This window comes from Pigmentiphaga sp. NML030171, from assembly GCF_002188635.1.
GTDB classification, from domain to species: Bacteria; Pseudomonadota; Gammaproteobacteria; order Burkholderiales; family Burkholderiaceae_B; genus Pigmentiphaga; species Pigmentiphaga daeguensis.
The window spans coordinates 1-56,020 of the sequence record NZ_NINX01000037.1 but is presented as its reverse complement, the minus strand read 5'-3'; the positions used below and the strand labels follow the sequence as shown (position 1 = coordinate 56,020).

Annotated in this window: 51 protein-coding genes and 1 pseudogene (1 of these 52 cut by a window edge); 26 read left to right on the top strand and 26 right to left on the bottom strand. The window is 68.4% G+C overall.

The window, feature by feature from the left end; all coding sequences use genetic code 11:
• A protein-coding gene (locus CDO46_RS17660; RefSeq protein ID WP_087839828.1) for a chloride channel protein crosses the window boundary here: on the bottom strand, window positions 1-361 show its 5' end (the start). The gene continues 1,436 nt to the left of window position 1, outside the view; the window shows 361 of its 1,797 coding nt (coding positions 1-361); it begins with the start codon at window positions 359-361; its stop codon lies beyond the left edge, outside the window.
• A gap of 71 nt (window positions 362-432) precedes the next feature.
• On the opposite strand from CDO46_RS17660, the gene CDO46_RS17655 reads away from it, so the two are divergent.
• Entirely contained in the window at window positions 433-894 is a 462-nt protein-coding gene (locus tag CDO46_RS17655) for a MarR family winged helix-turn-helix transcriptional regulator (protein ID WP_087839795.1), read from the top strand.
• Window positions 895-906: 12 nt separating this feature from the next.
• On the opposite strand, the gene CDO46_RS17650 is transcribed toward CDO46_RS17655, so the two are convergent.
• Window positions 907-1,827 (bottom strand): LysR family transcriptional regulator, encoded by a 921-nt coding sequence (locus tag CDO46_RS17650; protein ID WP_087839794.1) that lies wholly within the window; start codon window positions 1,825-1,827, stop codon window positions 907-909.
• A gap of 381 nt (window positions 1,828-2,208) precedes the next feature.
• Between CDO46_RS17650 and CDO46_RS28400 the strand changes: the two genes are divergently transcribed.
• Both CDO46_RS28400 and CDO46_RS17640 read left to right on the top strand, forming a co-directional pair.
• Window positions 2,209-2,610, top strand: coding sequence for a tripartite tricarboxylate transporter substrate binding protein (locus CDO46_RS28400; protein WP_176400778.1), 402 nt, complete (start codon window positions 2,209-2,211; stop codon window positions 2,608-2,610).
• A gap of 41 nt (window positions 2,611-2,651) precedes the next feature.
• Complete coding sequence (locus CDO46_RS17640) at window positions 2,652-3,176, top strand: heme-binding protein (RefSeq protein WP_087839793.1); 525 nt, start codon at window positions 2,652-2,654, stop codon at window positions 3,174-3,176.
• A gap of 22 nt (window positions 3,177-3,198) precedes the next feature.
• Here the strand turns inward: CDO46_RS17640 and CDO46_RS17635 are convergent, their stop codons facing one another.
• On the bottom strand, window positions 3,199-3,945 hold the full coding sequence (locus CDO46_RS17635; protein WP_087839792.1) for a GntR family transcriptional regulator: 747 nt from the start codon (window positions 3,943-3,945) through the stop codon (window positions 3,199-3,201).
• A gap of 207 nt (window positions 3,946-4,152) precedes the next feature.
• Between CDO46_RS17635 and CDO46_RS17630 the strand changes: the two genes are divergently transcribed.
• From CDO46_RS17630 to CDO46_RS17595, 8 genes are all read left to right on the top strand, one after another.
• Window positions 4,153-5,214 (top strand): aromatic ring-hydroxylating dioxygenase subunit alpha, encoded by a 1,062-nt coding sequence (locus tag CDO46_RS17630; protein ID WP_087839791.1) that lies wholly within the window; start codon window positions 4,153-4,155, stop codon window positions 5,212-5,214.
• The gene (locus CDO46_RS17625) at window positions 5,211-6,377 is read left to right on the top strand and encodes an ABC transporter substrate-binding protein (RefSeq protein WP_087839790.1); all 1,167 of its coding nucleotides are present in this window, start codon (window positions 5,211-5,213) and stop codon (window positions 6,375-6,377) included. The genes CDO46_RS17630 and CDO46_RS17625 overlap by 4 nt, the downstream gene beginning before the upstream one ends.
• A gap of 166 nt (window positions 6,378-6,543) precedes the next feature.
• Complete coding sequence (locus CDO46_RS17620; RefSeq protein ID WP_087839789.1) at window positions 6,544-10,293, top strand: nitrate reductase subunit alpha; 3,750 nt, start codon at window positions 6,544-6,546, stop codon at window positions 10,291-10,293.
• A 16-nt stretch (window positions 10,294-10,309) separates the two neighbouring features.
• Window positions 10,310-11,854 carry a nitrate reductase subunit beta gene (gene narH / locus CDO46_RS17615; protein WP_087839827.1) on the top strand — a complete coding sequence of 515 codons (1,545 nt, stop codon included), beginning with the start codon at window positions 10,310-10,312 and terminating at the stop codon, window positions 11,852-11,854.
• Entirely contained in the window at window positions 11,851-12,519 is a 669-nt protein-coding gene (gene narJ / locus CDO46_RS17610; protein WP_087839788.1) for a nitrate reductase molybdenum cofactor assembly chaperone, read from the top strand. Before narH ends, narJ begins: the two co-directional genes overlap by 4 nt.
• Window positions 12,512-13,201: a respiratory nitrate reductase subunit gamma gene (gene narI / locus CDO46_RS17605; RefSeq protein ID WP_087839787.1), complete on the top strand. Its 690-nt coding sequence runs from the start codon at window positions 12,512-12,514 to the stop codon at window positions 13,199-13,201. Before narJ ends, narI begins: the two co-directional genes overlap by 8 nt.
• Before the next feature lie 10 nt (window positions 13,202-13,211).
• A complete protein-coding gene (locus CDO46_RS17600; RefSeq protein ID WP_087839786.1) occupies window positions 13,212-13,955 on the top strand; it encodes a peptidylprolyl isomerase in 744 nt (247 codons plus the stop codon).
• A 56-nt stretch (window positions 13,956-14,011) separates the two neighbouring features.
• Window positions 14,012-15,262 carry a nitrate/nitrite transporter gene (locus tag CDO46_RS17595; protein WP_087839826.1) on the top strand — a complete coding sequence of 417 codons (1,251 nt, stop codon included), beginning with the start codon at window positions 14,012-14,014 and terminating at the stop codon, window positions 15,260-15,262.
• Between the two features lie 13 nt (window positions 15,263-15,275).
• Here CDO46_RS17595 and CDO46_RS17590 read toward each other — a convergent pair whose 3' ends face one another.
• The 4 genes from CDO46_RS17590 to CDO46_RS17575 all read right to left on the bottom strand — a co-directional run bounded on the left by CDO46_RS17590 (window position 15,276) and on the right by CDO46_RS17575 (window position 19,336).
• Window positions 15,276-16,337 carry an aromatic ring-hydroxylating dioxygenase subunit alpha gene (locus CDO46_RS17590; RefSeq protein WP_087839785.1) on the bottom strand — a complete coding sequence of 354 codons (1,062 nt, stop codon included), beginning with the start codon at window positions 16,335-16,337 and terminating at the stop codon, window positions 15,276-15,278.
• A gap of 106 nt (window positions 16,338-16,443) precedes the next feature.
• Window positions 16,444-17,376, bottom strand: a complete 933-nt coding sequence (locus CDO46_RS17585) for a LysR family transcriptional regulator (protein WP_087839784.1) — start codon at window positions 17,374-17,376, stop codon at window positions 16,444-16,446.
• Window positions 17,377-17,409: 33 nt separating this feature from the next.
• Window positions 17,410-18,579 (bottom strand): ABC transporter substrate-binding protein, encoded by a 1,170-nt coding sequence (locus CDO46_RS17580; RefSeq protein ID WP_087839783.1) that lies wholly within the window; start codon window positions 18,577-18,579, stop codon window positions 17,410-17,412.
• Window positions 18,580-18,736: 157 nt separating this feature from the next.
• A complete protein-coding gene (locus CDO46_RS17575; protein WP_165963354.1) occupies window positions 18,737-19,336 on the bottom strand; it encodes a MarR family winged helix-turn-helix transcriptional regulator in 600 nt (199 codons plus the stop codon).
• 168 nt (window positions 19,337-19,504) lie between these two features.
• Between CDO46_RS17575 and CDO46_RS17570 the strand changes: the two genes are divergently transcribed.
• Entirely contained in the window at window positions 19,505-20,527 is a 1,023-nt protein-coding gene (locus CDO46_RS17570) for a tripartite tricarboxylate transporter substrate binding protein (protein WP_087839782.1), read from the top strand.
• 25 nt (window positions 20,528-20,552) lie between these two features.
• Window positions 20,553-21,734 (top strand): aromatic ring-hydroxylating dioxygenase subunit alpha, encoded by a 1,182-nt coding sequence (locus CDO46_RS17565; RefSeq protein ID WP_087839781.1) that lies wholly within the window; start codon window positions 20,553-20,555, stop codon window positions 21,732-21,734.
• Here the strand turns inward: CDO46_RS17565 and CDO46_RS17560 are convergent.
• On the bottom strand, window positions 21,700-22,689 hold the full coding sequence (locus tag CDO46_RS17560) for a LysR family transcriptional regulator (RefSeq protein WP_087839780.1): 990 nt from the start codon (window positions 22,687-22,689) through the stop codon (window positions 21,700-21,702). The genes CDO46_RS17565 and CDO46_RS17560 overlap by 35 nt on opposite strands.
• Before the next feature lie 123 nt (window positions 22,690-22,812).
• On the opposite strand from CDO46_RS17560, the gene CDO46_RS17555 reads away from it, so the two are divergent.
• Complete coding sequence (locus CDO46_RS17555) at window positions 22,813-23,805, top strand: tripartite tricarboxylate transporter substrate binding protein (RefSeq protein ID WP_087839779.1); 993 nt, start codon at window positions 22,813-22,815, stop codon at window positions 23,803-23,805.
• A gap of 2 nt (window positions 23,806-23,807) precedes the next feature.
• Entirely contained in the window at window positions 23,808-24,779 is a 972-nt protein-coding gene (locus CDO46_RS17550) for a hypothetical protein (protein ID WP_087839824.1), read from the top strand.
• A gap of 10 nt (window positions 24,780-24,789) precedes the next feature.
• Here CDO46_RS17550 and CDO46_RS17545 read toward each other — a convergent pair whose 3' ends face one another.
• The 9 genes from CDO46_RS17545 to CDO46_RS17505 all read right to left on the bottom strand — a co-directional run bounded on the left by CDO46_RS17545 (window position 24,790) and on the right by CDO46_RS17505 (window position 34,898).
• A complete protein-coding gene (locus tag CDO46_RS17545; RefSeq protein ID WP_087839778.1) occupies window positions 24,790-26,133 on the bottom strand; it encodes a type II toxin-antitoxin system HipA family toxin in 1,344 nt (447 codons plus the stop codon).
• On the bottom strand, window positions 26,130-26,393 hold the full coding sequence (locus tag CDO46_RS17540) for a helix-turn-helix transcriptional regulator (RefSeq protein WP_087839777.1): 264 nt from the start codon (window positions 26,391-26,393) through the stop codon (window positions 26,130-26,132). The genes CDO46_RS17545 and CDO46_RS17540 overlap by 4 nt, the downstream gene beginning before the upstream one ends.
• A gap of 223 nt (window positions 26,394-26,616) precedes the next feature.
• The gene (gene pcaG / locus CDO46_RS17535; RefSeq protein ID WP_087839823.1) at window positions 26,617-27,258 is read right to left on the bottom strand and encodes a protocatechuate 3,4-dioxygenase subunit alpha; all 642 of its coding nucleotides are present in this window, start codon (window positions 27,256-27,258) and stop codon (window positions 26,617-26,619) included.
• 14 nt (window positions 27,259-27,272) lie between these two features.
• Window positions 27,273-28,004 (bottom strand): protocatechuate 3,4-dioxygenase subunit beta, encoded by a 732-nt coding sequence (gene pcaH, locus CDO46_RS17530; protein ID WP_087839776.1) that lies wholly within the window; start codon window positions 28,002-28,004, stop codon window positions 27,273-27,275.
• Between the two features lie 123 nt (window positions 28,005-28,127).
• Window positions 28,128-29,075: a LysR substrate-binding domain-containing protein gene (locus CDO46_RS17525; protein ID WP_165963352.1), complete on the bottom strand. Its 948-nt coding sequence runs from the start codon at window positions 29,073-29,075 to the stop codon at window positions 28,128-28,130.
• A gap of 61 nt (window positions 29,076-29,136) precedes the next feature.
• Window positions 29,137-30,096: a tripartite tricarboxylate transporter substrate binding protein gene (locus tag CDO46_RS17520; RefSeq protein WP_087839774.1), complete on the bottom strand. Its 960-nt coding sequence runs from the start codon at window positions 30,094-30,096 to the stop codon at window positions 29,137-29,139.
• 25 nt (window positions 30,097-30,121) lie between these two features.
• On the bottom strand, window positions 30,122-31,390 hold the full coding sequence (locus tag CDO46_RS17515) for a carboxylesterase/lipase family protein (protein ID WP_087839773.1): 1,269 nt from the start codon (window positions 31,388-31,390) through the stop codon (window positions 30,122-30,124).
• A gap of 108 nt (window positions 31,391-31,498) precedes the next feature.
• A complete protein-coding gene (locus CDO46_RS17510; RefSeq protein WP_087839772.1) occupies window positions 31,499-32,431 on the bottom strand; it encodes a LysR family transcriptional regulator in 933 nt (310 codons plus the stop codon).
• 94 nt (window positions 32,432-32,525) lie between these two features.
• Complete coding sequence (locus CDO46_RS17505) at window positions 32,526-34,898, bottom strand: membrane-bound PQQ-dependent dehydrogenase, glucose/quinate/shikimate family (protein WP_087839771.1); 2,373 nt, start codon at window positions 34,896-34,898, stop codon at window positions 32,526-32,528.
• 246 nt (window positions 34,899-35,144) lie between these two features.
• On the opposite strand from CDO46_RS17505, the gene CDO46_RS17500 reads away from it, so the two are divergent.
• Window positions 35,145-36,347 (top strand): multidrug effflux MFS transporter, encoded by a 1,203-nt coding sequence (locus CDO46_RS17500; protein WP_087839770.1) that lies wholly within the window; start codon window positions 35,145-35,147, stop codon window positions 36,345-36,347.
• Window positions 36,348-36,354: 7 nt separating this feature from the next.
• Here CDO46_RS17500 and CDO46_RS17495 read toward each other — a convergent pair whose 3' ends face one another.
• Window positions 36,355-37,245, bottom strand: coding sequence for a LysR family transcriptional regulator (locus CDO46_RS17495; protein WP_087839769.1), 891 nt, complete (start codon window positions 37,243-37,245; stop codon window positions 36,355-36,357).
• A 102-nt stretch (window positions 37,246-37,347) separates the two neighbouring features.
• On the opposite strand from CDO46_RS17495, the gene CDO46_RS17490 reads away from it, so the two are divergent.
• From CDO46_RS17490 to CDO46_RS17480, 3 genes are read left to right on the top strand one after another with little or no spacing between them, the layout of a single operon-like run.
• Window positions 37,348-38,310 carry a tripartite tricarboxylate transporter substrate binding protein gene (locus CDO46_RS17490; protein ID WP_087839768.1) on the top strand — a complete coding sequence of 321 codons (963 nt, stop codon included), beginning with the start codon at window positions 37,348-37,350 and terminating at the stop codon, window positions 38,308-38,310.
• 4 nt (window positions 38,311-38,314) lie between these two features.
• Window positions 38,315-39,661 carry an acyclic terpene utilization AtuA family protein gene (locus CDO46_RS17485; protein ID WP_087839767.1) on the top strand — a complete coding sequence of 449 codons (1,347 nt, stop codon included), beginning with the start codon at window positions 38,315-38,317 and terminating at the stop codon, window positions 39,659-39,661.
• Between the two features lie 25 nt (window positions 39,662-39,686).
• The gene (locus CDO46_RS17480; RefSeq protein WP_087839766.1) at window positions 39,687-39,998 is read left to right on the top strand and encodes a hypothetical protein; all 312 of its coding nucleotides are present in this window, start codon (window positions 39,687-39,689) and stop codon (window positions 39,996-39,998) included.
• 31 nt (window positions 39,999-40,029) lie between these two features.
• On the opposite strand, the gene CDO46_RS17475 is transcribed toward CDO46_RS17480, so the two are convergent.
• Window positions 40,030-40,452, bottom strand: coding sequence for a hypothetical protein (locus CDO46_RS17475; RefSeq protein WP_132980631.1), 423 nt, complete (start codon window positions 40,450-40,452; stop codon window positions 40,030-40,032).
• Window positions 40,453-40,475: 23 nt separating this feature from the next.
• Window positions 40,476-40,724, bottom strand: a complete 249-nt coding sequence (locus CDO46_RS17470; protein ID WP_087839764.1) for a hypothetical protein — start codon at window positions 40,722-40,724, stop codon at window positions 40,476-40,478.
• Between the two features lie 184 nt (window positions 40,725-40,908).
• On the opposite strand from CDO46_RS17470, the gene CDO46_RS17465 reads away from it, so the two are divergent.
• The gene (locus tag CDO46_RS17465) at window positions 40,909-41,808 is read left to right on the top strand and encodes an AraC family transcriptional regulator (protein WP_087839763.1); all 900 of its coding nucleotides are present in this window, start codon (window positions 40,909-40,911) and stop codon (window positions 41,806-41,808) included.
• Between the two features lie 27 nt (window positions 41,809-41,835).
• On the opposite strand, the gene CDO46_RS17460 is transcribed toward CDO46_RS17465, so the two are convergent.
• From CDO46_RS17460 to ggt, 4 genes are all read right to left on the bottom strand, one after another.
• On the bottom strand, window positions 41,836-42,294 hold the full coding sequence (locus CDO46_RS17460) for a hypothetical protein (RefSeq protein WP_087839762.1): 459 nt from the start codon (window positions 42,292-42,294) through the stop codon (window positions 41,836-41,838).
• A 22-nt stretch (window positions 42,295-42,316) separates the two neighbouring features.
• Entirely contained in the window at window positions 42,317-44,620 is a 2,304-nt protein-coding gene (gene mdoH, locus CDO46_RS17455) for a glucans biosynthesis glucosyltransferase MdoH (RefSeq protein ID WP_254914626.1), read from the bottom strand.
• 4 nt (window positions 44,621-44,624) lie between these two features.
• A complete protein-coding gene (locus CDO46_RS17450) occupies window positions 44,625-46,169 on the bottom strand; it encodes a glucan biosynthesis protein G (protein ID WP_087839760.1) in 1,545 nt (514 codons plus the stop codon).
• Between the two features lie 235 nt (window positions 46,170-46,404).
• Window positions 46,405-48,177, bottom strand: coding sequence for a gamma-glutamyltransferase (gene ggt / locus CDO46_RS17445; protein WP_087839759.1), 1,773 nt, complete (start codon window positions 48,175-48,177; stop codon window positions 46,405-46,407).
• A 96-nt stretch (window positions 48,178-48,273) separates the two neighbouring features.
• Between ggt and CDO46_RS17440 the strand changes: the two genes are divergently transcribed.
• Together CDO46_RS17440 and CDO46_RS17435 are read left to right on the top strand one after the other, a co-directional pair.
• On the top strand, window positions 48,274-48,972 hold the full coding sequence (locus CDO46_RS17440) for a response regulator transcription factor (RefSeq protein ID WP_087839758.1): 699 nt from the start codon (window positions 48,274-48,276) through the stop codon (window positions 48,970-48,972).
• Window positions 48,972-50,285 carry a HAMP domain-containing sensor histidine kinase gene (locus CDO46_RS17435; RefSeq protein WP_087839757.1) on the top strand — a complete coding sequence of 438 codons (1,314 nt, stop codon included), beginning with the start codon at window positions 48,972-48,974 and terminating at the stop codon, window positions 50,283-50,285. The genes CDO46_RS17440 and CDO46_RS17435 overlap by 1 nt, the downstream gene beginning before the upstream one ends.
• A 36-nt stretch (window positions 50,286-50,321) precedes the next feature.
• On the opposite strand, the gene fghA is transcribed toward CDO46_RS17435, so the two are convergent.
• Entirely contained in the window at window positions 50,322-51,167 is an 846-nt protein-coding gene (gene fghA, locus CDO46_RS17430; RefSeq protein WP_087839756.1) for an S-formylglutathione hydrolase, read from the bottom strand.
• A 149-nt stretch (window positions 51,168-51,316) separates the two neighbouring features.
• On the opposite strand from fghA, the gene CDO46_RS17425 reads away from it, so the two are divergent.
• The 4 genes from CDO46_RS17425 to CDO46_RS17410 all read left to right on the top strand — a co-directional run bounded on the left by CDO46_RS17425 (window position 51,317) and on the right by CDO46_RS17410 (window position 55,793).
• Complete coding sequence (locus CDO46_RS17425) at window positions 51,317-52,324, top strand: LysR family transcriptional regulator (protein WP_087839755.1); 1,008 nt, start codon at window positions 51,317-51,319, stop codon at window positions 52,322-52,324.
• Window positions 52,325-52,463: 139 nt separating this feature from the next.
• Window positions 52,464-53,618, top strand: a complete 1,155-nt coding sequence (locus tag CDO46_RS17420; RefSeq protein WP_087839822.1) for a mandelate racemase/muconate lactonizing enzyme family protein — start codon at window positions 52,464-52,466, stop codon at window positions 53,616-53,618.
• A 43-nt stretch (window positions 53,619-53,661) separates the two neighbouring features.
• Entirely contained in the window at window positions 53,662-54,636 is a 975-nt protein-coding gene (locus CDO46_RS17415; protein WP_087839754.1) for a tripartite tricarboxylate transporter substrate binding protein, read from the top strand.
• Window positions 54,633-55,793, top strand: coding sequence for an alpha-hydroxy acid oxidase (locus CDO46_RS17410; RefSeq protein ID WP_087839753.1), 1,161 nt, complete (start codon window positions 54,633-54,635; stop codon window positions 55,791-55,793). The genes CDO46_RS17415 and CDO46_RS17410 overlap by 4 nt, the downstream gene beginning before the upstream one ends.
• Here the strand turns inward: CDO46_RS17410 and CDO46_RS17405 are convergent.
• Window positions 55,790-56,020 (bottom strand): annotated as a pseudogene (locus CDO46_RS17405) (S-(hydroxymethyl)glutathione dehydrogenase); the annotation flags it as partial. The gene CDO46_RS17410 and the pseudogene CDO46_RS17405 overlap by 4 nt on opposite strands.

Here is a 56,020-nt window from a genome sequence, read left to right as displayed (position 1 = left end):
TGAGCACCGCCACCTTGGGCTGGATGCGGCTGCGGCCGATCAGGATGGCTTCCATGGCTTCGGGAATGCCGTGGCCGCGGATCTTCTCGGAACCGTAGCGCGCCATGAAGCCGATGATGAGGCAGCCGAGCACCGGCACGAACACCGTGGTCCAGCCCAGCGGCGTGCCGGCGATGGGCAGGTCTTCGAGCGACAGGCGGCCGTAGTAGGCGAGGTTGGTGCACAGCGTGATCAGCCGCAGCAGCAGCCATGCGGCGCCGACGCTGCACAGGCCGATGGCGGCGGCCAGGGCCATGAGCAGCAGGACTCGGCGGTCGGTCGTGAAATCGCCGAGCCGGGTAGAGGGTACGGAATGAGACATGATGAAGAGGCAGGGAAGGGGCGCCCCGGGCTTGGGATCGCCATATATATCGTACCACGACATATATTAGAATGCCCCGGGTGAAGAAGACCGCTTCCTCGTCGCGCGCCGCGCGGCCCAGCCTGTCGACGGCCGACTATGCGCTGCTGGCCGAGTTCCGCTATGCCTTGCGCCGGTTCATCGCATTCAGCGAGGACGCGGCGCATGCCATCGGCCTCGCGCCGCAGCAGCATCAGGCGCTGCTGGCGATAAAGGGCGCGCCGGGGCGCGACGGACTGTACGTGGGGGAGATCGCCGAGCGCCTGCTGATCAAGCCGCATTCGGCCGCGGAGCTGGCCGGACGGCTGGTGCGCATGGACCTGGTCGCGCGCATGGCGGACCCCGAGGACGGACGCAAGGTCCGGCTCGTGCTGACCGCGCATGCCGAGCAACTGCTGGAGGAGCTGTCGGCGGCGCACCTGGAGGAATTGCGCGCGATCAAGCCCTTGCTGACCCGGCTGCTCGCACGCTTCGACGACGGCGAGACGGACTGAACGGCGTCCTTGTCAATCCCTGGCGGACGCGCGCCGCAGCCGCCGGATGCCGGCGTGTCCCAGGACGAACTCCATGAAGGCCTGCGCCGCGGGCGAGACCGCCACGGTGGCGCGGTGCACGATCGACACCTCGCGCCGCACGACCGGGTCCTGCAAGGGCTTCCAGGCGATGACCCGCCGGTCGGCCAGCGCGGTCGCGTAGCCGGGCACGATGCCCACCCCTTGTCCCGCGGAGACCAATCCGATCAGCGTGCCGACGTAGGTCGCTTCCCCCGCCGGATCGAGCGCCAAGCCCGCCGCATTGCAGCCCCGCTCGGCCAGCTCGCGGAATACGCTGCCGCGCGGCAGCGTCAGCAGGCGCTCCTGTTCCAGCCGGCGCCATGGCAGGCGCCGCGCACGGGCGAACGGATGGTCCACCGGAAATATCGCGACCAGTGATTCCTCGAATAATTGCGTGTGCCGCAACTCGGCCTCGGTGCGCCGGAACGTTCCTATGCCCAGGTCGGCCGCGCCGCTGCGGACCTGCGGCAGCACCTCGTCCGGCAGCGAGTCCTTCAGGACGAGCTCGATGCCGGGATGGGCGGCCCGGAAGTCCGCGACCAGCGGCGGCAGCAGGGTGCCGGACAGCACGAGCGGCGCAGCCACGACCACGCGCCCGCGCTGATGAGCCACCCACTGGTCGACGTTGGCGATGGCATGGCCGATGTCGTCCAGGATGCGCTCGGCGCTGGCCAGGAATTCGCGGCCCACGGCCGTGACGTTGACGCTGCGCGTGGTGCGGTCGACCAGCCGCGTTCCCAGTCCCGTTTCGAGTTCGCGTACCAGCAGGCTGAGTGCCGACTGCGTGACGTGCATGGCGTGGGCCGCCTTGGTGAAGCTGCCGAGACGCGAGACCAGCACGAAGGCCTGCAACTGCCGCACCGTCAAATTCATGAGATCAGCTCATTTCTGAATAAGAAATATTCGTTTGAATTATAAGTGAGCCGATCGTGTAATACGGCCATCCATCATGAGAGTGGCCGGGCGGACCGGCCCCGGTCCAGGGAGACACGATGAATCACCGCACATGGCTGGCCGCGTTCTGCGTGGCCGCATCCGCGTGCGTGCCGGCGGCGGCCGGCGCGCAGGACAAATACCCTTCCCAGCCCATCCGGGTCCTGGTCGGCTTTCCGCCGGGCAGTTCCACCGACGTGGGTACGCGCCTGGTCGCCGGCAAGCTGGCCGCGGAGCTGGGCCAGAGCGTCGTGGTCGAGAACCGGCCAGGCGCGAGCAGCGACATCGCCGCGCGCGCCCTATCGGGGCAGTTCGCCGGCCATGGCCGATCTCCTGGGCGGGCAGGTCGCCATCATGTTCGCGCCCGCGTCCACCGCGCTGCCGCACATCCAGTCCGGCAAGCTGGTGGCGCTGGCGGCGGCCAGCAAGGACCGCATCGCCGCGCTGCCCGACCTGAAGACCTTGTCGGAGCTGGGGTTGAAAGACTTCGACACCTCGGTCTGGTTCGGCCTGGCGGCACCGGCAGGCACTCCCGAGGTGGTCGGGCGGCGCTTGTCCGCGGCCATCCAGTCCGCGCTGGATACGCCGGACCTGCGGGCGCAGTTCCGCGCGCAAGGCATCGAACCGGTCAAGGCCGGTCCCGAGGAAACCGCCCGCTACATCCGGGCCGAGGTCGACAAGTGGGCCGAGGTCATGCAGGCGGCGGGCGTCAAGCTGGAATAGCCCCACGCGGGCCTCATCATCACCACAGGAGCAAGACAAGCATGGCAAGAATCCAACTGGCCGAATGCCGGGAGTTCATGCGCGCGGCGCAGGAAAAGGCGCTGGAGATGGGCGTGCCGGTGTCGATCGCGGTCGTCAGCGCCGAAGGGCACCTGATCGCGCTGGAGCGCATGGACGACGCGGGCTTCATCACCCCCGACACGGCGCGCGCCAAGGCCTATACCGTGGCGGCCTTCCGTTCCATGAGCCCGCGCTTCCAGGATGGACTGCTCATCCAGCAATGGTTCAAGGAGCGCAATCCGCAGATGCTGATCAATGCCTCGGTATTCACCGGCGGCCAGATCGTCGTCTCCGGCGGCTGCGCGCCCGTGTTCAAGGGCGACGAGATGGTGGGCGCCTACGGCATCAGCGGCGCGACCTCCGACCAGGACGAAGTCATCGGTCGCTACGCGCGCGAGAAGGCCGGCTGGGCGCACAAGCCCGCCACCGACGACACGCCGGAGGACGTGAAGCGGCACGTCAACGAAATCTACGCCAAGGTAGGCCTGGGCGACCGCGCCCTGTAGACAGCCGCGGCCGCGCCCGCCTTCAGGTCCGGCGGGCGCGCAGCGCCGCTTCCAGCCCGCCGGGGAGCGTGCCCGGCTCCGGCAGGTGCAGCATCAGGTCGAGGTATTTCCACGTCGAGCGCGAATGCTCGATCATCAGCGCCTGTGCGCGCGTGCCTTCCCGATTCTCGATAGCGTCGACGATGTTGCGGTGCTGCTCCTGCGCGCCGCGCAGGATGTCCCGCACGCCGGCCTTCGCCGACGCGGGAACGTCGGTGAACGAGTTGTTGACCGAGAAGGGAATGGCCACCAGCCGCTCGAGCGCCCGGGCCACCATGGGGCTTTGCGCGGCGCCGCAGATCAGTTCATGCAGCCGGTCGTTCAGGACGACGTAGTCGTTCTGGCGCCCGGCGACATCGGACGATCCCACCACCGCATCCAGTTCTTCCAGGCATTCGTGCATGGCCTTGAGGACGCGCGCCGGCGCGCCTTTCTCGGCAGCCATGCGCGCCGCCATGCCCTCCAGCGTGCCGCGGATCGAGATCGCGTCGAACACATCGTCTTCCGTGAAGCTGGACACCACATAGCCGCCCGAGGGCTGGAGGGAAATCAGTCCTTCCTCGCTGATGCGCTGCATGGCGGCGCGGGCCGGCGTGCGCGACACGCCGAAGGCGTCGACCAGCGCCTGTTCCAGCACCCGGTCGCCGGGTTTGAGCTTGCCTTGAACGATCAGGCCGCGCAGTCCGTAGACGGCTCTTTCTGTTTGCGACAGGTTGGGATCGATGTCCATGTGAGAGCGGGAGGCAGGGAAGCGGCAATTATGGTCCAGAACCTTCGTTCCTCATTCTTCGGATACGTTACGTATACAAAAATAGGGGTTTATGCGTAATAAATAAGCAAAAAATTGTCTTATTCAAATTTTACGTATACGCTGATTGGAAAATAAAGAACATGATTCCGTAAAAAAGTTTCCTCATCGTCCGCCAAAGGAGGCGAAATGTTCGTCAAGAATGCCTGGTACGTTGCCGCCTGGGCGAGCGAGGTGGAGGCCGCGCCCTTCCCCCGCACCCTGTGCGGTGTTCCCGTCGTGCTGTTCCGGGATCCGGGCACGGGCAAGGTGGCTGCCTTGCTCGACCGGTGCTGCCACCGTGGCACGCCCCTGCGGTTCGGCCAAGTCGTGCCGGAGGGCCTGGAGTGCGGCTATCACGGCATGGTGTTCGACGCGGCGGGCGCCTGTGTCCGCATTCCCGGCCAGGCCTCGATCCCGCCCAAGGCCAGGGTGCAGTCGTTCCCGGTGGTCGAGCAGGACGAGCTCGTGTGGATATGGCTGGGCGAGCCGGAGCAGGCCGATCCCGCCCGCATCGTCTCCTACCCCTTCCACAACGATCACGCCGCCTGGCCGCACAAGTGCCAGGTCTATCACGTCAAGGCCAGCTCCATGCTGCTGGTGGACAACCTGATGGACCTGACCCACCTGGCCTTCGTCCACAAGAACACCATCGGCGGCAATCCGAAGGCGCACGTCGAGGCCAGGATGACCGTCACACCCACTGACGACGGCCTGCACTTCATCCGCTGGCTGATGGACTCCGCACCGCCTCCTACCTACACCAAGGCGGTGTCCCTGGCCGATCGCATCGATCGGTGGATGGAGTTCCAGTACATCGCCCCTGGCACGGTGCTGCAGTGGACCGGCGGCATAGACAGCGGCAAGGGCGCGGTGGAAAACCGCAACCAGCCGGGTTTTTCGCTGCGCATCTTCCACGGGCTGACGCCGGAAACCGAGACTACCTGCTTCTATTTCTGGTCGGCGGCCAACGGTTATCGCCAGGACGACCCCACCGCGACCAATGCGCTGTTCCACGAGATCGACACGGCGTTCCGCGAAGACAAGGCCATCGTCGAGGCCCAGCAGGCCATGTTGACCGACCGCGGCGAACAGGGCCTGATCGACATCGTCTCGGACGCGGCCCGTATCCACATGCGGCGCGCGGTCAAGCGGATGATCGCGGCGGAAACCCAGGCCGAAGCCGGCCACCCCCCAGGAGCAGGAGCATGACCATGCACGTATCGCGATCCCTCGTTCTGGCCGCGCTGTTCGCCTGCGGCGCAGCCGCCGCGGCGCCGGTGAAGATCGGTTTCCTGTCGACCTTCTCGGGCCCGGGCGCGGCGCTGGGCGCCGACCAGTACGACGGCTTCATGCTGGCCGTGGACCAGGAGAACGGCCGGCTGGGCGGCGTCGAGATCAAGGTCCTGCGCGAGGACGACGAGATGAAGCCGGAGAAGGGCGTGCAGATCGCGCGCCAGCTGCTGGTGCGGGACCAGGTCCCCATCGTGACCGGCATCGTGTTCTCGAACGTCATGATGGCCGTGCATCGGCCCATCACGTCAGGGAAGGTCTTCCTGGTCGGCTCCAACGCCGGCCCGACGCCGATCACGGGGAAGGGCTGTTCGCCCTTTTTCTTCTCCACGTCGTGGAACAACGACCAGTTGCACGAAGCGGCCGGCGAACTGGTCAACCGCATGGGCTTCAAGCGGGTCTATCTGCTGGCGCCCAACTACCAGGCGGGCAAGGACGCCATGGAAGGGTTCAGGCGCACCTACAAGGGCGAGATCCTGGGCGAGGCCTTCAGCCGGGTGAACCAGCCGGACTATTCGGTGGAGATCTCCAACCTGGCCGCGGCCAAGCCGGATGCGGTCTATACGTTCTACCCGGGCGGCATGGGCGTGAACTTCACCAAGCAGTACCAGCAGGCCGGCCTGATGACGAAGATCCCGATGATCTCGGTCTCGACCATCGATGGCTCCACGCTGCCGGCCCTGGGCGACCTGGCGCTGGGCGCGGTCACGAGTTCGCCCTACGCGCCGGATCTGGACAATGCCGCGAACCGCGAGTTCGCCGGCGCCTTCCGCAAGAAGTACGGCCGCGAGCCTTCTCTGTATGCGGCCCAGTCCTACGATGCCGCGCGCCTGATCGCCTCGGCGCTGCGCCGCACCGGTGGCAATGTCGAGGACAAGGCGGCGTTCCGAGCGGCGTTGAAGGCGGCGGACTTCCAGTCGGTGCGCGGGTACTTCGCGTTCAACACCAACCAGTTCCCGATCTCGCCGTTCTACCGGGTGGACGTGGTCAAGGGGGCGGACGGGAAGGCGGCGCTTTCCAGCAAGGGCGTCATCTTCGAACGCAGCCGCGACTCCTTCGCGCAGGAGTGCCGGATGGCTTGAGCGGCCCGGCCGGCTGACATCCGCATGTCGTTGACTATCGATCGAAACACTTGTTAACGTAGGCCCGCACGACCGGTCGGGCGGCCTTCATCGCACCCCTGCTCTTTCCGCCTTGCCGTTCCGCCCAGCCGGCCCATGGCCGTCGACGACGTCTGGAGGTACCGCGGTGAGTTACCTGATCGATCGCCTCAAGTATTTCAGCCGGGTCAAGCAATCGTTCTCCGGCGGCCACGGCGCCGTCGTCCAGGAGGACCGGTCCTGGGAGAACGCCTACCGGGACCGCTGGCAGCACGACAAGATCGTGCGCTCGACCCACGGAGTGAACTGCACCGGCTCCTGTTCGTGGAAGATCTACGTCAAGGGCGGCATCGTTACCTGGGAAACGCAGCAGACCGACTATCCGCGCACGCGGCCGGACATGCCCAATCATGAACCGCGCGGCTGTTCGCGCGGCGCGTCGTACTCCTGGTATCTGTACAGCGCCAACCGCCTGAAGTACCCCATGCTGCGCGGCCGCCTGGCCCGCATGTGGCGCGAGGCGCGCAAGACCATGGCGCCGATGCAGGCCTGGGAACACATCTGCACCACGCCCGCGCTGGCGGCGGAGTACAAGTCCATGCGCGGCATGGGCGGGTTCGTGCGCACGACCTGGGACGAGGCCAACGAACTGGTGGCCGCCGCCAACGCGTATACCGTCAAGCGCTACGGCCCCGACCGGGTGGTCGGGTTCTCGCCCATCCCCGCGATGTCCATGGTGTCCTTCGCGGCCGGCAGCCGTTATCTCTCGCTGCTGGGCGGCACCATTCTGAGCTTCTACGACTGGTATTGCGACCTGCCGCCATCCAGTCCGCAGACCTGGGGCGAGCAGACCGACGTGGCCGAATCCGCGGACTGGTTCAACGCCAGCTTCATCATGATGTGGGGCTCGAACGTGCCGCAGACGCGCACGCCCGATGCTCACTTCATGGTCGAGGCACGCTACCGCGGCGCCAAGATCGTGTCGATCTTCCCGGACTACGCGGAAGGCTCGAAGTTCGGCGACATCTGGCTGCATCCCAAGCAGGGAACCGACGCCGCGCTGGCGTTGGCGATGGGGCACGTCATCCTCAAGGAATACCACCTGGGCGGCAAGAGCGAGTATTTCCGCGAGTACTGCCGCCGGTATTCCGACATGCCTTTCCTGGTCTGCCTGGAGCGCCACGGCGATCGCTACGTGGCCGGGCGCTTCCTGCGGGCGGCGGACCTGCCCGGCGCGCTGGACCAAACCAATCATCCGGACTGGAAGACGGTCGCCATCGACGAGCACTCGGGGCGGCTGGTCGCGCCGCTGGGCTCGGTGGGCTTCCGCTGGGGCCAGAAGGAAGGGGGCGACCAGGGCAAGTGGAACCTGGAGTCCCGCGACGCCTCGGGCGGCGATGTCAGCCTTCGATTGTCGCTGGTCGGCAACCACGACGACGTGGTGCCGGTGGCCTTTCCCTATTTCGGCGGAGCCCAGCACGACTATTTCCAGGGCACCGACCACGACGAGGTCCTGGTGCGCAACATGGCGGCGCGGCGGGTGGCCACCCGCGAGGGCGAGGCGCTGGTGGTGACGGTATACGACCTGCTGATTGCCAACTACGGGCTGGACTGCGGCCTGGGCGGCGGCAACGTGGCGGCGTCCTACGATGACGACGTGCCCGGCACGCCGGCCTGGCAAGAGCGCATCACCGGCGTGCGGCGCGACGACGTCGTCACGGTCGCGCGCCAGTTCGCCGACAACGCCGACAAGACGCAGGGTCGGTCCATGGTGATCCTGGGCGCGGGCCTGAACCACTGGTACCACATGGACATGGCTTATCGCGGCATCATCAACCTGGTGGTGATGTGCGGCTGCGTGGGCAAGTCGGGCGGGGGCTGGTGCCACTACGTCGGGCAGGAGAAGCTGCGGCCGCAGACGGGCTGGACCACCGTTGCCTTCGGGCTGGATTGGGCCCGCCCGCCGCGGCACATGAACGGCACCTCGTTCTTCTACGCGCACACCGACCAGTGGCGCTACGAGAAGCTGAAGGTGCAGGATCTCCTGTCGCCGCTGGCCGACGCGGCGCAGTTCCAGGGCACCATGATCGACTTCAACGTGCGCGCCGAACGCATGGGCTGGCTGCCGTCCGCGCCGCAGTTGCAGACCAATCCGCTCGAGGTCGTCCGGGCCGCGCGCGCGGCCGGGCAGGAGCCGGCGGCCTACGTGGTGCAGGCGCTGCGCGAGGGGCGCTTGAAGATGTCCTGCGAGGACCCCGATCATCCCGACAACTTCCCGCGCAACATGTTCGTCTGGCGCTCCAACCTGCTGGGGTCCTCGGGCAAGGGCCACGAGTATTTCCTCAAGCACCTGCTGGGCGCGCGACACGGGGTACAGGGCAAGGACCTGGGCGAGACCGGCCAGCAGAAGCCCGACGAAGTCGCCTGGCGCGACGAGGCGCCTCAGGGCAAGCTCGACCTGCTGGTCACGCTGGACTTCCGCATGTCCACCACCTGCATGTATTCCGACGTGGTGCTGCCCACCGCCACCTGGTACGAGAAGAACGATCTGAACACCTCGGACATGCATCCCTTCATCCACCCGCTGTCGGCGGCGGTGGATCCGGTCTGGGAGTCGCGCAGCGACTGGGAGATCTACAAGGGCATCGCCGCGGCCTTCTCGCGCATCGCGCGGGACGAGCTGCCGGCCGCGCAGGACCTGGTGCTGACGCCGCTGCAGCATGACACGCCGGGAGAGCTGGGCGACCCCTATGGCGTGCGCGACTGGAAGCGTGGCGAGACCGAGCCCGTGCCGGGCAAGACCATGCCGTCGATGACCGTGGTCGAGCGCAACTATCCCGAGCTGTACCGCCAGTTCACCTCGCTCGGCCCGCTGACGCGCAAGCTCGGCGTGGGCGGCAAGGGCATCTCGTGGAGCGCGGACAGCGAGTGCGACCTGCTCGCGCAGCTGAACTACGCGGTGGACGAAAGCGGCCCCAGCCACGGCCTGCCGCGCCTGGACACGGACATCGACGCGGCCGAGGCCATCCTGACCCTGGCCCCGGAGACCAATGGCCACGTGGCCGTCAAGGCCTGGGAGGCGCTGTCGGCCGTCACGGGGCGCGACCACACCCACCTGGCGGCCCCGCGCGAGCACGAGAAGATCCGCTATCGCGACATCCAGGCGCAGCCGCGCAAGATCATCTCGTCGCCGACGTGGTCGGGCGTGGAGTCCGAGCACGTGAGCTACAACGCCGGCTACACCAACGTGCACGAACTCATACCCTGGCGCACCCTGACGGGCCGGCAGCAGCTCTACCAGGACCATGCGTGGATGCGCGCCTTCGGCGAAGCCATGTGCACCTACCGGCCGCCCGTGGATACCGGCTCCATCCGGCCCATGCTGGAGGCCCCGCGTGACAACGGCAATCCGCAACTGGTGCTGAACTTCCTGACTCCGCACCAGAAATGGGGCATCCATTCGACCTATACCGACAACCTGCTCATGCTGACGCTGTCGCGGGGCGGCCCCATCCTCTGGATGTCCGAGATCGACGCGGCGAAGGCCGGCATCGCCGACAACGACTGGATCGAGGCGTACAACGTCAACGGCGCGCTGGTGGCGCGCGCGGTGGTCAGCCAGCGCGTGCCGCAGGGGATGACGATGATGTACCACGCCCAGGAGAAGATCGTGAACACGCCGGGGTCGGAAATCACCGGCACCCGCGGCGGCATCCACAACTCGGTGACGCGGATCGTGCTCAAGCCCACGCACATGATAGGCGGGTACGCCCATCTTTCGTACGGCCTGAACTACTACGGCACGGTGGGTTCGAACCGCGACGAGTTCGTGATCGTCCGCAGGATGGCCAAGGTCGATTGGCTCGACACGCCGGCCGTGTCCCAGGCAACCCGCTAGAAATCGGGAGACGATGATGAAGATCCGCGCGCAGATCGCGATGGTGCTGAACCTGGACAAGTGCATCGGCTGCCATACCTGTTCGGTTACCTGCAAGAACGTCTGGACCTCGCGCCAGGGGGTGGAATACGCCTGGTTCAACAATGTCGAGACCAAGCCCGGCGTCGGCTTTCCCAAGGACTGGGAGAACCAGAAGCGCTGGAACAGCGGCTGGCGGCGCCGCCCGGACGGCAGGATAGAGCCGCGCCAGGGCGGCAAGCTCAAGCTGCTGGCGAACATCTTCGCCAATCCCAACCTGCCCGAGATCGACGACTACTACGAACCGTTCACCTTCGACTACGACCATCTACAGTCGGCGCCGGAACAGCAGGCCGCCCCTACCGCCCGGCCGCGCTCGCTCATCACCGGGCAGCGCATGGAGAAGATCGAGTGGGGGCCCAACTGGGAAGAGATCCTGGGCGGGGAGTTCTCCAAGCGATCCCAGGACTACAACTTCGAGGACGTCCAGAAAGAGATCTACGGACAGTTCGAGAATACCTTCATGATGTACCTGCCGCGCCTGTGCGAGCACTGCCTGAATCCCAGCTGCGTGGCGAGCTGCCCGTCGGGCTCGATCTACAAGCGCGAGGAGGACGGCGTGGTGCTGGTCGATCAGGACAAGTGCCGTGGCTGGCGCATGTGCGTGTCGGGCTGCCCCTACAAGAAGATCTACTACAACTGGCACAGCGGCAAGGCGGAGAAGTGCATCTTCTGCTATCCGCGCATCGAGGCGGGCCAGCCTACCGTCTGTTCGGAAACCTGCGTGGGGCGGATCCGCTACCTGGGGGTGCTGCTGTACGACGCCGACCGCATCGAGCAGGCGGCGGCGGTCGAGCACGAGAAGGACCTGTACCAGGCGCAGTTGGATGTATTCCTGGATCCGCACGACCCGGCCGTCGCCGCCCAGGCGCTGGCCGACGGGGTCCCGCAGTCGTGGCTGGACGCGGCGCGCGTGTCCCCGACCTACAAGATGGCGGTGGAATGGAAGATCGCGTTTCCGCTGCACCCGGAGTACCGCACGCTGCCCATGGTCTGGTACGTGCCGCCGCTGTCGCCCATCCAGTCCGCCGCCCACAGCGGACAGATCGGCTCCTTCGGCGAGCTGCCCGACGTGAAGTCGCTGCGCATCCCGCTGCGCTATCTGGCCAACATGCTGACGGCCGGCGACGAGGCGCCTGTGGCCCTGGCGCTGGAGCGCCTGCTGGCGATGCGCGCCTTCATGCGGGCCCGTACGGTGGACCTGCAGGAGCGGCGCGACATCCTGGACCAGGTCGGCCTGACCCTGGCCCAGGTCGAGGACATGTACCGCTATCTCGCCATCGCCAACTACGAGGATCGCTTCGTCATCCCCACCGCCCATCGCGAGTACGCCGAGAACGCCTTCGACCTGAAGGGCTCCTGCGGCTTCACCTTCGGCGACGGCTGTTCGAACGGCGTTTCGCAGACCTCGCTGTTCGGCGCGCCGCCGCGCGACCGCGCGGAGCAGCCGGTGACGTTCATGGAAGTGCAGCGCAGCCGATGACCTATACCGTGCTTTCCGCCCTGCTGGCCTATCCCGACGCCGAGATGGTGGCGGCGCTGCCCGAGCTGCGGTCGGCGCTGGCGCCGGCCGACGCCGCCACGCTGGCGCCGCTGTTCGCGATGATGGAGGGCAAGCCCGACCTGATCGCGCTGCAGGAGGAGTACGTGGCGACCTTCGACCGGCGCCCGGCCCACTCGCTGCACCTGTTCGAGCATGTCCACGGCGAATCGCGCGACCGTGGACAGGCCATGGTGAACCTGCGCGAGGAATACCTGCGGCATGGCCTGGAGCCCCGGCCCGGGGAACTGCCGGACTACGTGCCGATGTTCCTGGAGTTCCTGGGCCAGTTGCCGGCGCCGCGGGCGGCGGTCCTGCTGGGCGATGCGATCCACGTGCTGGCCCGCATCGGCGACAAGCTCGACGCGGCGGGCAGCCCGTACGCCCGGGCCTTCGACGTGCTGCGGCGCCTGACCGACGTCCAGCCCCAGGCCCTGCCCGAGCCGCCCGAGGGGGACATGGAGGAAGGCATGGTCACGTTCGGGCCCGGCGCCGGCATGGCCGAACCGGTCCTGCGCGCGCACGGCCAGCCGCAGCCGGTGCGCTTCCACGCAACCGACCCGCGGCGCGCGGCGACCGGACCGGGCAAGGGAGGAAACCATGGGTGACTACCTGTACCACTTCTTCTTCGCGATCTATCCGTACATCGCGCTGGCGATCTTCCTGCTGGGCAGCCTGGCCCGGTTCGAGCGCGCGCAGTACACGTGGAAGAGCGACTCCAGCCAGTTGCTCAAGCGCGGCACCCTGCGCTGGGGCAGCAATCTTTTCCACATCGGCATCATCTCGCTGTTCTTCACGCATCTGGTCGGCCTTCTGACGCCGCCCGCCGTCTACCATGCGATGGGCATTTCCACCGGGCTCAAGCAGACGATGGCAATCGTCGTGGGGGCCATCCTGGGGCTGGTCTGCCTGGCGGGGCTGCTGCTGTTGATCTGGCGGCGCTGGTCCGAGCCGCGCATCGCGGCGACCTCGCGTTTCTCCGACTGGCTGACCCTGGTCTGGATACTGATCGTCCTGGCGCTGGGGCTCCTGTCCATCCTGACCTCGATGCAGCACAAGGACGGCGCGGTCATGATCGCCCTGGGCGAGTGGGCGCAGCGCATCGTGACCTTCCGCGGCGGCGCCGCTGAGGCCATGGCGGGCACGCCCGTCATCTACCACGTGCACATGGTGCTGGGCATGACGTTGTTCGCGATCTTCCCGTTCACGCGGCTGGTGCACGTGTGGAGCGGATTCGGCTCGATCGCCTACCTGGGGCGCGCCTGGCAGCTGGTGCGGCCGCGCGGATGAGGGGGACGGCATGATATCGGTCAACGGCGTCGTCATCGACGAGGCGCGCCTGGCGTCGGAGGCCCGGCGTCACCAGGAGGCCGCCGATCCCATGGAAAGCGCTGCGCAGGAACTGGTGCTGCGGGAACTGTTGGTCCAGCGGGCCCGCGCGCTGGGCGTCGGCACGCAAGGCGACGAGGCGGTACGGGCGGTGCTGGCGGCGGAGGTGCGCACGCCCAGCGCCGACGAGGCCGCCTGCCGCCGTTACTACGACATGCACGGCGAGCGCTTCGTCGTCGACGCGTGGGTCGAGGTCGAACACATCCTGTTCCAGCTGACGCCCCGCATCCGCGCGCCCGTGCTGCGCCATCGGGCCAGCGAGATCCTGCAGGCCCTGGCGCAGGCGGGCCCGGCGGCCTTCGCCGACATGGCGCGGCAATATTCCAACTGTCCCTCGGCTGCGGCCGGCGGCGGGCTGGGCACGATACGGCGCGGCGAAACGGTGCCGGAGTTCGAGGCCGAGGTGTTCGCCATGCCGGCGCATACGCTGCGCGAGCGGCTGGTCGAGACCCGGTACGGTTTCCACATCGTCCGTACCGGCGCCCGGGACCCGGGCCGCACGCTGGCCTTCGAGGACGCCCACGCGCGCATCGCCGAGTGGCTGCAGGCCGCCAGCCAGCGCCGCGCCACCCACCAGTACCTGCAATGGCTCGTGGGCCAGGCAGACATCAAGGGGTTGGACATGCAGGGGGCGGATTCGCCGCTGCTGCAATAGCGCATGGTGCGAACGCAGGCGCCGGACGGGGCGGGCCGTCGATCGGGAGAATGTTCATGACGACTCCATTCAAGGCGTACTCGGTGCTGTATGCCAGCACCCTGGCCTTCATGGTGTGTTTCGTGGTGTGGATGATGTTCGGCGTGCTGGGCATACAGATACGCGAGGAACTGGGCCTGGATGCCTTCCGTTTCGGCCTGCTCACCTCCACGCCCGTGCTGACCGGCGCGGTGTTCCGCCTGCCGTTGGGAATATGGACCGACCGGTTCGGCGGGCGCATCGTCATGACCGTGCTGCTGCTGGTTTGCGCGGTTCCGGTCTATCTCGTCAGCTATGCGCAGCAGCTCTGGCAGTTCCTGGCCATCGGGCTGTTCCTGGGACTGGTGGGCGCTTCGTTCGCGGTGGGCACGCCCTATGTCGCGCGCTTCTTCCCGCCCGAGCGGCGCGGCTTCGCGATGGGTTTCTTCGGCGCCGGCACGGTCGGGGCCGCGGTGAACCTGTTCCTGACGCCGGTGCTGCTGGAGCTCTACGGCTGGCGTACGGTGCCGCGGATCTATGCCGTCGCCCTGCTGGCGACCGCCGCGATCTTCTGGCTGGCCGCCGCGCCCGATCCGGACGCGGGAAAGAAGGGCGCGGGCTTGCGCGAGTCGATGGCCGTGCTCAGGAACCCCAAGGTCTGGAAGTACTGCCAGTACTACTCGATCACCTTCGGCGGCTTCACGGCGTTGTCGCTGTGGATCCCGCAGTACTTCAAGGCCGAGTACGGGCTGTCGCTGGCCATGGCGGCGGGGCTGGCGGCCGGGTTCTCGCTGCCCGGCTCGGTGCTGCGCGCGGTGGGCGGCGTGCTGGCCGACCGCTTCGGCGCCCACAACACGACCTGGTGGTGCCTGTGGGTGGCCTGGGTCTGCCTGTTCCTGCTGTCCTATCCGGACACCACGCTGGTGATCAAGACCATGGACGGCACCGCGAACCTGCACATCTACCTGCCGATGTGGCTGTTCACCGCGCTGCTGTTCGTGCTGGGCATGGTGTTCGCGTTCGGCATGGCATCCACCTTCAAGTACGTGGCGGACGATTTCCCCGAGAACATGGGGCTGGTGTCGGGCGTCGTCGGGCTGGCCGGCGGCCTGGGCGGCTTCCTGCTGCCGCTCATGTTCGGTTTCCTGGCCGATCTCCTGGAGGTGCGGTCGAGCTGCTTCATGCTGCTCTACGGCGTGGTCTGGGTGTCGCTGATCATCATGTACCTGTCCGAGGTCCGGCGGGTGCAGATCTCGGGCGAGGTCATGGGCGCCGCGCCGTCCCGGTAGGCGCCGCGTCCGGTCAGGAGGCGGCCGTGCGGGGTTCGCGCGCCGCCTCGCGTTCCCGCTCCGCCATGCGTGCCAGCACCTGGCGGGTCAGCAGCGAGCCGGCATCGAAGGGAACGCTGACCACCCCATGGGCCACCGCGCCGTCGCGCAGGCGGTCGTGCAGGGCCTGCTGGGCTTCCAGCGCCACCACGTCCTGGTCCGCCACTTCCCGCGCGCCGCGGTCCATGCGTTCGAGCGTGGCCGGATCCACCCCTTCCCATTCCAGGGACACCCACGACCAGTAGTGCGTGGCGCCGCAGCCGTCGGGGGTCATGAAATGGGTAGTCGAAAAGGGGTAGCGTTGCTCCGGGGCCTGCGAAGCCCAGACGGCCTGGCGGATGCAGACGGCGGAAGGCGCGTGGAATTCGAAGCGCTGGTCATGGTCCATGGGCGCACCCAGGGGAAGCCCCATCACGTCCGACCACAGCGGTGGCGTGCTGGATTCGCGCATGATGCGCGTGCTGACCACCGTGTCGCCGTGCTCGCGCGCGCGGGGAATGACGCGGGCCAGTTCCGGGTGTCCCTGCTGGTCGTGATGGACGTAGGGCACGTGCGAGAAGTCCAGCAGGTTCTCGATCAGCAACTGATAGTGTGCGCGCAGGTGGGCGTAGTACGAGACCTTGGCCGAACCGTCCAGCCAAGGACAGGCGGGTACCAGCGCGGAATCGGCAAGCGCGGGATCGCCCGGCCATATCCACAGCATGTCGTGGCGTTCGATCAGCGGGAAGCGCTGGACGCGCGCATCGCGCGGAATGCGCGGGGACGAGGGGATGTGGACGCATGCGCCGCTGCTGTCGAACGTGAAGCCGTGATAGCCGCAGCGGATGTCGTTGCCCACCAGGGCGCTGCGCGACAGGGGAAATTGCCGGTGCGCGCAGGCATCGAGCAGGGCGACGGGCTCACCGGCCTCGGTCCGGTACAGCACGACGGGCGTTCCCAGCAGATGACGCCCCAGCAGCGTGCGGCCGACCTCGGCCGAGGTGGCGGCGGCATACCAGGCGTTGCGGATGAGGGGAGAGGTGGACGGCGCGGACATGGCGGTATTTCCGTGGACGTTGGAAAGCCATCACGCTACCGGCGCGCCGCCGCCGCGGCCAACGAATAGTGGAAATACCCCGGATTCCCGCCGCAAATGCCCGCGCTCACGCGGGCGCGGCGCCGCCGTCCTGGAACAGCTCGGCAATGGTCCGCCGCAGCCAGGCGTGGCCCAGGTCGCGGTGGAAGCGTTCGTGCCACTGCTGGGTGATGTCCACCAGCGGCGCATCGAACGGCAGCGGCAGGAAGCGCACGCCGGGACTGCCCGCGCAGGCCTGCGCCAGGCTGGCGGGAACGGCCACCAGCATGTCGGTGCCGGCGATGATTTCCGGCAGGCCCAGGCCATGAGTGACCTGCAGCACCACCTGGCGGCGCAGGTTGTGCTCGGAGAACAGCTTGTCGATGACGTCCTCGAAGAACGCGTGGCTGCCCACGGCGGGGCGGTACACCACGTGTGGCGCGTGCATGTACTGCGCCAGCGTCATCGGACCGCGTATGGCGGGATGGTCGGCTGCCGCCATGCAGACGTAGTGGTCGCTGAACAGTTTCTGGCGGTAGAAACCCGCCTGGAAATGCAGGAAGAAGCCCAGCGCGAGATCGATCTCGCCCGCGGCCATCAGCCGCGGCGCATCGCGGGGCGAGGCCTGCAAGGTGACCAGTTGTATGCCCGGGGCCTCGCGCCGCAGCCGACCCAGCAGCCGGGGCAGGAAGACGCGCTGGCCGGTGTCGCTGGCATACAGGACGTACTGGCGCTGCGACGCGGCCGGCACGAAATCCTCGCGGTCGTCGATGGCTTGCCGGATCCTGTCCAGGCCCTCGCGCAGGGACGGCGCCAGGCGTTCGGCCATCGGCGTCGGGCTCATGCCCTGCGCGGTCTTGATGAACAAGGGGTCGTCGAAGGCGGCGCGCAGCCGGCGCAGTCCGTTGCTGACCGCCGACTGCGTCAGGCCCAGCTCCTCGCCGGCCAGGGTGGTGCTGCCGGTGCGCAGCACCGCGTCGAAGACAAGCAGCAGGTTCAGGTCCAGGGTGTTCAGGTTCATGGCCCGGCAGCTGCCTTCAGGGCATGTCCGCCGTCAGCGCATGGTACATCCATCGTGGTAGGCGTCCTGGACTCCCTTCATCGGGGTTTCCACCGTCTTGAGGGCGACCTGGTGCTCGCTGTCGCGCACGACCTGGAACACGTGCAGGTCCTGGATGGGGAAATGGTTGTTGCCGAACTTGAAGTTGCCGCGCACCGAGTCGAAGCGGGCCGCCTTGAGCGCCGCCATGAAGGCGGGCTTGTCCGCGACGTTGCCCTTGACCGCGCCGATCGCCGCATCCAGCAGCCGGGCCGCATCGTAGCTGGTGGCGGCGTATTCCGATGGCGTGCGGCCATAGGCTGCCTCGAACGCGGACACGAAGCGGCGGTTTGCCTCGGCTGGCAGGTCGGGGCCCCAGGTGCTGCCCAGCAGCACGCCCAGCGCCGCTTCGCGCAGCGCGGGCAGCGATACGCCGTCGACCACCGCGACGGACATCAGCGGGATGCGGTCAGCCAGCCCTAGCTGGCGGTACTGGCGGAGGAAGTTCACGCCGGGGCTGCCGGGGTAGAACGCGAAGACCGCATCGGGCTTGTGGGCCGCGACGCGCGACAGTTCGGCCGAGAAATCGAACTGGTCGAGCGGCGTGTGGATCTCTTCCACGACCTCGTTCTTGAAGTAGCGGCGGAAGCCGGCCAGCACGTCCTTGCCCGCCTGGTAGTTGGGCGCCATCATGACCACGCGCTTGTAGCCGCGCTGCGTCGCGTACTTGCCCAGCACTTCGGCCTGCTGGTCGCCCTGGCGCGACACGATGAACTGGTAGGGCGAGCACTTGTCGCCGGCGATCGGCGAAGGTCCGGCATTGGTGCCGATGACGAAGACCTCCCGCCGCGTGGCCAGCGGCTGCACCGACATCATGATGTTCGAGAAGGTGATGCCGGCGATGATGGGCACCTTGTCCTTCTCGATCAGCTTGCGCGCCACCTGCACCGCCACGTCGGGCTTGAGTTGCGTGTCCTCCCGCAGCACCTCCACGGGGACGCCGCCCAGCTTGCCGCCGGCCTGCCGGATGCCCAGCATGAAGCCGTCGTACATGTCCTGGCCGAGGCCGGCCTGCGGGCCGGAGAACTCGCCCAGGAACCCGATCTTGACGGGGGCCTGGGCGAAGGCGGGCAGGGTACAGGCGGCGGCCAGCAGCGCGGCGGCCGGAAGGACTTTCAGGGGCATCATCGTCTCCATCGTTCTGGGCGGCTCGCGGCCGTTCTTCCAGGCCCGCGCGGGCGGGCACCGGCCAGGAGACGGTATCACCGGGGTCCGGGCGGAATCTAACGAATAGCGTAAATACCCGGCATTTACCGGCGAAATGCGCGAGATGGCGCCGGGCCTATCCGCGAGCCAGCAGCGCCGCCAATTGCTCGTGCAACTGCTGCAGCCTGGCTCGTTCGACCAGCAGGAGCCCGCGGGTCTCGATGCCGTCCCCGGCCTCCTGGCGCGGGGATGCCGGCTGCCCCGACGCGGCTTCTTCCCGTGCCAGCATGGCCTGGGAATGGGCAGTCAATTGCGCGACGCATTCGAGGAACACGCCACGTCGGGCGGCGGACAGCCCCTCCAGCCATTCGGCGTTGCGCTCGACCGCATCGGCATGGATGCGCGCGTGCATGTCCACGCCCTGCGGTGTCAGGAGGAGATAGAACGAACGCTTGTCGGCAGGGTCGTCGCAGCGTTCCAGCAGCCCGCGTTCTTCCAGCTTGGCGACCAGGCGGCTGCCATGGCTCTTGTCCAGTCCGAGTTCGGCGCACAGCCGGCGCAACGAGATGGGCGCCTGCGCGCCGACGATGCCCAGGACATGACACTCGACGCTGCGCAGCCCGAAGCGGCGCTGGTGCCGCAGTTCGTTGCGGCTGGCCACGAGCGCGGCCAGCATCTCGAGCTGGAAGGCCGGCAGGGTCTTGAAGGATGCGAGCTTCTTCTTTGCGGCGGGCATGGCTGGGGCGGGAAGGCGAAACGCCAATGATAGGGGCGGCCGCGCGCGGCGGGGCGACTTTGCATGTCGTTGACAATGCAATGATATGTCGTTAATTTTAATATCGTTGCGTTTGCATATAAAGGGCCGTGGCGGATCCATCGCGCTCCAGGCCCGGAGGAGACCACCATGTCCTGTATCCGCCGTGCGTGGCAAGCCCACGCCCGCATTGCCGCGCGAGCGCTTGTCGCCGCGTCGCTGGCCTGGCTCGCGGCCGGCGCCGCGCATGCCCAGCCGTCGGGCGCCGGCGGCTTTCCCTCGCGCCCGGTGCGCATCATTCCCTACGGTCCGGGCGGCAGCCCGATCGACCTGCTGGCCCGGGCCTATGCCGAACAACTTCGGTTGGCCTGGGGCCAGCCGGTGGTAGTGGACCCCAAGCCGGGGGCCAGCGGCATCCTGGCCGCGGACGCCGTCGCCAAGGCTCCGCCCGACGGCTATACGTTGCTCATCACCTTGCAGACGACGCACATCAACAATCCCATCCTTCACGACAAGCTGCCCTACGATGCGGCCAGGGATTTCCAGCCGCTGTCGCAGCTCGCCATCGGCTCCGGCCCGGTGCTGGTGGCCGCCGCTTCGGCGCCGTACTCGAACCTGGCCGAGCTGAAGGACTATGCCAGGAAGCACCCGAGCCTGACCTACGGCACCTGGGGCACCGGCACGATCGCCCATCTGTTCGGCGAGCTGCTCAGGCACGAAGCCATCCCGGGGCTGATACACGTGCCCTACAAGACCGAGTCCATCGCCCACCAGGACATGGAAGCGGGCCGGCTGGACCTGGCCTGGGCCAATCCGGGCACTGCCCGCAACATGTCGCAGGCGGGGAAGATGAAGGTCCTGGGCGTGCCGGGGCGGCAGCGCGCGCCCATACTCGCCGCCGTTCCCACGTTTCTGGAGCAAGGGCTCAAAGGCTTCGAGCTCGAAGGCTGGATAGGCGCCTACGCGCCCGCCGGTATTCCGCCCGCGGTGCGCGACAAGCTCGTGGCCAGCCTGCAGGCGGCCACCCGTACGGACGATGTGCGCGCCCGCATCGTCGATCTCGGATTCCAGCCGGTGGCCAACCGGCCAGATGAATTCATCGCCAATGCCCGCGCCGACTACGCCCGTTTCAAGCAACTGGTGGATGCCGCCGGGGTGACGCTGAAGAACTGAAACCAGGACACGAGGACGAGGGAACATGACGACCACGACATTGCCGGATGCCGGTACCGCCTACGAGCGCAAGCCCGCCACCTACAACGCCACGCTGACGCAGGTCGGCCGGGGCACGCCCATGGGCGAACTGCTGCGCCGCTACTGGCATCCCATCGGCGTGTCGGCCGACGCGAGCGAGGTGCCGCGCAAGGTGCGCGCGCTGGGCGAGGACCTGATCCTGTTCCGCGACCGCCAGGGGCGGCCCGGGCTGCTGTATCCGCACTGCGCCCATCGCGGCACCTCGCTGTACTACGGCCGCGTCGAGGACGGCGGCATACGCTGCTGCTATCACGGATGGCTGTTCGACGTGCAGGGCCATTGCACCGACCAGCCCTGCGAGCCGCAGGGCGGCCTGTCGCGCGACCGCATCCGCCAGCCCTGGTATCCCGTCGAAGAACGCTACGGCCTGATCTTCGCCTACATGGGGCCGCCTGCCAGGAAACCGGTCCTGCCGCGCTACGCCGCGCTGGAGAACCTGGCCCAGGGCGAGTTCATCGAGGCCAACGACCAAAGCATAGGCGGAGGCGGTCCGCAGGTCATTCCCTGCAACTGGCTCCAGCACTTCGAGAACGTGGTCGATCCCTTCCACGTCGCGATCCTGCACTCGAGCTTCAGCGGCACGCAATTCGTGCCGCAGATGGGTGTGATGCCCGAGGTCACGTTCGACTACACGGACGCGGGCGTCAGCGCCACGGCGGTACGGCGGCTGGACGACGGCAAGACGCTGCGCCGCGTGGGCGAGGCCGCGCTGCCCACCTTGCGGGTGATCCCCAGCCCCCGGCTGGCGCACTACGGCACCGTGGAGTCGCTGGGTTGGGTCCTGCCCATCGACGACACCAGCTTCCGGATCTACACGGCGGGCCGGGTGCGCCGCGCGGGCGACATCGCGCGTTCGCGGTCGCGCATGAACGGCAAGCTGTGGGAGGAACTGACCGAAGAGGAACACCAGCGCATGCCGGGGGACTACGAGGCCCAGGTCAGCCAGGGGCCGATCGCCTGGCATTCGGAAGAGAACCTGGCGACCTCCGATCGCGGCCTGGTCCTGCTGCGGCGCATGTTCAAGCAGCAACTGGACATCGTGGCGGCCGGCGGCGACCCGATCGGCGTGAGCTTCGACCAGGACGCACCGCCTATCGTTTTCGCGGCGGGGAATTTCCTGGAATAGCGCGGCCCGTTCTTTCCTCCAGCACCCGCAGGATCTCGCCCCGCACCCAGGTGTGCAGGGGCGAGGTGTGCTGCCGCTTGGACCACACCATGAAGAACTCGATATCGCGCAGCGGCGCGGGCAGTTCGATCGAGGCCAGCGGGAAGTGCCGCTGGTGCACCTCGGCTACGCAGGCCGGCAGGGTGGTCGCGTAGTCGGTCTCTAGCAGCACGTAGGGCGTGATGCCGAAGCCCGACAGGTACGCCGAGAACGCCAGGTCGCGGTGGCGCGGCTTGAGCAGCCGGTCGAAGTTGGTGGGCCGGCCATACATCTGCGCGAAGGCGAACCACTGCAGCCGGTCCAGCTCGTCCAGCGACAGGCGCTTGCGCCGCGCCATGGGATGCGTGGCCGACAGCAGGCAGACCCGGCGATCGGCGAACAAACGCATGGAATGGAAGCGCCGGGGAACCTCGCTGAAGAGGCCGATGGCGATGTCCATGCGTTCCGCGTCCAGGTCGTCGGGTATGAAGTCGCCGTGCACGGACTGGAAGCGGACGATCAGTCGGGGCGCCGCCGCGCGCAGGCGCTGCAGCAGCGGCGCGCCCAGCAGCAGTTCGATGTGCGCCCCCGTCCCGATGTTGACGGTACCGGTGGCCCCGGCGGGATCGAAGTCCTCGGGCGGGCTCAGCGCGTGCTCGATGCGGTCCAGCGCGTCGCGCACGACGGCATGTAGTTCCAGCGCGCGCTCGGTGGGCGTGAAGCGGCCTTTCGTCACCACCAGCAGCGGATCGTCCAGCGTGCGCCGCAGCCGCGCCAGCTCGCGGCTGATCGCCGGCTGGGTCTTGTGCAGCAGCGCGGCGGCCGCGGTGGCGCTGCGGGTCTTCATGAGCGCGTCGAAGGTCAAGAGCGCGTTCATGTCCATCCGGCGCAGGTTGGGCAGTTTCGCGCGGTCGGCAGGGGTATGTCTGGTGGGCATGATCGGGAAACACTATAGCAATTCTGGTATGGATGTCTTGCGATCCCGGCATTGGCCGGCGAGCGGGGCCGCTGGCTATAGTGCGCGGCATCCGGCCGCCAAAAGGCCCATCCTGGAGACACCATGAACCGTACCCCGAATTCGCGCGCGCGCCGCTGGACCGCGGCGCTGGCCGCCGGCATCGCCGCCATGGCAGCATGCGGCGCCGTCGCGGCCGCCGACTTTCCCGCCAAGCCCATTACCGTGGTCGCGCCCTATCCTCCCGGCGGGACGCCGGACATCCTGGCGCGGGTGCTGGGCGAGACCTTGTCGAAGACGCTGGGGCAGCCCCTGATCGTCGAGAACCGGGTCGGCGCCAGCGGCAACATTGGCGGCCAGGCCGTGGCGCGCGCCGAACCCAACGGCTATACGCTGCTGATGTGCGCGTTCGGCTGCGCGGTCGCGCCCTCGCTCTATACGCCGGCGCCTTATGACGTGGTGAAGGACTTCGCGCCGGTCGCCATGATCGGCACCGTGCCCAGCGTGCTGGTCGTCAATCCCAAGGTGCCGGCCAAGTCGGTGGCCGAGCTGATCGCCTATGCCAAGGCGCACCCGGGCAAGCTCAACTCGGCCTCGTCCGGCATCGGTACTTCGGCGCACCTGGCGACGGAACTGCTCAACACCAAGGCCGGCATCGAGCTGACGCACATTCCGTACAAGGGGGCGGGCCAGGTCGCGGCCGACCTGCTTGGCGGGCAGGTCGACATGTACTTCGACAACCTGCCCGCGTCGCTGCCCAGCATCCGCTCGGGCAAGCTACGCGCGCTGGCGGTGGCCAGCGAGAAGCGTTCGCCTTCCATCCCCGACGTGCCGACCTTCGCCGAGGCGGGCGTCCCGGATTTCCTGATCACCCCGTGGTTCGGCATCATGGCGCCGGCGCGCACGCCCGACGCGGTGCTGGACCGCCTGAACCAGGCCTTCGTGGCGGCGCTGAAGGCGCCCGAGGTGCAGACGCGCATGCAGCAACTGGGCGTGGACGTCGCGCCAGGCTCGCGGCAGGCCCTGGCCCGGTTTATCGCAGGCGAGAACGAGAAGTGGAAAACCATCATCCAGGCCAACAAGATTCGCGCGGAATGAGCATGCACCATGCCGCCGGCGACGTCCGGCCCGGGCGCGCCGGCCCCTTGCGGCTGCGGGACATGGGCGCTTTCCACGTCGGCGGGCGCGAGATCGAGCTGCGGGGCCTGCCGACGCGCGAACTGCTGATGGCCGAAGGCGGGCAACCCGTGCGGGTGGATCCCAACGGCCACTATCGCGTCGAGCAGATGTACGCGCAATACTTCCTGGCGGACCCCGCGCCCGATCGTGCGCCCATCCTGTTCTGGCACGGCGGAGGCATGACGGGAGCGGCCTGGGAGACCACCCCGGACGGCCGGCCGGGATGGCTGCACTATTTCCTGCGGCGGGGCTGGGACTGCTACCTGTGCGATGCCGTCGAACGCGGACGCTCGGGCTTTGCGCGCGTGCCCGAGGTCTGGCCCGAGGCGCCCGTCATCCAGACCGCCGAGGACATCTACGAGCGTTTCCGCATCGGCCAGCCCGGCGAAGCCGGACGGCGCGCTTCACAAGCTTATGCGAACACCCGCTTCCCGGTGGAGGCCTTCGACGGACTGGTCAGCCAGATGGTGCCCCGCTGGACCAGCACCGACGCGGCCGTGCTGGCCGGCTACCTGGCCTTGCTGGAGAAGACCGGCCCGGCCATCGTGGTCTGCCATTCGCAAGCGGGCGTGTTCGGCCTGCGCGCGGCCCACGCCCGCCCGGACCTGGTGCGGGCCGTGGTGGCGCTGGAACCGGCCAGCATTCCCGCGCTGGAGCCGCATCGCCCTTACCGCGTTCCCACGCTGGTCGTGATGGGTGACAACATGGATACCGACCCGCGCTGGCCGCGCATGCGCGCCGGCATCCATGACTTCGCCGCCACCCACGGCGACGTGCGCCTGATGTCCCTGCCCGAACTGGGTATGCCGGGCAACTCGCACATGCTGATGATGGACCGCAACAGTCTGGACATCGCGGACCTGGTGCATGACTGGCTGGCACAGACAGGCTGACGCAGCTTCCCTATGTGCGGCGGCGAGCCAGCAATTCAGAGCGGCCGATGACTTCGCCAGCGGATCGAGGCGTGTCGGCCGCTTCGTAGCCGGCCTCCTCGATGGCGGCATCCAGGCCACGATATTTCCCATCCATCCTCGGGCTCCGGAGCGCGCACATGCCGTCGTTCCATGCGTGCACCATCTGCTTGGCGATCCACCTCCAGCGCGGTTCGTTGCGGGCTGCCTCGATGACTTCCCGGCCCACCTCGACGGCCGATTCGCATAGTTGTTCCACCATGGCCTTGTATTGGCTGGGAGGTATGCCGAGCCGGGCCGCGAAGAACCGCTCCAGCGTTTTGCCTGGAGTCCAGGTCTTGCGTCCGTCGATGGACAGGCCGGGCGCGTTGTTGCTGAACTGGGGGTAGGCCTGGGTGGTCACCACGTCATAGACGGGCGTGTAGGCCACGTCGTCGCGCGAGGTGTAGTACAGGGCGATGTTCTTGGCGTGGCAGTCGGCGTTGCGGACGACATAGTTCACCAGCAGATGCCAGCCCAGGTGAAGAAGTTGGAATCTCGAGTTGGCAGGCGGGATATAAGCGCGCGTGGCGTGGAGCACGCGTTCGGTGGATGGCGCGTATTTCTCGTGGGGAGGCAGGCCGAGCAGGCTGCAGGCATCTTCGACGCCACGAACGGGCCGGCCCGTCTGGTCCAGGTCGAATCGGTCGACGATCAAGACCCGGCCATCGTCGGACATCCGCGTATGCACGACCGGTACGACGTTCAGGCGGCGCAGGACCCAAAGGCTGTGGAATTCGTTGAATCCGAGGAACGGAGTGCCGTCGTCGGAGCCCTTGATGATGTGTCGTGGCGTGCGCAGCGTTGTCTTGCCCAGGGATGGCGCATCGCCGCTCGTGGAGAAAGCCGGGGCGAGGAACTTGGGCACGACGCCTGATATGGCGCTGCGTGCATACTGGCGGACCAGGGCGTCGAAGTGTTGAGCCGTATTGTCCGCGGTGAGTAATTCCTCGATGTTCAGAGGCGTGAGTTCCGCACCGGGCGCAGCACCTTCGGCCGTTACCGCTACGCGCCCGATTCCGGAGGCACCGACTATGGCCAGCAATGACAGGTCGGTGCCATCCATGAGTGGTCCGAAGACCTCCCGGATCACGCTCAACAGATGGCCCTCGGGCAAGTTCTGGCGAAAGAAGGGATGCAGGTCGCGCGGCCAGCGCCAGGGTTCGTTGCGCACGGGCATGGCCAGGCTGACGAAGGCGTCGTCCGGCGTTCCGGGTTCATACTGCAAGACGTATTCGTCGCCTTCGCGAAAGAGCTTGGCCACGCGTTGGCCGAGCACGTGGACGTCCAGCCTCATGAGTCGCCTCGCTGGCGCTGTTCCGCAAGGATATCGTCCAAGGTGCGGATATGGCCTGCCTTGACCACTTTCAGGTCATAGCCGGCCGCTTCCAGCAATCGGACTAGCGCAGAAACGCTCATGTCGCCGCGGGCGACGGTTTCCATGCGAGCCAGCGTGGAGCGGGCCACGCCGGCCCGCTGCGCCATTTCCTCCTGGGACAGACCGCTATCTTTGCGGGCCGACCGCAACATGCTTGCGACATCTCCTAGTGTTGTCATTTTGTAGCCCCTGGGCCTCAATATTGGCCTATCCTAGCATTCCTGTAGCCTCAGAGGCACAAACATCGATTCTATTTTGTAGCCAAGGGGCTACAAAATTTTGTGAAAGCCATATTTTCGTAGCCTCGTGGCTACAAAAAATGCCCTCGTTCTTGACGCCAGAGCGTCCGAATCGAGGGCATTCAGGGGTCCGCCTGCCGGCGGGCCACTCGCGACGGCTGGATCAGACGTCGAAAAACACCGTTTCCTTGCCGCCGTCCGGCGTGTCCTGGATACGGATGTCGAAGCGATACACCACCTTGCCGTCGCGCTCCTCGCGCTTGGCGATCAGCGTGTCGCGGCGGACTTCCCATTCGATGCCGTTGATGATGGGGTCCTTGGCGTTGGCTGCCTTCTCGTCCTCGAAGTAGACGCGGGTATGCAGGCCGAGGTTGATGCCGCGGGCGAACAGGATCAGGCAGATGTGCGGGGCCTGCATCGTGCCGGCCCTGGCGCCGGGGACGGCTCCGGGCTTGATGGTCTCGAAGCTGTAGAAGCCGGTGTCGAAGTCGGCGCCGGTGCGGCCCCAGCCGCGGAAGGCGGGATCGATGGGCTTGTCCTGCGTGTCGGCGGGATGGGCGTACTTGCCGGCGGCGTTGGCCTGCCAGATCTCGACCAGCACGTCGCGCAGCACGGTGCCGCTGCCGTCGTACACCTGGCCTTCGAGGCGGATGCGCTCGCCCTTGGTCTCGGGCTTGACCAGGTTGTTGTCGAAGTTGTTTTCGAAGATGTCGAAGCCGGCCTGCTTGGGAGCGAGGCCGATGTGCACGTACGGGCCGCCCGTTTGCGAGGCGGTTTCAGGAAGGAAGGTGATTTGGGTGCTCATGGTCCTGCCCTCGATCAATTTTCAAACCAGGTGGCGGTGCGGCCGCGCACCGTGATGTCGAAGCGGTAGCAGCGGCTGTCCAGCGCGATGAAGTTGCCGATGTCCTGCATGGCGATCAGGCCGCGGACCTGCTCTTCGTTGCTGATGGTCTTGAGGATGGGGCAGTGCGGGATGAGCGGATCGCCTTCGAAGTACTGCTGCGTGATCAGGCGCTGGGCCCAGCCGTCGGCCAGGATGGAGAAGTGGATGTGCGAGGGGCGCCAGTCGTTGATGCGGTTGCGCCAGGGGTAGGGCCCGGGCTTGATGGTGCGGAACATGTAGTAGCCGTTCTCGTCGGTCAGCATGCGTCCACAGCCGCCGAAGTTGGGGTCCAGGCTGCCGATGTAGGTGTCGTTCTTGTGGCGGTAGCGGCCGCTGGCGTTGGCCTGCCACACTTCGATCAGGGCATTCTTGACGGGGCGGCCGAACTGGTCGCGCAGGAAACCGTGGACGATGACGCGTTCGCCGATGGGCAGGCCGTCCTTGGCGAAGTTGGTGATCAGGTCGTTGTCTTTGGGGCCGAGTTCCTCGGGGCGGAAGACGGGCGAGGTGATCTCGGACAGCGTGCCGACGTTGGAGATCAGCGCCTTGCGCGGCGAGCGCAGCACGCTGGTCTTGTAGCCGGGGGTGTAGGCGGGCGGGTGCGCGTCGCTGTCGCGCTGCACGAAGACGCCGGTCGTCGAGGGAGGCAGAAGGGGATTGCTCATGTCTCTGTACCGTTTGTGGGAATGTTCGCAGGGGCAACTGTAGTCACGCCCCGGTCCAGGGGCAAGTGAAGAATATGCCGCCGTGATATAACGGTAGGGAATATCTTGGAACCCAGCCGGCCTTTAGGCGGGATCCCAGCCCAGGTCTTCGCACGCGGCCCGCCAGCGCACGGCCACGCCGCGCACCGTGTCGGCCATGTCCCCGGCCAGCGGTCGGCTGGTGCCCGGCTGCGCCTGGGTGAAGAGTCCGACCGCCTCGGTGGCGGCCCCGGGCACGCGGCGCGCCACCAGCACGCCCTGTTCGAGGTCGGCCTTGACGGTGCTGAGCGAGGCGAACCACAGGGCATCGCTGTTCAAGGCCAAATTGCGGGCCAAGGGGATGGCCAGGGTTTCCAGGCGGTCATGGCTGGCGCCGGAGCGCAACTGGCCCAGGAAGCTGTCGGCCGCCTGGTAGATGCTGGTGCCGGGCAAGGGCAGGATCACCGGGTGCGCCGGCGCCTGCCAGGCCTGCCACTCGGTGCGCGCCAGCGGGTGTTCCGGCCGCATGGCCACGACCAGCGGCTCGCTCCACAGCGGCTCGAAGCGCAGTTCCAGCATGTGGTCGGGCTCGGCCAGCCGGCCCACGACCACGTCCAGCTCGCCCTGACGCAGCCGCGCCAGCAACTCCGGATTCATGCCGGTCTCCAGGCGCACGGGGCCGTGGCGCCCGCGCGCGCGCCAACTGCGCAGGATCTCGTGCGGCAGGTCGACCGCCAGCGAGGGCAGCACGCCCAGCTTGACGGCGTCTCCCTCGGGGTCGCGGGCTTCGCCCAGCGCCATCTCCAGCGCCATCACGCCTTGGCGCGCATGCTGCACGAAGGCCATGCCCGCGGGCGTCAGGGCGACGCCGTGGCGCTGGCGGACCACCAGCGGCTTGCCGACGATCTCTTCCAGCTCCTTGATGATCTTGCTGACGGCGGGCTGGGTGATGGACAGGAACTCGGCCGCGGCGCGCATGTTGCCGTGCTGCGCGGTGGCGAGCAGGCAGCGGATGTGTTGCAGGCGGATGCGGTTGAGTTGCGGCGAGGTCATGCGGACGGCCATCGTAAAGCCGTGATGGTACGGGCTTCCGGTGCCGCGGGCCAGCCGGCCGTCACTGCAGCCGTATGCCCAGTTCCTTGACCAGCGGCTCCATGGCGGCGCGGTCCTTGCGCACGGTCTCGGCCAATTCTGCCGGCGTGTCGGCCACCGGCACCTGGCCCAGCATTTCCATTTGCCTGTGCATGGCCGGCGTGGCCAGCACGGCCGCGACGTCGCGCTGGATCTTCGCGATGACGTCGTCGGGCGTGCCGGCGCGTGCCATCAGGCTGAACCAGGGTTCGGTCGAGAAACCCTTCAGGCCCGACTCGTCCAGCGTGGGGACGTCGGGCAGTCCGCTGAAGCGCTGCGCGCTGGTGATGGCCAGGGGGCGCAGCCGGCCGCTGTCGATCAGGCCCTTGGCGCTGGAAGGCGCATCGAACGAGATGTCGAGGATGCCGCCCAGCAGGTCGCCCTGGGTCTTGGCCGCCGAGGATGAGGGAGCGTAGAGCACCTTGATGCCGGCCTGGCGCGCGATGCGTTCCCAGCCCACGTGGAAGCCCGTGCCGATGGAGTAGGAACCCAGTTTCAGCTCGCGCTGGCGCGCTGCGTCGACGAAATCCTTCCAGGTCTTGAAGGGGCTGTCCTTCGGGACCAGGAAGATGAAGGGCGTGCGCGCTACGGTCGTGACGGGGGCCAGGTCCTTCCGCGGATCGTAGGGCATCCTGTCCACCGCGAAGGGCACGATGGTCATGGTCGCCGCGAGCATGGTGCCCAGCACGTAGCCGTCGGGCGGCGACGAGGCGACCGCCGCGCCGGTGATCATGCCGGATGCGCCGGCCTTGTTCTCGATGATGACGGGCTGGCCCCATTTCCTGGACAGCTCGGTGGCCAGCAGCCGCATGGTGACGTCGACCGGGCCGCCCGGCGTGTTGGGCACGACGATGCGGACGGGCTTGTCGGGCCAGGCGGCCAGGGCGGGGCCGGCGGCCAGCAGCGACAGGACGCACAGCGCCTGCCTGAGGAAAGCGGTCATGGTGATGGTCTCGCAGTGAAGGAGGTCAATCGAAGATCTGCATCGCCGGGGCAGGGTCCCAGCCGGGAGAGCCGCCGCGTATGAAGCGCAGCCACGCGGCGCGCATCCGCGCGGACAGGTCGCGTACGTGGCCGGGATCGGCGCCGGCCAGCATGGGGGCCGGGCCGAAGGCCTCCAGCGTGCCGAACAGCAGCGGCAGTTCGATGCAATGGCAGGCGCCGAAGCGCTCGGTAGGGCCGAAGTCGACCCGGTACGACCAGGCCTGGCGGCCCGCGCGCCGCGCGTCGTCGGCCCACTGGCGCGAGCCGGCGCCAAATGCCGCTTCGCCTACCGCGCGGCTATCGGCATCGGTGCCGTAGCCGGGGAAGGCCGCCATCTCGTCGCGCGTGGTGCCGACCAGCACGTCGCGGGCGCCGGCCCAGTCGGCCATGCGTGCCTGCGCATCGCGCGGCACGACCGTGCCGTCCGCGACCACGGTGAACAGGGGGCCGGCGTAGTTTCCGGCGGAGAGCGCGGACAGGACCGAAGGCGCTTGCTGGGCGTCCAGCAGTCGTTCGATGGGCAGCGCGCGCAGCGCCTCCAGGTCGGCCGCGCCGGCCGCTTCCATGAACAATTGGCCGAGCGCGTAAGCGTCTTCCAGGCTGCGGAAGCCCCGGCCCAGTGCGCCGCTCTGGAGGATGGCACGGTGGAAGCGCGGCTGGCGCCCGCACAGCGCGGCGATGCAGCTCGCGCCGGCCGACTGCCCCATCACCGTGATGCGTCCGGCGTCGCCGCCGAACGCGCCGATATGGCGGACCACCCACTCCAGGGCGGCTTCCTGGTCCAGCAATCCCAGGTTGGCCGGCAGCCCGGGCAGGCACAGCCAGCCCGGGGCGCCCAGCCGGTAGTTGATGGCGACCACGACCACGTCGCCTTCCTCGGCCAGGCGCGAGCCGTCATACCAGGGCAGGGCGCCGGCGCCGCTCTGCCAGGCGCCGCCGTGTATCCAGACCACCACCGGCCGCGGGGCGCCGTCTGCCGCGGGCGTCCAGATCGTCAGGTGCAGGCAGTCCTCGGACTGTTCGCCGTCCAGGTCGCCCATGACGTCGCGCAGCCGGGCCGGCCGTTGCGGCGCGATCGTGCCCACGCCCGTGGCGTCGAGCAGGCCGTTCCAGTCGGCGGGCTCGGGCGCGCGAAAGCGCAAGGCGCCCACCGGTGGGCGCGCGTAGGGAATGGCGCCGTAGCGGTTCACGGCCGGGCCGCGCAGGCCGCGTACCGTACCCTGGGGAAGCTGGACGTCTAGGGTGGATGCCATGGGGGGCGGACTCCCGTGTTCTGATCCGGGCATCTTAGTGACGAAGGCCACCGCGTGGCTATGCGGGATTCGGACGAATCCATGCGAAAAGCGCAAGGCGTCCCGGCCTCAGGGGCCGTAGGGCAGGCCGGCTTGCTCCACGACCTCGGCCAGCGCGTCGGCGAAGGCACGCATGTGGCGGCTGCCGGGCCGGTCCCGTCGCCAGATCGCCGCCATGGGAGCGGGCAACAGGCCCAGCTCCACCGGCAGCACGTGCACTTCGCCGCGGGCCTGCATGGCGGCGGCGACGCAGCCCGGCAGCATCCAGAGATGGCGGGCATCGCGGATGAAGTCGCGGCCGAACTCCAGCGACAGTGCGCCTATGGTCGCCGGTAGCGCCAGTCCCGCCTGCGACAGGTTGCTTTCCAGCTCGCGCTGGATCCGGCTGCCGGGCAGGGCGGTGATCCACGGGTAGGCCACGCAATCGGCCAGCGTGGCGTGGCCGGTGGCCAGCGGATGGTGCGGCGCGCAGGTCAGCGCCACCGGATCGGTGATGATGGGGTCGGCGCGGTAGATGTCCGGATTCATGGTCGGACGCGCCCGGCTCAGGAACACGTCCAGCGCGCCGCTGTCGAGGTCGGCCAGCAGGTCGTCGTGGTTGCCCGTCGTGATGGTCAGCGCGATGTCGGGGTGCCGTTCGCGGAACCGGCGCGCCGTGTCGGTCAGCGGCCAGCCCGAGAACAGCGAGAAGCAGCCCCCCACCAGGCTGCCCTGTTCGCCCCGGCCGATGGCGGCCAGGTCCATCTCGGCCTTGCGCAGGTCGCCCAGCAACACGCGGCCGTGGCGGCACATGGCCTCGCCCAGCGGCGTGCAGGCCATGCCCTTGCCGGTGCGCTCGTACAGGCGGCCACCCAGCAGTTCCTCGATCTCGGCCAGCGCGCGCGACAGCGCCGACTGGGTGCTGTGCAACTGCTGGGCCGCCTTGGAGAGATTGCCGGAATCGGCGATGGCCAGCACGATTTCCAGGTGCCGGATCTTGAGTTTGCCGTGAAAGGGAGTCATGAGCCTGCATCGACGAAGACCGCCACGCGGCGTCCTGCCGGTGGCGGAACCCCGGCCCGGCGCGGGCCGGGCCTGCGTCGGCAGTCTAGCTCAGCTACGGCTGCTTCGGCAGCGCGTAAGCGATCACGTAATCCCCACGGTCCGGCGATTGCCGCGCGCCGCCGGCCGAGATCACGACGAACTGCCGGCCGCTCTCGGGCGACATGTAGGTCATGGGCGTGGCCTGCGCGCCCACCGGCAGCCGGCCCTTCCACAACTCCTTGCCGGTCAGGACGTCGATGGCGCGCAGGTAGTAGTCCTGCGTGCCGGCGTAGAACACCAGGCCCGATGCCGTGGTCAGCGGCCCGCCCAGCGTGGGCATGCCGATGGGAATCTGCAGGCCGGTCTTGATGCCCAGGGGGCCGGTGTCCTGCAGCGTGCTCATCGGCGCCTGCCAGACGGTCTTGCGGGTCTTCAGGTCGATGGCGGTCATGGTGCCGTAGGGCGGCGCGTGGCAGGGCACGCCCAGCGGCGACATGAAGCCGTTCTTCGAGATGCCGTACGGCGTGCCCTCCTGCGGCGCATAGCCTTCGTGGACCGAGGCGGCCTTGGTCGGGTCCGGCGTTTCGTCGCGCGGGATCAGGCGGGCCCACTGCGGCATGCGGATGTCGTTGATCACCAGGTAGTCGAGCGCGGGCACCACCGAGACGCCCCCCCAGTTCATGCCGCCGTAGTAGCCCGGGTAGATCAGCGTGCGGCGGTCGGCGCGCAGCGGGGTGAAGTCGCCTTCGTAGCGCATCTTGCGGAACTCGATGCGGCACCACAGCTGGTCGAAGAAGGTGGCGCCCCACATGCTGGCTTCGGTGAAGGGCTTGGTCCCGATGCCGGGCATGCCGACCGAGTAGGGCTGCGTGGGCGAGGTCCAGTCGCCTTCCTGCGCCCCCTGCGGCACGGGCACTTCCTTGACGTCGGCCAGCGGCGTGCCGTCGCGGCGGTCCAGCAGGAAGATCTGGCCGCGCTTGGTGGCCTGGATCAGCGCCGGGACCGTGCCGCCCTTGCCGTCGGGCAGGTCATACAGCGTCGGCGGCGTGCCCACGTCATAGTCCCAGAGGTCGTGGTGGGTGGTCTGGAATTTCCAGCGTTCGCGGCCGGTCTCGACGTCCAGCGCGACGACGGACGAGGCGTATTCCTCGGCCGCCTTGCTGCGGTGGGCGCCCCAGAAGTCCGGCGGCGAATTGCCGGTGGGCAGGTACAGCAGGCCGAGCTTGTCGTCGTAGGCGGGCGTGGACCAGACATTGGGCGTGCCACGCGTGTACGAGCCGCCGTCGGGCGGCAGCTTGGTGATGGCGGGGTTGCCCAGGTCCCAGGCCCAGACGAGCTCGCCACTTTTCGCGCTGAAGGCGCGCACCGCGCCCGAGGGTTCGTCCACCGCGCGGTTGTCGTACACCCAGCCGCCGATGATGATCAGGTCGCGCGCGACCGTGGGCGCGGAGGTCTGGAAGTAGTAGCCGGGCTTGACCTCTCCCATGCCGGCCTTGAGGTCCACCGTGCCCTGGTTGCCGAAAGCCGCGCATGGCCTGCCGGTCCTGGCGTCGAGCTGGATCAGGCGGGCGTCGATGGTGCTGAGGACGATGCGCTGGCGGCAACTGGCGTCGGCGGCGGCATCCGTCATCGAGGCGCTGGCGTCGTAGTAGCTCACCCCGCGGCAACGCTGCCAGACCGGCGAACTGGCCTTGGGATCGAACTTCCAGCGTTGCTCGCCGGTCTCGGCGTTCAGCGCGAAAACCTGGTTGTGCGGCGTGCACAGGTACACCGTATCGCCCACCTGGAGCGGCGTGTTCTGGTCCTCGGCGCCGTTGATCGCCGGTTCGCCGGTGCGGAAGGTCCAGGCGACCTGCAGGTTCCCGACATTGCTCTTGTCGATCTGGGAGAAGGGGGCGTAGCGGGTGCCCGCCGCATCCCGTCCGTAGTGGTCCCAGTCGCCGCCCGAGGCGGCGGCCGGCACCGCCGTGGGGGCGTCGCCCGTGGCGCTCACGGGGAAGTGGGGCTGGAACATCAGGAAGCCGAAGCCGGCCAGCGCCAGCACGCACAGCATGGCCAGCGAGTAGGCCCCCTTGTTGCCGCCCGGCTCGCCCACGGGGCGCAGCAGCGGGTGCAGCAGCGCGGCCACGAGCGCCAGCACGATCACGCCGATCAACCGCGGCACCAGTTGCCAGAAGTCGAGCCCGACTTCCCAGAAGGACCAGATCAGCGTACCGATGAAAACCAGCGCGAACAGCCAGGCCCCGGCGCGCGAACCCCGCGCGTAGCCCAGGCCGGAGAGGACCAGCCCCAGGCCCGCGATCAGGTAGTACCAGGAGCCGCCGAGCGAGACGAGGCGCACGCCGCCGACGCCGAGCACGAGGCCGATCAGGACGAGCACGATGCCGAAGATCAGTAGCGGAACGCGGCCCCGGCGATGGAGGGGATAGGTGGAAGGATCGGTCATGGATTTCTCCGAAAGTGGGCCTTCCGCGAGCGCAAAGCGAGGGCATGACACGGGCGCCGCCCGGCGAGGGGGGCCTTGCGCAGCGGCGCGGGGCGGGCTGCGTCGTTGTTCTGTAGTAAGAACATAACCCTTAGATGCGTAACGGTGTGTGACGTAAAGTTGCCGTGATGCGCAGAAGTTAAGGGTTAACCCGTATCCGGTCCGCGTGAAACAGGTAGAATAGGCGGCCATTCCGATAGGTCCCCCATGCCCAAACATGCCTTGACCATCGTGCTGGCGCTGCTGACCATGGTCGGACCGCTGGGCATCGATGCCTATTTGCCGTCGTTCCACGCGATCGGCGTCACCTTCGAGGCGTCGCCGCTGGCCGTGCAGCAGACCCTCAGCCTGTACATCGCCGGCATGAGCGTCATGACCCTGTTCTACGGCACCTTGTCGGATTCGTTCGGCCGGCGCCCGGTGATGCTGGTGTCGCTGGTGCTGTTCACGCTGACCTCGATCCTGGCCGCGCTGTCCACCAGCATAGGCATGCTGGTCGCGGTGCGGGTGCTGCAGGGCCTGTGCGCCGGCGCCGGCATGGTCATCGCGCGCGCCATGGTGCAGGACAGGTTCCAGGGCGGCGAGGCGCAGCGGATGATGGCCATGATCACCATGGTGTTCGGCGTGGCGCCCGCGCTGGCGCCGGTCCTGGGCGGCTGGCTGCAGGCCACGCTCGGCTGGCGTTCGGTGTTCTGGGCGCTGGCCCTGTTCGGCGCCGGCCTGTGGGTGGTCAGCCGGCAGGTGCTGCACGAGACCTTGCCGCCGGCCGGGCGCACGCCGTTCGACCTGCGCAGCATCGCCGCCAACTACCGGCGCTCGGTGACCAGCCCCCGGTTCGTGCTGATGTCCGTGGGGATAGGCCTGGCGTTCTGTGGACTGCCCTTGTACGTGGGCTCGGCCGCGGCCTACATCATGGACATCCTGCACCTGCCCGAGACCGCGTTCGGCTGGCTGTTCGTGCCCATGGTCGGCGGCCTGATGCTGGGCTCGGCCATGGCGAGCCGCTACGCGCACCGCATCCCGGCCGAGCGCATGGTCCGGCTGGGATTCCTGGTCATGGGGTTCGGCGTCGTGCTGTCCGTGATCTATACGAGCCTGTTCACGGCTGCCGTGCCGTATGCCGTGCTGCCCTTCCTGTTCTATACCTTCGGCCTGTCGCTGGCCTCGCCCAGCATGACGGTGATCGCGCTCAGCATCTTCCCCGAGATGCGGGGGCTCGCGGCCTCGATGCAGGGCTTCATCCAGATGGCGCTGTTCGCGCTGGTCTCGGGGCTGGTCGCGCCGATGGTGTTCGGCAGCGCGGCGGGCCTGGCCTGGACCCACGCCTTGCTGCTGGCGGTGGGGCTGGGTTTCTGGGAGGCGGGTAGCCGGGCGCGGGCCAGCCCCGCCGCGCCGGCCGCCGCAGCCTGATCCGGATTCAGACCTGCCGGCGCAGTACTTCCAGAAAGCTGCCCGCGGCGGCCGGCAGCGACCGGCCGCTCCGCGTCAGGATGCCCATCTCGCGCGAGACGCCGGGGCTGGCCAGCGGGATGGCGGCCAGCGCCGACATGTCGATCAGCCGGAGCGCCAGCCGCGGAATGGCGGCGATTCCCAGCCCGGCCGCCACCATCGCCCCCACGACCGAAATGTTGGCGCATTCATAGCGCGCCTGGACGGCCAGGCCGCATTGCGCCATGACCCGGTCGGCGATCTGGCGGATGCTGCTGGCCGGCCCGCTGGCGACCAGCGGCCTTTCCGCCAGCACCGACCACGACACCCGCCGGCGTGAAGCCAGGGGATCGCCGCGGCTGCACACGCAGACGAATTCGTCGCTGATCAGCGGCTCGAACGCCAGGCCGTCCTGCCGCGGCGGCGCCACCGAAATGGCGAAGTCCGCGCTGCCGTCCAGGACCCGCGTCCGCACGAATTCCGCCGATACGGGTTCGAGCGCGATCGTGACGCGCGGATGCGTCGCCTGGAACACCGACATGGCCCGGGGCAGCAGCGCGGCGGCGGCGGAAGGCAGGCAGGCGATGGCGATGCGGCCCCGGCGCCCGGCCACGAATTCGGACAGGTCACTGAGCGAGTCATGGAATTCGCCCACGATACGGCGGGCGATGGGCAGCAGTTCCTCGCCCTCGCGGGTCAGCTCCACGCGTCGCGTGTTGCGGTCGAACAGGCGGGCGTCGAGCTTGTGTTCGGCGGACTGGACGGACCGGCTCAGCGCCGGCTGGGAGACATGGACGCGTTCGGCGGCCAGGCGGAAATTGCGCAGCTCGGCCACGGCCAGGAAGGCTTCCAGTTCATGCACGGTCAGGGTCGATCGCATGCGGCCTGATAAATGATGAAAATGCATTAAATCAATATGATAAATGCACTTCTCATATCATGGCCGCCTCCCTACACTGGCCCGAAAAACCCCGGAGACGCCATGAACACCCGCCTGATTCCCTTTGCCGTGCTTGCATGCCTGCTGGTGGCCGGTCCTGCTTCGGCCCAGTCCTATCCTTCGCAGCCGATACGCATGGTGGTGCCGTTCGCGGCCGGCAGCGGCACCGACCAGGTGGCCAGGGTGCTGGGCCAGGCCATGACCGCGGCGGCCAACGTCACCGTGGTGGTGGAGAACAAGCCCGGCGCCAATGGCTTCATCGCGGCCCAGGCGGTCGCCACGGCGCAGCCCGATGGCTACACCATGCTGCTGACGACCAATACCACGCACGCGGCCAACCAGCATCTGTTCAAGCACCTGCCCTACGACCCGGTCAAGGACTACACCCCGGTCGCGCTGCTGCGCAAGGGCTACCAGATCATGGTGGTGCGCGCCGACTTCCCGGCGCGCAACGTGGCCGACTTCATCGCGCTCGCGCGCAAGCAGCCGGGCAAGCTCAACTTCGGCAGCGGCAGTTCGTCCAGCCAGGTAGCGGGCGAATTGTTCAAGCAGATGGCCAACGTCGAACTGACCCACGTGCCCTACAAGAGCAATCCGCAGGCGCTGAACGATCTCATGGGCGGGCAGATCGACGTGGTGTTCGTCGACACGACCTCGGCGATCACGCTGGTGCAGGGCGGCAAGCTGCGCGCCCTGGCCGCGACCAGCCCGGTTCGCCTGTCCATGCTGCCCGAGGTGCCGACGCTGGACGAGGCCGGCCTCAAGGGCTACGAGATGTCGTACTGGACCGCCGCCTATCTGCCGCGCGGCGCGTCCCGGGAAGTCACGGCCACGCTCAACAAGCTGTTGATCGACGCCGTGCGTTCTCCCGAGATGGCGCAGTTGATGGCCAAGACGGGTACCGAGGTCTCCACCAGCTCGCCGGCCGAGCTGGCCGCCTTCCAGGCGGCGGAGTCGGACAAATGGGCCCGCATCATCCGCGCGGCCAACATACAGCCGGAGTGACCCCATGACCAAGACGCGCGTGCGCATCGGCGCCGGTGCGGGATTTTCCGACGACCGGTTCGAGCCGGCGCTGGAGCTGGCCGAGCGCGGCGAGCTGGACTACCTCGTCTTCGAGTGCCTGGCTGAACGGACCATCGCGCGCGAGACGCTGTCGCGGATCAAGGATCCCGAGACCGGCTACACGCCCTACATGCGGGACCGCCTGCGCATGGTGATGCCCGCTTGCATGCAGGCGGGCATCCGCATCGTCACCAACATGGGCGCGGCCAATCCGCTGGGGGCGGCGCGCGTCATCCGGCGCGACGCGCTGTCGCTGGGGCTGCCGCCGCCGGTGGTGGCAGCCGTGGTGGGCGACGACGTGACCGAGATCGTGCGCGCGCATCCTGAGCTCCGGCTGCTCGACACCGGCGAGCCGGTGGAGTCGCTGCTGCCGCGCATGGCCGCGGCCAACGCCTACCTGGGCGCGGACATCGTCCGCGAGGCATTGGCCCGGGACGCGCAGATCGTGGTGACGGGGCGCGTGGCCGATCCGTCGATGTTCGTGGGCTGCATGCTGCATGGACTCGGGTGGTCCTATGACGACTATCCCCGCCTGGCGGCCGGCACCTTCACCGGCCACTTGCTGGAGTGCGCGGCGCAATTGACCGGAGGCTGTTTTGCCGACCCCGGGAAGAAGGACGTGCCGGACATGGCGCGCATCGGCTTTCCTTATGCCGACGTCGATGCCGACGGCTCGGTCCGGCTCGGCAAGGTCGCCGGCTCGGGCGGCCGCCTGGACGTGGCGACATGCACCGAGCAGGCGCTGTACGAGATCCACGATCCGGCGCGCTACATCACGCCCGACTGCGTGCTGGACATTACCGAGGCCGAGTTCGAGCAACTGGGTCCCGACCGCGTGGGCTTTCGCGGCACGCGCGCGGCCCCGCGCACCGATACCTACAAGGTCGTGGTGGGCTACCACGATGGCTGGATAGGCGAAGGCGAAGTCGGCTATGCCGGCCCCAACGCGGTGGCCCGGGCCCGCCTGTCCGAGCAGATCGTGCGCGAGCGCCTGAAGCTGCGTGGGTTCTCGTATCCGGAGATACGGGTGGACTACATAGGCATGAGCAGCCTGCACGGCATGGGCGCGGGGCGGCCCGAGCCCTATGAGGTGCGGCTGCGCGTGGCGGCGCGCAGCCCGGACAGGAAGGCCGCGCAGGCGGTGGGGTTCGAGATGCGCACGCTCAACGTCAACGGTCCGGCGGGCGGCGGCGGCACGCTGGAGGCGCTGCGCGAGGTCATCGGTGTGCGTTCGCTGCTGCTGCCGCGCCATCTGGTCCATCCCGAGGTCGTCATCGAGGAGCGGCCGTGAACGAACAGAACAGGAGGAGCGTCCCGTGAGCACCAAGGTCCACGAACTGGCTCATTCGCGCGCCGGCGACAAGGGAAACACCTCGAACGTCTCGGTCATCGCCTACGACCAGGCAGCCTGGGACATCCTGCGCCGGGAACTGACCGAGGAGCGCGTCATGCGCGCCTATGCGCACCTGGCCAGCGGGCCGGTCACGCGCTACGAGCTGCCGCGCCTGCGCGCGCTGAACTTCGTCATCGAAGGGGCGCTGGGCGGCGGCGTGACGATCTCGCTGGCGCGCGACGCGCACGGCAAGTCCCTGTCCTACCTGATGCTGGACATCGACCTGCCTGTTTGATCACGCCGTGTCCGGCCTGTCGCGTCTGCGTTCAGGAAAGCCTGCGGCCGGCGCCGCGCTCGCGCGCGAACGCGGCACCGGGCAGCCGCGGCCGCTCGGCAGCGGCCGGAGCGGATGCCTGTACGTCCCGCAGCCTGCCGGTGACCGGCCGCAGGGTCAGGGTCGTCCCCTGCGTGTTCCAGGCCGCGAGGTCATCGCCACGCCGCGCCATGCCGACATAAGGGCCGGCCTGCGACGGATACGATAGCCGCGGGATCTGCCACAGAATCGTTCCGTCGAGTCCGATGCCATACACGTTTTCGCCGCCGTGCCGCCGGTCGGGCTCGACCAGCACCGCCAGCGACCGCTCGAACGCGACGACCAGAACGATACGCCCGGGAAAGACGATATCCTCGCCCGCGGCCTTGAGCGTCAGGACATTGCGTCGATAAGCGTAGCGCAAGGCGGAACTCATGGCCGGTCCCTGATCCGCCGGTGTCAGTGGCGATGCTTCAGCACCTCTCGTTCGGTCTGTCGGTCGAGCATTTTCTGGGTGTTCGCGTTCTCCATCGCCTGCTGCTGCAGCATGCACTGGTCGTAGGCCGGCGTGCCGCGCGCGATGCCCAGGTTGTCGCACGCGCGCTGGAAGTTCTCGCGCTCCATCCTGTCCAGGGCGGCGCATCCCCCCAGGGCGGCAAGGGCAAACAGGCAGGCGGCCTTGCGGGCCCCGTGAAATCGCATCGTCATTTTCTTTCTCTCCATTTGCCGCCACGAATGTCGGCATGTCCTGGAGAACCGCATTTCTCCATCGGTAGAAATGGTAGCAACCACTTACCTGATGTTCGTTAAAATGGGATGGAAAATAGTCGGAATGTACGAGAATGATGAGTTTTTGACAGGGTGATCGGCGGGGCGGCGACAAGGGGGGGAGATGGCGGTCTTGCTTGGCGACATTCCGGATCATTGGGGGCCGAAGTACGAATCGGGCGGGGTCGCAGCTACCCGTACCCGCGTCGGCCCGAACGAGATCTTCCTGCGCCCGTTGTCGCACATGGCGCTGGTCCTGTTCACCCCGCAGCCGGGGCGCCTGGTCTCGCTCAACAGTGATCGCCGAGTCGCCGGCCTTGCTCCTGCGGGAGCGCTGGAAATCATTCCGACCGGCTCGGACTTTTCCGCGCGGTGGCTGGTCGACAAGGAAAACCTGCTGGTCGCCCTGGAGCCCAGGCATCTTGCGCGGTTGGCGGGCCTCGAGTTCGGCCGGACCGATTTCGAGCTGCATCCGCCGCCCTTGGGCACCGTGGATGCGAGGATGATGCCGCTGGCGAAGATGCTCAAGGCGGAACTGGAGCGCGGCGAAGCATCCAATCCGCTCTGCCTGGATGCCCTGTCCACGCTGTTCGCGACGTCCCTGCTGCGGCATCATTCATCGCTGGCCGGGCGCGGCCGGGCCAGGCCGGCGGGCGGCATGGCCCCAGCCGCCTGGCGCAGGGTACATGACCATATCCAGGCTCACGTGGCGGAAGACATGTCCGTCGAAGTGCTGGCCCGGGTGGCGGGCCTGTCCCCCAGCCATTTCCTGCGGGCTTTCCGGCAGATGACCGGCCAGCCGCCGCACCAATATCTCCTGCGCCTCCGGCTGGAGCGGGCCGAGCGCCTGGTCACCACGACGTCCCTGTCGCTGGCGGAGATCGCCCGGTCCGCCGGGTTTTCCAGCCACAGCCACATGACGGCGGTCATGCGCAGGCTGCGGGCCGTGACGCCGAAGGAACTCAGGCGCGAAGCCCGTGGGCGGAAAGGCCTGCCGGGGCCGGGCGAAGCCGGCGGCGAGTAGGCGCGGGATCGGGCCGGCCCCTGTGCCTCAGTGATTGATGGCCGTGATCTTCACGTCGTTGCGCTTGCCGACGCCGCCGAACCAGATTTCGCCCGAGCCGATGGAGATGCCCTGCCAGTTGGCGAAGAGCTCAGGGTAGGCCTGCCGCGAGACGGCATCCTTGACCTTGGGCGTGACGATGCTGTCGTAGTCCGCGATGAAGTGGCCCGCATCGCGTATCGTCACGGCCTTGCCTTCCACGCGGGTCCGGAAAGGATAGTCGACCATCGCGGCGACCGCCGCCTTGTCCCCGGTTGCGACGGCCTGTTTCAGCTTGTCGAAGAACCCGCGATAGGGCGCATGTTCGCCGAACAGCGTGTCGAGCCGCGCGTCCATGTCGGCCGCGGTCTGTGCCATCGCGGCGCTGGCTCCGCCAAGGGCCACGAGGGCCGCCAGGCAGGCGCCCAGCAGTCGCCGCGTCGTCGTCTTTCGTTTTCCGTCTTGCATGGCAGCGTCCTGGGAAAGGGGGTCAGGCCGCGCGGACCTGGGCCGCCGGCCGGGCCAGCGCCCGGTGCACGCGGGCCAGGACTTCGGGGTCGTCCAGCAATCGCATGCGCGTGGGATCCGGCAGGTGTTCGGGATGCTTTTCCAGTACCTCGTCGACCAGCCGCGCGCGCGCCGCCTCGATCAGCGGGTGGCCGGGCAGGTGGCGGCCGGTGGCGAAGGCGCGCGCCAGCGCGTTGGCGGCGGGGTCCGTCAGCGCATCCATGAATCCGGGCGCGGGACGGGCCTGGTTTTCCTCGTTGTAGCGCGCGGTGTCGTGGAGCTCGCGCGGCGGAGATGTTTCCTCGGGTATGCAGAACAACCCGTCTTCGAAGGCGCCTTTCCCCAGGCTGACGCGGCTGGACATCACCGACAGCGGGATGGCCAGCAGCAGCGAAGCCAGGATGGGGATCATCCACCACAGAAAGTTCGGATTCAGCCAGGCGACCAGCAGGCCCCAGCACACGCCCAGCAGCGTCTGCAGGCCGTGGCGCCGGAAGGCTTCGCGCCAGGGCGTCTCGTTGTTGGCGCGGGCCGGCGATTTCCATTGCACCTTCCAGCCCAGGAACGCCGCCACCACGAAGCGGGTATGGAACAGCATGCGGATCGGCGCCAGCAGCATGGAGAACAAGACCTCCAGCAGCATGGACCACAAAAGCTTGCCCGAGCCCGCGTAGCCCTGCGCGCCTTTCACCCAGACCAGCAGCACGCTCAGTATCTTGGGCAGGAAGAGCAGCACCGCCGTGGTCGAGAACAGCGCGATGGCCTCCTCCGGATGCCACTGCGGCCAGATCGGGAACAACTGGTGCGGCGTGACGAAATACTGCGGCTCGGTCAGCGTGTGGACCGCCAGCAGCGCGGTGGACAGCGCCAGGAACAGGAACCACAGCGGCGCTGACAGGTAGGACATGACGCCGGTCAGGAACACGGCGCGGTGTACGGGGTGCAGGCCCTTGATCAGGAACAGCCGGAAGTTCATCAGGTTGCCCTGGCACCAGCGCTGGTCGCGCTGCAGTTCATCCAGCAGGTTGGGCGGCAGTTCCTCGTAGCTGCCAGGCAGGTCGTAGGCGATCCAGACGCCCCAGCCGGCGCGCCGCATCAGCGCGGCCTCGACGAAGTCGTGCGACAGGATGGCGCCGGCGAAGCTGCCCTTGCCGGGCAGCGGCGCCAGCGCACAGTGCTGGATGAAGGGCTCCAGGCGGATGATGGCGTTGTGGCCCCAGTAGTGGGACTCGCCCAGCTGCCAGAAATGCAGGCCGGCCGTGAAGAGCGGCCCGTAGACCCGGGTGGCGAACTGCTGCACGCGCGCGTACAGGCTGTCCATGCCCGAGGCGCGCGGGGCGCTCTGGATGATGCCGGCCTCGGGATTGGCGTCCATCAGCACGACCAGGCGCTTGAGGCATTCGCCGCTCATCACGCTGTCGGCGTCCAGTACCACCATGTAGTCGTACTCGCCGCCCCAGCGCCGGCAGAAATCGTCGATGTTGCCGCTCTTGCGCTTGACGCGCCGCCGGCGCCGCCGGTAATGGATACGGCCGAAACCCTCGACCGTCTTGCACAGCTCGACCCAGGCGCGCTGTTCCTGCACGCAGTTGTCCGGCTTGTAGCTGTCGCTCAGGATGAAGAAGTCGAACTTGTCCAGGACGCCGGCCCGCGCGACCGATTCGTAGGTCGCGCGCAGCCCCGCGAATACCCGGCCTACGTCTTCGTTGCAGATGGGCATGACCAGGGCGGTACGGGTGCCGGCGGATATGGGCACGCCTTCGGCCACGGTGGCCGAGATGCTGTAGCGGTCGCGTCCCATCAGCAACTGGAGGAAGCCCATCAGCGCGGTCCAGAAACCGGCCGAGACCCAGCAGAACAGCAGCGCGAACAGCAGCAGGATCGCGACTTCCAGGATCTGCCCGCCCTGGTAGGGCAGGACCGCCTTCATGTACCAGGTGGCAACGGCGGTCTGCGCCACCACGGCCACCAGCAGGGTCAGCCGGCGCAGCCTGCCGGCGATCTTCCAGCGCGGCTCGGGCGGGCGGGCGAGCCGCTCGGCGCGCGTCTTGTGCATCCGGCCCTGCACGCGGCGCCAGCCGCGCACGAAGGGATTGGTGACCCAGGGTTCGGGCACCATGGACGAGCGCTTGATGGCTGGCGCGGTCTGTATGCACACGCGTCCGGCTTCGTCGCGGCGGACGACACCGTATTCGTCCAGTTCGGGGCCGTAGGCCTCGAGCAGGGTGCGCTCCTGGGCATCGGCCTCGCCCGCGCGCAGGGCGTCTTCGTCGATCGCTGCGGACATGGAATCACTCACCCGTTTCATAGCCTGGCAACTGGTAGCTCCAGGTCTCGGAAACGGCGTTCTGCCCGTTGACCAGGCCCGCGCGCATCTCCACCGGCTTGGTCGGATCCTTGACCTTGATCCTCAGCGTGACGCGCCAGCCGCCGGTGACCGGATTGCGGCGCAGGCTGTTCTCGAGCACGTCGGCATTGCCGCCGGTGGAGAAGTTCAGGGAAACAGGCAGCGGAGGATCCTTGGGCTTGGCCGGAGCCGGGGCCGAGAAGTCGATCAGGAACGCGGTGCTGCCGTCGGGTCGGCGGATCAGGTCGGTGCCGCGCGTTTCGCCCACCGAGCGCCGGGTCTGCAGCACGCGGGCCAGCTTGGGGTCCTGCAGCCCCGCCTCGTTGCGCGTCCAGCGCAGGGTGTAGTTCATTTCCAGCGCCGTGCCGGGCTTGGGCTGGTGCTCGGGCACCCAGAACGCGACGATGTTGTCGTTGGTTTCGTCCGCGGTGGGGATCTCGACCAGTTCCACCCGGCCCTTGCCCCAGTTGCCCGCGGGCTCGACCCAGAGCGTGGGACGCAGGTCGTAGCGGTCGTCCAGGTCCTCGTACTGGCGGAAATCCCGCGCCCGCTGCTGCAAGCCGAAGCCGCGCGGATTCTCGACCATGAACGAACTGTTGGCCAGGCGGCGGGGATTGTTCAGCGGGCGCCAGAGCCATTCGCCGTTGCCGGCGTGGAAGGCCAGGCCGTCGGAGTCGTGCAGTTCCGGCCGGTAGTTGGCGGTGCCGGAAGGCTGCGCCGCGCCATATAGATACATGCTGGCCATGCTGGCGATGCCCAGCTTGGCGACCGGGGCGCGCAGGTAGACGCGCGAACGGACCTCGACCAGGCTGTCCTCGCCCGGGGTGATGGTGAACCGGTAGGCGCCGGTGGCACGGGGCGAGTCCAGCAGCGCGTAGATCACGATGTGCTTGTCGCTGTTGGCGGGCCGCGCGATCCAGAATTCCCGGAAGCGGGGGAATTCCTCGCCCGAGGGCACGGCGGTGTCGATGGCCAGGCCGCGGGCCGATACGCCATAGACCTGGCCCTTGCCGACCACGCGGAAGTAGCTGGCGCCCAGGAAGGACGCGAGTTCATCGTCGCGCTTGGCGGGATCGTTCAGCGGATAGAGGACGCGGAAGCCGGCGAAACCCAGGCCGCGCAGCAGCTTGGCATCGACCTGGCGGGGGCCGAAATCGAAGTCGGCGGGATCGTATTTGATCTCGCGGACGCCTTCGGCATCGATCTCGTTGATCTTGACCGGCAGGTCGAAGGCCATGCCCTGGTGATGGAAGGCGATCTGGAACGCGGTGCGGCCGTCGGCCCACAGATACTTGTCGCGCTTGGGCTGGATCTGCTGGTATTCGGCGTACTTGAGGTCGCGCAGTTCCTTGGGAAGCTGGCTCGTGGGCGCCTTGTATTTTTCGCCGGCGAGTTCCTTGGCGCGGCGGGCGACATCGAAGAAATCGAAAGCGCTGGCGGGAGCGGCGGCCAGGAGGCCGGCCGACAATGCCAGGGCCGGGAGAAGCATGCGGGCGGCAAACGAGCGCACCCTTGGGGAAGAAAGGGAGGAGTCAGTCACGGATCTTGGACGTCCGGCGTGGCCTGGAATGCTGAAACGGAGATTCTAGAGGCTATGGCCGCCCCTAGGGGGCTCCGGCGGCATACATGTACTACTGGATGTAGCCATGCGGCGCCAACCGGACCAGAATGGACGCCATTTTCACCAAATTGGTTCCCCGCGTGCCCGGGTTTGGGGCGAGCGCCTAGCGTCCCGATGCGGTGCCTTCGCGCCGCGGATCGGCGCCGGCCCTGAGCAGTCCGTTGCTCAGGACCTCGATGCCGTGCAGCCCGCTGGGCATGGACGAGACCGACACCGGGTGCCCCATGGCGCGCAGGGCGGGAGCCAGGCTTTCCAGCCTGGGGTCTCTTTCCAGTTCCGTGGCGTGGTTGCGGCTGCCGTAGTGGGGCAGGTCGATGGCGCTCTGGATGTCCAGGCCCCAGGTCAGGTTGGCCAGCAGCGCCTGGGCCACGTAGTTGGCGATGGCGCTGCCGCCGGGCGAGCCCACCACCAGCCGCAGCCGCGGGGTTTCGCCGCCGGCGCGCAGGACGATGGTGGGCGCCATGGTGCTGCGCGGGCGCTTGCCGGGCTCGACCCGGTTCGCCACCGGCACGCCGCGATCGTCGCGCGGCGACAGCGCGAAGTCCGTCAATTCGTTGTTGAGCAGGAAGCCGCCCACCAGGATCTTGCTGCCGAAGGCCTGCTCGATCGTGGACGTCATGGCGACGGCGTTGCCCTGGGCGTCCACGATGGACAGGTGGGTGGTCGAGGGCAGCGCGGGCGTGTCGTCGGCGCCATGGCGGGCGAGCGCGCCGTGCACGGGTTCGCCCGGCTCGGCCCGGCCCATCGAGCGGTCGGCCGAGATCAGCGCCGCGCGCCGGGCCAGGTACGCTGGGTCCAGCAGGGCGGCTACCGGCACGTCCACGAAATCGGGATCGGCCACGTAGCGGTCGCGATCGGCATAGGCCAGCCGCCCCGCTTCGGAAAAATAATGCACCGCGGCCAGCGACTCGGGTTGGGCCCGCGCGATGGGCGTGGCCTCCAGCACGGCCAGCATCTGCAGCACGGCCAGTCCGCCTGAGCCCGGCGGCGGCGCGCCGCAGATCACGTAGAGGCGGTAGGGGCGGCACAGCGCCTCGCGCTCGCGCGCCTCGTAGCGCGCCAGGTCCGAGATGGACAGGTCCCCTGGCCGTTCGTGGGCGCGCACCGCCTCGACCATGGCGCGGGCCAGCGGTCCGCGGTAGAAGGCGTCGGCGCCTTCGCGGGCGATGCGCGTCATCGTGCGGGCAAGCGCGGGATTGCGCAATTGCTCCCCTTCGCGCAGGGCCGAGCCGTCCGCATGGAAGAAATAGGCGCGCGCGGCGGACTGGACGGCCAGCCGGTCGTTGTCCCGCAGCAGCGCGGCCAGGCGCTGCGAAACCGGGAATCCTCGCCGCGCGCGGTCGATCGCGTCGTCGAACAGCGACTGCCAGGGCAGCTTGCCATGCCGGCGATGCGCCAGTTCCAGCGCGCGCAGCAGGCCGGGCACGCCGACCGACTTGCCGCTGTCGACAGCAAAGGCGAAGCGCATGGGCCGGGCGCCTTGCATGAAGCGGTCGGCGGTGGCCCCGGCCGGTGCCGTCTCGCGGCCGTCGAAGACCGTGACCCGGCCCAGGCGGGCGTCGTAGTGGACCAGGAAGGCGCCGCCTCCCAGTCCCGAGGACTGCGGCTCGACCAGGCCCAGCATCATCTGCGCGGCGATGGCGGCATCGACCGCGCTGCCGCCTCGCTCGAGCACGCGGTAGGCGGCCTGGGTGGCGAGCGGGTGGGCGGTGACCGCCATGAACCGCCGGCCCATGACGGCCTGCTTGGGCAGGTAGGCGGTCTGCGCCTCGGGATTGGCGTCGATGCCCGGATCGGGCGCGGCGGCCTGCGCCGCCGTGGCGAACGCGGCGCAGGCCAGCCAGAGCAGGCGCGATGCGCGGACGAGCGATGTCATGGATGAAGCTTCCTTGCGATGGCGGCTTTGCCGCGACCTTACCATCGGCCGGGGCAAAGCGGCTTACACTTGGAAACCCGCGCTTCCCCGGTTTCCATGACGACGCCCCATCCCCGCGTGCTCATCGTCGAAGACGACATGACGATCTCGGCCAACCTGTGCGCCTATTTCGAGGCCAAGGGCTACGTCGTCGACGTCGCCTACGACGGCCCATCGGCGCTGTACCGGCTCGGGGCCGATGCCTTCGATGCCATCCTGCTCGACATCGGCCTGCCGGGACTGGACGGGGTGACGGTGCTGCACCGCTTGCGCGCCGAACTGCACCAGGCCACTCCCGTGCTGCTGCTGACGGCGCGCGACGAGCTGCAGCAGAAGCTCGACGCGTTCTCCCATGGCGCCGACGACTACGTCACCAAGCCCTATGCGCTGGCCGAGGTCGAGGCGCGCGTGCGGGCCTTGCTCAACCGCGCCTCGGGCCAGGTCGCCAATCCGGTGCGCCGCTTCGGCGCGCTGTCCTACGACGCCCGTACCCGCGAAGTGCGCGTGGCGGAGCGGCCGGTGCGGCTGACGCCCAAGGCGAGCCGCATCGTCGAGGTGCTGATTCGCGACCCCGGCCGGGTGGTGTCGCGCGCCGACCTGGAAAGCGCCCTGTGGGGCAGCGACGTGCCGGAAAAGGACGCCTTGCGCAGCCAGATCCACCTGTTGCGCAAGGCCTTGTCGGAAGCGGGCTTCGACGGACTGGAGACGGTGCACGGCGTGGGGTACCGCCTGTCCGGCGGGCCGGGGCACGACTGATGGCCGGCCCCGCCACGCTCAAGCAGCGGGTCATCTGGGCGCTGACGCTCGCCATCGCCCTGTTCGTGGGCGTGCAGGCCGTCGTTGCCTATCTGGTGCTGGACCAGCAGGAAGACCGCATCGTCGACCAGATCGTGATGACCGAGGCCGAGCGTCTCGTGCATCGCCTCGAGGCCGGCGAAATGGTGTGGACCGGGAGCGACATCCTGCTCGGCCCCAGCCTGCACGCCTGGGTAGGAACGAACGGCGACGTGCCGCGCGTGCTGGCCCGGCTGGGCCCGGGCCAGTACCAGCTCAACACCGAGGGCCAGGTCTGGCACGTGGCGGTGGCGGATTCGACGAAAGGGCGGGTGTACCTGCGCTACGACGCGACCGACAACGAGCACCGCGTCTACGAGTTCGGCGCCATCCTGCTGGGGCTCTGGCTGGCCTGCACGCTGCTGGGATACTGGACCGCCCGGGCGCTGGCCGGCCGGGTGGTCGGCTCGATGGTCGAGGTGACCGACCGCATCGAGTCGTGGGCGCCAGGCAGCCCCGGCATGAAAGTCGTGCGCAGCGACGAGGCGGGCCGCCTGATCGAAGCCTTCAATCGCATGCAGGACAAGGTGGACCAGTCCATTGCCCAGGAGCGCGAGTTCTCGGCCAACCTCAGCCACGAGATCCGCACGCCGCTGACCAGCATCCGGACCGACGCCGAATTGATCGCGCTGGAAGCCGAGCCGTCGGCGCAGGCGGGCCTGCGCCTGACGCGCATCGTGAATGCCGTGGACGAGATCGCGTCGACGCTGGAGACGGCACGCGCCATCAGCAGCGCCCAGGCCGGACCGCGCACCGAGGTCTCGCTCAGGGCCTGCCTGGACGACGCCTGGAGCGGCCTGGCCGAACGCGCCCACCGCGCGGGACTGGTCCTGGCCAACGACGTTCCCGAGACCGCCGTGCCCAGGCTGGATCGCTACGGGCTCCTGATCGTGCTGCGCAATCTCGTGCGCAATGCCATCGACCACGCGGCGCCCGCCACGCTGACCGCGAGCTGGACCGGCGAATGCCTGGCCCTCGCGGACAACGGCCCCGGCATTCCCGCCAGCGACCTGCCATTCGTCTTCGAGCGCTACTACAGTGGCCGCCTGCGCGACAGCCAGATGCCCGTCGCGGACGCGGCCGGCGTCCAGCGCGGCCTCGGCCTGGCGATTGCCAAGCGGGTGTGCGACATCCAGGGATGGCGGCTGACCGTGACGTCCAGCACCGACGAACTGCACCGGGGTACCCGTTTCCTGCTGTGCTTCGGGGAAGGGGCCACCCTGGCCGCGTCCTGAGGACGGGGCGGCCGTCCATGCCGGACGGCCGGGCGCTCAGGCGCCCAGGGCCCTGGCATGGAAGGCCATGTGGTCCTCCATGAATGTCGAGATGAAGTAATAGCCGTGGTCGTACCCCGCGTGGCGGCGCAGCTCCAGCGGCTGGCCTGCCTCCTGGCAGGCGGCTTCGAAAGCCTCGGGCCGCAACTGCGATTCCAGGAACTGGTCCGCCAGCCCCTGGTCGACCAGGATGCCTCCCGGGAAAGGTTGCCGCGCGGCACGCATCAATTCGGTGGCGTCGTATTGCTTCCAGGTCTCGCGGTCGGGGCCGAGATAGTTGCCGAAGGCCTTGTGGCCCCACGGGCAGTCGACCGGATGGGCGATGGGAGCGAATGCCGATACCGAGCGGAACTTGCCGGGATTGCGCAGGGCCAGCACCAGCGCGCCGTGGCCGCCCATGGAGTGGCCGAAGATGCCGGCGCGCGCCGGATCGCCCGGCAGTTCGGACGTCACCAGCCCGAACAACTCGTCCACGATGTAGCTGTACATCCGGTAATGGCGATTCCAGGGCGCCTGGGTCGCGTCCAGGTAGAAACCGGCGCCGGCGCCGAAATCCCAGCTGTCGGTCTCGCCCGGCAGGCCCGCGCCACGCGGGCTGGTGTCCGGCGTCACCAGCATGATGCCGTGCTGCTGCGCGAACCGCTGCGCGCCGGCCTTGATCATGAAGGTTTCCTCGGTGCAGGTCAGGCCGGCCAGGTAGAACAGCACCGGCACGGGCCCCGCTTCGGCATGCGTGGGCAGGAAGACCGAGAAGCGCATCGGCAGGCCGATGGTGGACGAGTCGTGGCGGTAGAAGCGCTGCTGGCCGCCGAAGCACTGGTGCAGGCTGATCAGTTCGGGCATGTGGGGTCCTTGCGGCCGCCCGGCGCAATGGCCGGCGGCGGGGGCGGTGAGTCTTTCGGGTACGCTTGAGGGCCCGGCTCGCAGGAGCCGGCGGCTCGCGTCCCGGCACGCGAGGCTAACAGGAATCGCCGCCCATCGACAAGCCAGCCATGAGCAAAGCTCCGCACACCCCGCCCGGGTCCGCCGCGCGGTACATCGCGAAGGACGAGCCCGGCGCGCTCCGGCGCCTCGCCCTGGACCGCATTCGCTTCGATCTGACGTCCATCCGCCTTTTCATCGCCACGGTCGAGCACGGCAGCATCTCGCGCGCCGCCGGGCGGCAGTGCCTGGCCGTGACCGCCGCCTCGCGCCGCATCGCGGAACTGGAGGCGCAGTTCGGCGTGGCCTTGTTCCAACGGCGGCCCCACGGCATGGTGCCCACCGACGCGGGCAGGGGCCTGCTTGCCCACGCCCGCGCGCTGATGCAGTCGGTCGAGCGCATGCACAACGACGCGGTGGCCCATGCGCAAGGCCACAAGGGCCTGGCGCGCGTGGCGGCCTGTACGTCGGCGGCGTTGCAGTTCCTGCCGGCGGATATCCGGGCCCATCAGGAGGCGTTCCCGGACATCGACATCGAGACGCAGGAGGGCACCAGCTACGGCGTGATCAAGGCCCTGGTGCAGGGAACGGCCGAGGTCGGCATCTACGAGGCCGGCGTCAGCGCGCCCCCGGCGACCATGCGCACTCGCCCCTATCGCGAGGACCGGCTGGTGCTGGTCACGCATCGCGGCCATCCGCTCGCGCGCCGCCGGCAGGTAGGCTTCGACGACATCCTCCTCTGCGACCTCGTGGGGCTGAACGAGGACTCGGCGCTGTCCATGCTGCTGGTGCGGCTGGCGGCCAGCCGCGACGGCAAGCTCAATGTGCGAGTGCGAGCCCGCAGCTTCGACACTATGCTGGCCATGATCCAGGCCGAGCTTGGCGTGGGACTGGTGCCGCAGGGCGTGGCCCGGTGGCTGGCGGTCAGCAAGGCTTTTCGCCAGGTCGAGATCGCCGAGCCCTGGGCCCGGCGTCAGTTCGTGCTGTGCCATCGGCACGCGCCGGACATCTCCTCGGCGGCGCTGTCGGTGGCGGAGTTCCTGGCCGAGTCGGCGCAGCGGGAGCCGTTGCCAGCCTGAGTCCGCGGGAGGCATGCGCGAAACGCGAAACCTGCGTGAAAAAAATAGCAATGGCGGGAGCCGCCGCCCTTTGTCAGCATGCCTGGGGTCGCGCCGCGTGTGCGCGGCCGCAACCATGCCATGACACAAGGATATGCCGGTGAAGATCGCTCGCGTACATGCCACGCCTCTGAACGTGCCCCTGGACTATGCGGCCGGAGGCGTGCGCCGTTCGACCTCGCTGTCGGCCTGCCATGTCGAGGTGGAGACCGACGATGGGCTCGTCGGCCATGGCCTGACCGCGATCACGGAAGAGGAGGTGGCGGCCCACATCATCAACGCGGTGGCCGGGCCGGCGCTCGTGGGCCTGGATCCGATGAACCACGAGGCGGCCTGGAACAAGTTGTACTGGCTGCTGTGTCCGCGCGGGCAGACCGGCTATGGCATGCACGCCGTGGCGGCGCTGGACGTGGCCTTGTGGGACATCAAGGGCAAGGCGCTGGGACTGCCGGTCTGGAAGCTGCTGGGAGGCGCCCGATCGCGCGTGCCGGTCTACACGACCTTCGGTTTCAACTTCCTGGACCGTGACGCGCTGGCGGAGGCGGCGCGCGCCTGCGTGGCCGATGGCTTCTCGCACCTGAAGATGGTGGTGGGACACGGCGCGCTGCAGCGGCGCGACGAACCCCGGCCGCTGGACGAGGTCATCCGCGAGGACGCGCGCCGCGTTGCGGCCGTACGGGAGGCCGTGGGGGCCGGGCCCTCGATCTACATCGACGCCAACTGCAGCCTGGATGGCTTCCATGCCGAGAAGCTCGCGCTGTCCGTGCGCGACTGCGGCATCGCCTTCTTCGAAGAACCCGTGACCCAGAACGACGTGCGGTTGATGGCCGACCTGCGCCGCCGCACCGGCATCGCGGTGGCGGCCGGCCAGAACGAGGGGCTGGCCTACCGCTTCCGCGACATGCTCGCGGCCGGGGCGGTGGACTACGCCCAGCCCAACGTCGTCATCAGCGGCGGCTATACCCAGGCGGCCAAGATCGCGGGCATGGCCGAGGCGTACAACGTGCCGGTGGCCAACGGCGGCGCGTTCCCGCTGCACAACATGCACCTGCACGCCGGCCTGGCGCACGGCGGGCGGGTCGAGTGGCACCTCGTGGCCGTCGACATGATGAAGAAGCTCTATCGCGACATTCCCGAGCCGCGCGACGGATGGCTGGAGCTGCCCCACGGGCCTGGCCTGGGGTTCGAGCCCGACCACGAAGCCATCGCCGAGATCGCCAAGCTGCCCGGTTCGGCGGGCAAGGGCAAGGGGTAGCGCCAGCGCGGCACCATCCGATCCAGAACAAGAGGAGACACTCATGCGCATTGCCTTTCGCCGCCTGCTGGCCCTGGCGGTTCTGCTCATGCCCGCGCTGTCCGGCGCCGCGGGTGCCTGGCCCGGCGCCAAGCCGGTACGTCTCGTGGTGCCGGCCAGCGCCGGCGGCTCGCTGGACACGCTGGCGCGGCCGCTGGCTCAGGCCATGTCGGAAATCTCCGGCGGCCGCTTCATCGTCGAGAACGTCGGCGGCGCGGCCGGCATGATAGGCGCGAACAATGTGGCCAAGGCCGTGCCCGACGGGCACACCTTCCTTTTCGGCGCCATCCACCACGTGATCCTGCCCATCGCGTATCCCAAGATGCCCTACGACACGGCCACCGATCTCGCGCCCATCGGGTTGATCGCCACCGTGCCCAACGTGGTGCTGGTGCGCAACGAGTCGCCGTTCAAGACGCTGGCCGATCTGATCCGCGCCGGCCGGAATTCCGAACAGGGATTGAACTACGGCACCGGGGGCAAGGGCGGGCTGCATCACCTGTCCACCGAGCACTTCAAGCTGCTGACCGGCGCCAAGATGCAGGCCGTGCACTACCGGGGCAGCGCGCCGGCGCTGACCGACCTGCTGGGCGGCCAGATCGACCTGATGTTCGAGACCATGCCCACCGCATTGACCCAGATCCACGGCGGCGCCCTGCGCGCGCTGGCGGTCACGTCGGCCCAGCGTTCTCCCGCGCTGCCGTCGGTTCCCACGCTGGCCGAGGCCGGCGTGCCGGATCTTTCCGTGACGACCTGGTACGGCATCTTCGGCCCCGCCAAAGTAGCCCCCGAGGTGGTCGAGCGCATGCGTGGACTGATTTCGCAGGCCTTGGCTACGGACAGGATCCAGGCCTTGTGGAAAGACTACGGTGCTACCGTGGACGGCCCTGGCGCCAGGGATTTTCCCGCCTTCGTCGCCAGCGAATTGCGCCACTGGTCCGACGTCGGCCGGCGCATCGAATTCAAGCCGGGCGAATGAGCACGGCCGTGCGGGCGCTGGCCCGCGCCTTGAACGCCGGCGATCTGCGGCACCTGGCCCGGCGCCGGTTGCCGCGCATGGTGTTCGACTACCTGGATGGTGGCGCCGAAGAGGAACTGACCCTGCGTGCGAACCGCCGGGCCTTCGAGTCCGTGTTCCTGTTGCCCAGGGCCTTGCGGGACGTCGGCGAGCGGAGCCAGTCCGTGCGGATCCTGGACCAGACGTGGTCGTCGCCGGTCGGCATTGCCCCCATCGGCCTGGCCGGGCTGTTCTGGCCCGATGGCGACGTCGCGGCCGCCCGGGCCGCCGCGCGCGCCGGCGTGCCGTACGTGCTGTCGACGGCATCCTGCAGCACCCTGGAAGCGGTCGCGCGGGCGGGCGGCAACCCGTGGTTCCAGTTGTACGTGATCGAACGCGGTCTGGCCGACAGCCTGGTCGAGCGGGCGCTGGCCGCGGGGTACCGGCATCTGGTGCTGACCACCGACGTGCCGGTCAGCGGCCGGCGCGAACGCGACCTGCGTCATGGTTTTTCCCTGCCCATGCGGTGGCGGGCGCGTACGTTATGGGACGTGGCGACGCATCCCCGTTGGCTGATGCAGGTCGCGCGGTATGGCGTGCCGCAACTGGCCAACCTGGCCTCGGCCGCGGCGGGAAACGCCCAGGCGCAGGCAGCGCTGCTGCAGCGGCGCATGGACGCGGGCTTCGACTGGGAGGCCTTGCGCCGGCTGCGCAGGCGTTGGCCGCACGCGTTGTGGCTCAAGGGCATTCTGCACGCCGATGACGCGCGCCGTGCCTGCGCCGAGGGAGTCGACGGCATGATCGTGTCCAACCACGGCGGACGCCAGCTCGATGGCGCGCCGGCCAGCCTGGAGGCGCTGCCCGCGGTGGCGCAAGCCGCGGGCGATCGGCCCGTGCTGCTGGACGGCGGCATCCGCCGTGGGGGCGACGTGGTCAAGGCGCTGGCCTCGGGCGCGCGTGGCGTGCTGATGGGACGCCTGCCCATGTACGGGCTGGCCGCGGCCGGAGAAGCGGGCGTGGCGGCCGCGCTGGACCTGGTCCGCCAGGACATCGACCGTGTCCTGGCGCTGCTTGGATGCGATGACGTGGGCAGCCTGGGGACGCCGTGGCTGGCGGCGCCCCCGGCATCGCGGCTCTAGTACAGCACGACCGAGCGTATCGACTGTCCGCTCTTCATGAGGTCGAATCCCTCGTTGATGCGTTCGAGGGGCAGGGTGTGGGTGATGAGCTCGTCGATCCTGATCTTGCCGTCCATGTACCAGTCGACGATGGTGGGCACGTCGGTGCGTCCGCGGGCGCCGCCGAAGGCCGAGCCTTTCCATTCCCGGCCGGTGACCAGCTGGAAGGGCCGGGTGGCGATCTCGGC

Coding starts and splice junctions, on each gene's coding strand:
- CDO46_RS17655 (WP_087839795.1), top strand. CDS start 433: ATGCCCCGGGTGAAGAAGACCGCTTCCTCGTCGCGCGCCGCGCGGCCC.
- CDO46_RS17650 (WP_087839794.1), bottom strand. CDS start 1,827: ATGAATTTGACGGTGCGGCAGTTGCAGGCCTTCGTGCTGGTCTCGCGT.
- CDO46_RS28400 (WP_176400778.1), top strand. CDS start 2,209: ATGGCCGATCTCCTGGGCGGGCAGGTCGCCATCATGTTCGCGCCCGCG.
- CDO46_RS17640 (WP_087839793.1), top strand. CDS start 2,652: ATGGCAAGAATCCAACTGGCCGAATGCCGGGAGTTCATGCGCGCGGCG.
- CDO46_RS17635 (WP_087839792.1), bottom strand. CDS start 3,945: ATGGACATCGATCCCAACCTGTCGCAAACAGAAAGAGCCGTCTACGGA.
- CDO46_RS17630 (WP_087839791.1), top strand. CDS start 4,153: ATGTTCGTCAAGAATGCCTGGTACGTTGCCGCCTGGGCGAGCGAGGTG.
- CDO46_RS17625 (WP_087839790.1), top strand. CDS start 5,211: ATGACCATGCACGTATCGCGATCCCTCGTTCTGGCCGCGCTGTTCGCC.
- narH (WP_087839827.1), top strand. CDS start 10,310: ATGAAGATCCGCGCGCAGATCGCGATGGTGCTGAACCTGGACAAGTGC.
- narJ (WP_087839788.1), top strand. CDS start 11,851: ATGACCTATACCGTGCTTTCCGCCCTGCTGGCCTATCCCGACGCCGAG.
- narI (WP_087839787.1), top strand. CDS start 12,512: ATGGGTGACTACCTGTACCACTTCTTCTTCGCGATCTATCCGTACATC.
- CDO46_RS17600 (WP_087839786.1), top strand. CDS start 13,212: ATGATATCGGTCAACGGCGTCGTCATCGACGAGGCGCGCCTGGCGTCG.
- CDO46_RS17595 (WP_087839826.1), top strand. CDS start 14,012: ATGACGACTCCATTCAAGGCGTACTCGGTGCTGTATGCCAGCACCCTG.
- CDO46_RS17590 (WP_087839785.1), bottom strand. CDS start 16,337: ATGTCCGCGCCGTCCACCTCTCCCCTCATCCGCAACGCCTGGTATGCC.
- CDO46_RS17585 (WP_087839784.1), bottom strand. CDS start 17,376: ATGAACCTGAACACCCTGGACCTGAACCTGCTGCTTGTCTTCGACGCG.
- CDO46_RS17580 (WP_087839783.1), bottom strand. CDS start 18,579: ATGCCCCTGAAAGTCCTTCCGGCCGCCGCGCTGCTGGCCGCCGCCTGT.
- CDO46_RS17575 (WP_165963354.1), bottom strand. CDS start 19,336: ATGCCCGCCGCAAAGAAGAAGCTCGCATCCTTCAAGACCCTGCCGGCC.
- CDO46_RS17570 (WP_087839782.1), top strand. CDS start 19,505: ATGTCCTGTATCCGCCGTGCGTGGCAAGCCCACGCCCGCATTGCCGCG.
- CDO46_RS17565 (WP_087839781.1), top strand. CDS start 20,553: ATGACGACCACGACATTGCCGGATGCCGGTACCGCCTACGAGCGCAAG.
- CDO46_RS17560 (WP_087839780.1), bottom strand. CDS start 22,689: ATGCCCACCAGACATACCCCTGCCGACCGCGCGAAACTGCCCAACCTG.
- CDO46_RS17555 (WP_087839779.1), top strand. CDS start 22,813: ATGAACCGTACCCCGAATTCGCGCGCGCGCCGCTGGACCGCGGCGCTG.
- CDO46_RS17550 (WP_087839824.1), top strand. CDS start 23,808: ATGCACCATGCCGCCGGCGACGTCCGGCCCGGGCGCGCCGGCCCCTTG.
- CDO46_RS17545 (WP_087839778.1), bottom strand. CDS start 26,133: ATGAGGCTGGACGTCCACGTGCTCGGCCAACGCGTGGCCAAGCTCTTT.
- CDO46_RS17540 (WP_087839777.1), bottom strand. CDS start 26,393: ATGACAACACTAGGAGATGTCGCAAGCATGTTGCGGTCGGCCCGCAAA.
- pcaG (WP_087839823.1), bottom strand. CDS start 27,258: ATGAGCACCCAAATCACCTTCCTTCCTGAAACCGCCTCGCAAACGGGC.
- pcaH (WP_087839776.1), bottom strand. CDS start 28,004: ATGAGCAATCCCCTTCTGCCTCCCTCGACGACCGGCGTCTTCGTGCAG.
- CDO46_RS17525 (WP_165963352.1), bottom strand. CDS start 29,075: ATGACCTCGCCGCAACTCAACCGCATCCGCCTGCAACACATCCGCTGC.
- CDO46_RS17520 (WP_087839774.1), bottom strand. CDS start 30,096: ATGACCGCTTTCCTCAGGCAGGCGCTGTGCGTCCTGTCGCTGCTGGCC.
- CDO46_RS17515 (WP_087839773.1), bottom strand. CDS start 31,390: ATGGCATCCACCCTAGACGTCCAGCTTCCCCAGGGTACGGTACGCGGC.
- CDO46_RS17510 (WP_087839772.1), bottom strand. CDS start 32,431: ATGACTCCCTTTCACGGCAAACTCAAGATCCGGCACCTGGAAATCGTG.
- CDO46_RS17505 (WP_087839771.1), bottom strand. CDS start 34,898: ATGACCGATCCTTCCACCTATCCCCTCCATCGCCGGGGCCGCGTTCCG.
- CDO46_RS17500 (WP_087839770.1), top strand. CDS start 35,145: ATGCCCAAACATGCCTTGACCATCGTGCTGGCGCTGCTGACCATGGTC.
- CDO46_RS17495 (WP_087839769.1), bottom strand. CDS start 37,245: ATGCGATCGACCCTGACCGTGCATGAACTGGAAGCCTTCCTGGCCGTG.
- CDO46_RS17490 (WP_087839768.1), top strand. CDS start 37,348: ATGAACACCCGCCTGATTCCCTTTGCCGTGCTTGCATGCCTGCTGGTG.
- CDO46_RS17485 (WP_087839767.1), top strand. CDS start 38,315: ATGACCAAGACGCGCGTGCGCATCGGCGCCGGTGCGGGATTTTCCGAC.
- CDO46_RS17475 (WP_132980631.1), bottom strand. CDS start 40,452: ATGAGTTCCGCCTTGCGCTACGCTTATCGACGCAATGTCCTGACGCTC.
- CDO46_RS17470 (WP_087839764.1), bottom strand. CDS start 40,724: ATGACGATGCGATTTCACGGGGCCCGCAAGGCCGCCTGCCTGTTTGCC.
- CDO46_RS17465 (WP_087839763.1), top strand. CDS start 40,909: ATGGCGGTCTTGCTTGGCGACATTCCGGATCATTGGGGGCCGAAGTAC.
- CDO46_RS17460 (WP_087839762.1), bottom strand. CDS start 42,294: ATGCAAGACGGAAAACGAAAGACGACGACGCGGCGACTGCTGGGCGCC.
- mdoH (WP_254914626.1), bottom strand. CDS start 44,620: ATGTCCGCAGCGATCGACGAAGACGCCCTGCGCGCGGGCGAGGCCGAT.
- CDO46_RS17450 (WP_087839760.1), bottom strand. CDS start 46,169: ATGCTTCTCCCGGCCCTGGCATTGTCGGCCGGCCTCCTGGCCGCCGCT.
- ggt (WP_087839759.1), bottom strand. CDS start 48,177: ATGACATCGCTCGTCCGCGCATCGCGCCTGCTCTGGCTGGCCTGCGCC.
- CDO46_RS17440 (WP_087839758.1), top strand. CDS start 48,274: ATGACGACGCCCCATCCCCGCGTGCTCATCGTCGAAGACGACATGACG.
- CDO46_RS17435 (WP_087839757.1), top strand. CDS start 48,972: ATGGCCGGCCCCGCCACGCTCAAGCAGCGGGTCATCTGGGCGCTGACG.
- fghA (WP_087839756.1), bottom strand. CDS start 51,167: ATGCCCGAACTGATCAGCCTGCACCAGTGCTTCGGCGGCCAGCAGCGC.
- CDO46_RS17425 (WP_087839755.1), top strand. CDS start 51,317: ATGAGCAAAGCTCCGCACACCCCGCCCGGGTCCGCCGCGCGGTACATC.
- CDO46_RS17415 (WP_087839754.1), top strand. CDS start 53,662: ATGCGCATTGCCTTTCGCCGCCTGCTGGCCCTGGCGGTTCTGCTCATG.
- CDO46_RS17410 (WP_087839753.1), top strand. CDS start 54,633: ATGAGCACGGCCGTGCGGGCGCTGGCCCGCGCCTTGAACGCCGGCGAT.